Genomic DNA, 55,906 nt, shown 5'->3' with positions numbered 1-55,906 from the left:
TCGGTGGACCTCCCGATCCCAGTAAGGGGCGCTGTTCGGAAAATGGGTGACACCGCGCGACTGGCGGCACTTTCCGTCACCGGTCTCGTCGTCTTGACCGGGTGCCAGGGAGGCCTCAATTCCTTGAACATGCCGGGCACGGCGGGCCACGGCCCCGGCTCGTTCACCATCACCGTGGACCTCCCCGATGTCGGCACCCTGCCCCAGAACTCGCCGGTGATGGTCGATGACGTGACCGTGGGCAGCGTATCCGGCATCGACGTCGTGCAGCGGCCCGACAGCACGATCTTCGCCACCGTCCGGTTGTCGTTGGACGCAACGGTCGATCTGCCGACGGACGCGACCGCTCGCGTCGCGCAGACCTCACTGCTGGGCAGCCAGCACATCGAGTTGGTTCCGCCGACACGGCAACGCGCTCACGGCCGACTCTCCGAGGGGTCACGCATCACCCTCGACCGGGGTTCCCGCTATCCGAGCACCGAAGAAGTGTTGTCCGCGTTGGGAATCGTGGTCAACAAGGGCAACCTCGGAGCGCTTCAGGACATCGGCGACGAGGTGTACGCCGCGGTCGCAGGCAGGGCCGGTACCTTCCGGGAACTGGTGCCGCGACTGGCCGAACTGACAAGCGCCCTCGAGCGTCAGACCGCGGACATCGTCCGCGCGATCGAGGGCCTCGACCGGTTCGCCGGAATCCTCGCTCGCGGCAGGGATGACCTCGGCCGCACCCTTGAGTCGCTGCCCGGCGCCCTGATGGTGCTGGACAGAAACCGCACCCGGATCGTCGATGCGTTCACCGCCCTGAGGAGTTTCGCCACCGTCGCGCAGCGGATGCTGGCCCAGACCAAGACCGACTTCGCGGCGGACCTGACCGACCTGTTTCCGGTCGTCAAGGCGCTCAACGACGATGCCGACAACCTCGTCAAGAGTCTGGAGTTCCTACCGACGTTCCCGTTCCACTACAAGTACCTCGCCAATGCGGTCCGCGGCGACTACCTCAACGTCTTCTCGACGTTCGACCTGACGGTGCGGCGCATGGGTGAATCATTCCTGACCACCTCCTTCGCAGATCCGAACATGAAGCGGCTGAACGAGCTCGTCAACGCTCCCGACTTTTTGGCGGGGGCAACGGCGAATCTGTCCGGTCAGGCTGCCGACCCCTTTGTCGTCCCGCCCGGTGCTGCGACCCAGCACGACGGGCCGTAGGCGGGAGGATCACGCGATGGGTGTCTACGCCGTCACCGGATCGGCGTCGGGGATGGGTGCGGCCACCGCACGCATGCTTCGCGCCGACGGCCATACGGTGATCGGTGTCGACCGCCACCGCGCCGACATCGTCGCCGACCTGTCGACGCGCGCCGGCCGCTTCGAAGCCGCACGGGCGGTGTTGGCAGCCGGTGACGGTCGGCTCGACGGCGCCGTCCTGGCTGCCGGTCTCGGACCGACCGGAGGGTCGGCACGCCTGCGGTCGATCGCCGAAGTCAACTACCTGGGGGTGGTTGACCTGCTGGGCACGTGGCGCTGCGCGCTGGCCGAGTCTGCGAACGCGAAAGTGGTGGTGGTGGGCAGCAATTCGACCACGACCACGCCCGCGGTTCCCCGCCGGACGGTCCGGGCGTTGCTGGCCGGCGATGTGGACGCCGCGTTGCGCAGCGTGCGCCCCTTCGGGCCGGTGCGTCCGCCCGTCGTCTATGCCGCCTCGAAGATCGCCATTACCCGATGGGTGCGACGACGCGCCGTCGAGCCTCAGTGGATCGGTGCGGGCATCCGGCTAAACGTGCTCGCCCCGGGCGCTGTCATGACCCCGCTGCTTGGGGAGCAGTTGGCCCGACCCCAGCAGAGTAAGGCGGTACGCCGATTCCCGATCCCCGTCGGCCGGTTCGCCGACGCCGAGTCGATGGGCCGCTGGATCCACTTCATGCTGTCCGACGCCGCCGATTTCCTGTGCGGGAGCGTCATCGTCCTCGACGGGGGAACCGAAGCCCATTTCCGCTCCGACGATTGGCCCAAACCCGTGCCGGTGCGCAGGGTGCCCGCCTACGTACGGCGCTTCCTCGGCTGACCAGCGCACATTGCCCCCTGTGCCGCGGCGTGGCGAGATGCGGTTGAATCGACACGATGACCGAGGAAGAGACGCGCGCCGGCGCGGGCGGGCGGCCGCGTGACGCCTCGATCGACCAGCGCGTGCTCTCGGCGACGCGCGAACTGCTGCTCGAGGTGGGTTGGGATGACCTGAGCGTCCGGATGGTGGCCACCCGGGCCGGGGTCGGTCGGTCCAGCCTGAACCGCCGCTGGGCGTCGAAGGCGGAACTCGTGCTGCACGCGATCCTCGGGGAGACACCCGATCTCTCACCGTTCTCGGGCACCGATCTGTCGGGCTGGATCGAATGGGTCGTGCGCGGTAGCCATGAGCTGTTCAGCGCCGCAGACGTCCGGGAGGCTGTTCCCGGCCTGCTCCTGGCACTGCGGGAAAACGACGACATGCGAAAAGCATTGTGGGCGAACTTCAGCGGCCCTGCGGTGCAGCTCTTCACCGAACACCTGCAGGCCCGAACACCGGCCCAGCGTCGGCGAGCGGACCTTGATGCCCGGGCCGTGCTCGTGATGGCTGCCGGCGCCGCGCTGTTCATGACCACGATCGCGGTGGAGGACGACTCCGATGCGCTACGCGATCGGATCACCGAACTGCTGCTGACCAGCGTGGGCGCGAAGTGACTCCATGATGGCGAGCTGCGGCGGCCGCCATGTCATGTTCAGGTCCGCCAGGGTGACGCTGTCGTCGGTGGGTGTGCCGGCGGTCAACAGCATCGCCGCTTCATAGCTCAGCCCGGCCGACACCGGGAGAAACTGTGCGGCGACGTCGCTCACGCGGGCCGCTGCCAGCAGCGCCCTGCGCGGCACGGGTAACCGCCGAATGCGGCGCCCCATCCCGTTTTCCAGTGCGTCGATCATCTCGTCGAAGGCCAGAAGGACTCCCCCGCAGAGGTAACGGCGCGGGCCCCGTCCGGGCTGCAGCAGCCGGGCATGCACCTCGGCGACGTCACGGACATCGATCATCTGCATGCCACCATCGATTCTCGGCGCCAGAGCCCACCGCACGATCGGCGCCCACCCCTGTTCGGTGACACCCGGTGCGGTGCCGAACGGCGGGCCGACGACGCTCGACGGGTAGGTGACCACGACCGGGGCGCCGGCGGCCTGCAATTCCCGGGCGACACGGTCGGCGTACGCCTTCGTCCTCGCGTAGGCGCTGCGGCCCTCTGTCGTCGGGGTGTCCAGCGATATCAGTCCGTCCGGTGGCGGGAACAGCGCGCTGTAGCTGCTGACCGACACCACGGGGTCCAGCCCCCGCTCGACACCGCGGCGCAGAACCGTCTCCGTGCCATGGGCGTTGACCTCCCACATCAGGGCCGTGCGGCGCTCGTCGGTACCCACCACCCCGGCCGCGTGGATGACGGCGTCGACCCCGGTCAGCACCCGGTCGATGTCCTCCCTCCGACGCACGTCGCCGACGACCACGCTCACCGAGCCCGACGCGCGCAGGCGATCGATCACCGGTGCGGCACGTTCGTGCGCGGGCACCAGGACCTGCACGTGATGACCGGCCTCCAGCACGGCCCGCGCCGTGTGTGCACCCAAGTACCCCGTGGCTCCGGTCATCGCGACGCGCACTGTCCACTCCTCGTCCTCGGTGCTAGATTCGATGCCAATGGTATCGATACAAGCTTTCACCCCCACCACGCTGGGTCCACTCACGCTCAAGAATCGCTTCGTCAAGGCCGCGACATTCGAAGGCGTGATGCCGCGCGGGCAGGTCAGCGATGCCCTCGTCGACTTCCACACCGAGGTCGCGCGAGGCGGTGCGGCGATGACCACCGTTGCCTACTGCGCGATTTCACCCGGCGGCAGGGTGCACCGCGACACCATCGTGCTGGACCGGGAACGTGCCCTGCAGTTACAGCGGCTGACGACGGCGGTGCACGAGGCCGGCGCATTGGCCTGCGCGCAGATCGGCCACGCCGGGCTGGTCGCCAACACGCTGTCCAACCGGACGTCGACGCTGTCGCCGTCGACGCGGTTGAGCGCACCCGCGATGGGCCTGGTGAAGGGCGCGACCGCCGAACAGCTCGACGAGGTCGTCGACGATTTCGGCGCGGCCGCCGCGAACGCCGTGGAGGCGGGGTTCGACGCGATCGAAATCCACATGGGGCACGGCTATCTGCTGAGCTCGTTCTTCAGCCCGAACCTCAACAGACGCACCGACCGATACGGTGGCGACACCGTCCGTCGTGCCGAACTGGCCCGCCGCGTCGCCGAGCGGGTCAGGGTGGCTGTCGGCGACGGCGTCGCAGTGACGGCCAAATTCAACATGGACGACGGCGTGCGCCGGGGCTTCTGGCTGACCGACAGTGTGCCGACCGCACGGCTTCTCGAAGCCGACGGTCATCTCGACGCCCTGCAACTGACCGGCGGCAGCTCGCTGCAGAACCCCATGTACTACTTCCGCGGCGAGGTCCCGATGGACGAATTCATCGCCTCACAGCCCGCCGCGGTGGGGCTCGGGCTCAGAGTCATCGGGCGGCGCCTCTTCCGCACCTACCCGTTCGAAGAGGGGTTCTTCCTCCCGCTGGCGCGTCAGTTCCGCGAGGCGCTGTCGATGCCGCTGATGCTCCTCGGCGGCATCAACCGCCTCGACACCGTGGAGAACGCGATCAGCGAAGGATTCGAATTCGTCGCTCTGGGAAGGGCATTGCTGCGAGAGCCGAGTCTGGTCAATCGTTTCCAGGCCGATCAGGGCGGTGAGAGCCTGTGCGTCCACTGCATGAAATGCATGCCGACCGTGTACAGCGGCACCCACTGCGTGCTGCGCGAGGACAGGGTGGCAGCGCTCGCGGCGCGCGACCGTGCATGAAAAGCCAGGCGGGGCGGCGTGCCGCTGTGCAGACGCGCGCGCTCGCGGTGCAGCGGATCAGCGCAGAGGTGAGCCGGTGAACTTGTCGGGGTTGGCGATGTCGTAGATCGCCACCACCCGGCCGTCCCGCACGGTCATCGCCTGGATGCGGGGTGCGATCGCGGGCGCATCGTCGGTGGCCTCAGCGCCCGGCGAGTACACGCCGAGTTCGCCGTTGACCAGACCGGCCACCCCGCTGTCGAACAGGCGCCGGGCACCGTACCGCTGCGTCAGGCCCAGCAGGAAACGAGCCACCTTGTCGCGGCCGTGAATGACCCGGGCCGCGGTCGGCGCACGACGATTCGAGTCACCCGTAAACGTCACCTCCGGGTGCAGCAGCGACACCACGGCCGCCAGATCCCCGGACGCCATGGCGGCCAACAGCTTTCCGACCACCTCGGCATGATCGGCCGCAGGCGGCGGCGCGCCGGACACGGCCCGCCGGGCGCGTGAAGCGAGCTGGCGCGCCGACTCCGGCGAGGATCCGAGCACCTGCGCGATCTCGCCGAACGGCACCCCGAATACGTCGTGCAGCACGAACGCCACCCGTTGATCCGGCGTCAGGTTCTCCAACACGACCATCGCGGCGAACCGGGCGTCCTCACCGGCCACCACCTCGGCCAGCGGATCGGACCCGTCGAGTGCCGTCACCACCGGTTCGGGCAGCCACTCCCCGACGTAGGTCTCGCGCCGATGGGCCGCCGACCGCAGGCGGTCCACCGCGAGGCGGCTGACCACGGTAGTCAACCACGCCTTCACATCGTCGACGGCCGTGCCTCGGCTCCGATCCCACCGCAGCCACGCATCCTGGACGATGTCCTCCGCGTCGGCGACGGTGCCGGTCAGTCGATACGCCACTGCCAGCAGGTGGGGTCGCACCCGCTGGAATTCGTCGACGCGTGCGCCGGCCGTCATGCCGAAAGTCTATCGGCAGCGCGAACAGCAACGGTAGCGGTATCGAAGGCAAACATCGCTACCTGCAACGATTTCCGCGTACGGGACGCACAGGTATTGGCGGAACCGTATATTGCGCCCATGGCTATCACGGAGGATCCGTCGACTCCCGCCGTCGGCGCCAAGGGGTTGCAGGCGGGCGCGCTGGGCCTCGTCGGCAACGTCGTCATCGGGCTGGCGGCCGTCGCGCCCGCCTACAGCCTCGCGGCGACTCTGGGCTATGTCGTGCTCGAGGTGCAGGAGAAGGCGCCGTCGATGTTCGTGCTGGCCTTCATCCCCATGCTGCTCGTCGCGTTCGCGTACAAGGAACTCTCGCAGGACACCCCCGACTGCGGCACGACGTTCACGTGGGGTGTGAAGGCGTTCGGCCCGTGGATCGGCTGGATCGGCGGCTGGGGTCTGGCGGTGTCGGCGATCATCGTGCTGGCCAACGTCGCCGAGATCGCCGCCATCTACCTGTATGCGTTCCTCGGACTGGACAACCTGGCCGAGAGCGTGCCGGCGACCGTCGGGCTCGGCTGCTTCTTCATCATCGCGATGACGTTGTTGTCCGCGCGCGGCATCGTCGTCAGCGAACGCGTGCAGAACGTGCTGATCGTGATCCAGTTCGGGGTGCTGATCGTCGTCAGCGTCATCGCGCTCGTGCGGGTGTTCTCCGACAGCGCCGGCGCGCAGGCGATCACCCCGCAGCTGTCCTGGCTGTGGCCCAGCGGGCTGGACGTCTCGCAGATCGCCGCCGCGGTCATCCTCTGCATTTTCATCTATTGGGGATGGGACGCCTGCCTGGCCGTCGGCGAGGAGACCAAGGACCCCGGCAAGACGCCCGGCATCGCCGCCGTCATCACCACTCTGATCCTGGTCTGCACCTACGTGCTGGTCGCCTACGCGCTGCAGTCGTTCGCCGGTTTCGGTGAGGTGGGGGTGGGGCTGAACAACCCGAACAACACCGACGACGTGCTCACGGTTCTCGGTGAACCCGTCGCCGGCCAGATCGCCGCCTCCGCACTGCTTCTCACGGTGTCGGTGTCGGCGCTGTCGTCGACCCAGACCACGATCCTGCCCACCGCGCGCGGCATGCTGTCGATGGCGGTCTACGAAGCCATCCCGAAACGGTTCGCCAGCGTGCACCCGCGCTACATGACGCCGGCGTTCGGCACCATCGTGATGGGCGTCTCGGCGCTGTTCTTCTACCTCGTGCTGAAGGTTCTGTCGGAGAACGCGCTGCTCGACTCGGTCGCGTCACTGGGGCTGGCGGTCGCCTTCTACTACGGCATCACCGCGTTCGCGTGTGTCTGGTACTTCCGCGCAACGTTGTTCACCTCGGTGCGGAACCTGTTCTTCCGCGGCATCTTCCCGCTCCTGGGCGGCATCGCGATGGCCGCCGCGTTCGGGATCAGCGCCAAGGACATGATCTCGCCGGACTACGGCTACACCGCGTTCGGATCGATCGGCGGGGTGTTCGTGCTCGGCGTCGGCATGCTGGTGCTCGGCGTTCCGCTGATGCTGGCCTGCTTCGCCTTCGGCACGAAGCGGTTCTTCCGCGGCGAGACGCTGGACGCGTCGACCGAAGTCAAAGTTCTGGATACCTACTGAGAAGGCTGGCTCAGCAATGCATTTGACCGTAGGCTACCTCGCCACCCCGACCGGGGACGACGGCATCGCACTCGCCAGCGCGTTGGCCACCACCTTCGACGCGACCGTGGACGTCGTGATCGTGGTCCGGGAGGAACTGCCCGACGGGCACCCCGGGCGCGCCGAATACCAGCAGCTGCTCGTGCAGCGTGGCGAGCAGTGGGTCGCCAAAGCCGTTGCGTCGCTGGAGTCCGACGGGGTCACGGCTGGATCGTCGGTGATCGTCGGCGAGTCGTTCGCCCAGGAGTTGGTCGCGTTCGCCGAGAGCAGGTCCTCGGACATGATCGTCGTCGGCGGGGCTCGCGACGGCTTCTTCGGCAGGCACACCATCGGTCCGGTCACCGGCGCCCTGCTGCACACCTCGACGATCCCGGTGGCGCTGGCACCGCGCGGCTACGCCGAGGATCCGGACGAGGCCATCACCGCGGTCACGGCAGCAGTGCCGACCAAACCCGGTGACGACAACCCGCTGCCATTCACGATCACCCTCGCCAGCGCTGCGGGACTGCGTGTCCGGATGTTGTCACTGGTGTCGGCGGAGAACCTCGCCGAAGCCGGCAGCGCCAAAGAGGTTCGGGCCCTGCAGCGTACAGCCGCCGAGGAGAACCTGGCCCTGGCGGCACGGGCGCTGCCCGACGCCCCCGACATCGAATCGCTGGTCGCCGACGGGATGACGCTGGAGTCGGCGCTGAAGAAACTGAAGTGGGACGACGGCGACCTGCTCGTCGTGGGCTCCTCGCGGTTCGCCGCGCCGCGCCGGATCTTCCTCGGGTCGACCGCCGCGCGCATCCTCGCGGGAGTCGACGTACCGGTGATCGTGGTACCGCGCGACGACGACTAGCGCCGCGCGCGGCTGTGCACGCGCGCTGGTGGCTCGCGAGCGCGCGCCGAATGCCACTAGTGGCGGCGCGGCGGCGTGCAGACACGCGCGCTCGCGGTGCCGACTCCTAGCCCCGCTTGGTGAAGATCGTGCGGTGCCACTCTTTGTCGACCGCACCGGTGATGTCGCTCATCACGTGCTTGATCGACAGGTACTCCTCGAGCGAGTACTGGCTCATGTCCTTGCCGAAGCCTGACGCTCCGAACCCGCCGTGCGGCATCTCCGAGATGATCGGGATGTGGTCGTTGATCCACACGCAACCGGCATGGATCTCGCGCGAAGCCCGTTGTGCGCGATACACATCGCGCGTCCACGCCGATGCGGCCAACCCATAGGCCGTGTCGTTGGCCTGCCGCAGCGCATCGTCGTCGTCGGTGAACGGCCGCACTGTCAGCACCGGGCCGAAGATCTCGTCGCGCCACACCTCCGACTGCTCGGACACATCGGCGATCAGCGTCGGCCGGTAGAACGAGCCCGGCCCCTCCGGCGCAACCCCGCCGGTGACGATCCGACCGCCCTCCCCCGGCGCCCGCTCGACCATGCCTGCGACCTTGGCCCGGTGCGCCAGCGAGATCAGCGGACCCAGATCCGTGTCCGGGTCCTGCGGGTCACCGACCACGATCTTGGACATCACCTCGCCGACCCCGGCCACGAAGTCGTCGTAGAGCGACTGCGCGACGATCGCCCGCGTCGCCGCCGTGCAGTCCTGCCCGGTGTTGATCAGGGCGCCGGCCACCGCGCCCTGGATCGCGGCGTCGAGGTCGGCGTCGTCGAACACCACGAACGGGGCCTTGCCCCCGAGTTCCAGCTGGGTCCGGTGCCCATGCGCGGCGGCGGCCAGCATGACCTTGCGGCCCACCGGCGTCGACCCGGTGAAGGTGACCATGTCCACGTCGGCGTGTCCGGCCAGCGCGGTGCCGACGTCGACGCCGGCACCGGTGACCACGTTCAGCACGCCGTCGGGCAGGCCTGCCTCGGACGCCAGCCGCGCGAGCGTCAGCGTCGTCAACGGCGTGATCTCCGCGGGCTTGATGATCACCGAACAGCCTGCGGCCAGGGCCGGGATCACCTTCCACACCGCCATCTGCAGCGGGTAGTTCCACGGCGTGATGGTCGCGACCACGCCGACGGCTTCCCGGCGAATGGACGACGTGTGGTCGCCCGAGTACTCCGCGGAGGCCTTGCCCTCGAGGTGGCGTGCCGCGCCGGCGAAGAAGTCGATGTTGTCGACGCTGCCCGGAACGTCGAACTCGGTGGCCAGGCGCACCGGCTTGCCGGTCTGGCTCACCTCCTCGGCGACCAGCAGCTCCGAGGCCTCATCGGCCAGCTTCGCGAGCTTGGCCAGCACCGACGATCGCTCCGCCGGGGTCGCTCCGGCCCACCCGGGAAGCGCCGTGCGTGCCGCCGACACCGCTGCGTCGACGTCGGCGGGCTGAGCGAGAGCGAATTCGGCCACGGGATCACCGGTCGCAGGGTTGATCACCTGGTGGACCGGACCCCCGGTCTCGACCTGAGCGCCGTTGATCCAGCTTCCCCCGAGGGTGACGGTATGAGCGACAGTCATAGGGGCAACGCTATCGCGCGCACTGCGCCAAAGCTACGCATACCGCACCCACAGATGGCTCGAACAATTGATTTCGCCGTCATGGTTGCTTGCCACGACGGATTCCGTGCACAATCTCTGGCATGGCTAACCCCGGGTTACCGCATGCCGTCGGCCCCGTCTCCTTCCGCGTCAACCAGTCTCGTCCCGGCGCTGCGTTCCAGCTCGACGAACTGTCCAAAGCGATCATCGAGAAGCTGCAGCAGGACGGTCGGCGCTCGTATGCGGGCATCGGCAAGGCGGTCGGCCTGTCGGAGGCCGCCGTACGCCAGCGCGTCCAGCGCATGGTCGACGCCGGTGTCATGCAGATCGTGGCCGTCACCGATCCCATGCAGCTCGGCTTCGCCCGCCAGGCCATGATCGGCATCCGCTGCACCGGCGACACCACCAAGATCGCCCAGAAGCTCGCCGAGATGGAATCGGTCGACTACGTCGTCCTCACCGCCGGCTCGTTCGACGCCATCGTCGAGGTGGTCTGCGAGGACGACGACAGCCTCCTCGAACTTCTCAACACCCAGATCCGCGCGCTACCGGGAGTGATATCCACCGAAACCCTTGTCTATCTGAAACTTGTTAAGCAGCAATACAATTGGGGTACCCGATGACAATAATTTCCGAAACCAACGAAGCGCCCCCCACCGGCGACCTCGGCGTGAAGGCCGACCGCCACCTGTGGGGCCATTTCGCCCGACACGGCGAAGGCATCACGCCGACGATCATCACCCGCGGCGAGGGTGTCCATATCTGGGACAGCAACGGCAACAGGTACATCGACGGGCTGTCGGGCCTGTTCGTCGTCCAGGTCGGGCACGGCCGCGCCGAGCTCGCCGAGGTCGCCGCCAAGCAGGCCGAGTCGCTGGCCTTCTTCCCGCTGTGGTCCTTCGCCACGCCCCCCGCCATCGAGCTCGCGGAACGGATCGCCGGCTACGCGCCGGGCGATCTCAACCGGGTGTTCTTCACCACCGGCGGCGGCGAGGCCGTCGAAAGCGCCTGGAAGCTGGCCAAGCAGTACTTCAAGCTGACCGGCAAGCCCGGCAAGTACAAGGTGATCTCCCGGTCCATCGCCTACCACGGCACACCGCAGGGCGCGCTGGCCATCACCGGCATCCCGACCTTCAAGGCGCCCTTCGACCCGCCGACTCCCGGCGGCTTCCGCGTGCCCAACACCAACTTCTACCGCGCCCCTGAGCAATTCAGCACAGACCCCAAGGCATTCGGCCGGTACTGCGCCGACCGGATCGCCGAGGCGATCGAGTTCGAAGGACCCGATACCGTCGCCGCCGTGTTCCTCGAACCGGTGCAGAATGCCGGCGGCTGCTTCCCGCCCCCGCCCGGATATTTCGAGCGGGTGCGCGAGATCTGCGACGAGTACGACGTACTGCTGGTCTCCGACGAGGTGATCTGCGCCTACGGCCGCATCGGATCGATGTTCGCCTGCAACGACTTCGGCTACACCCCGGACATCATCACGTGCGCGAAGGGTCTGACGTCGGGGTACTCGCCGATCGGCGCGATGATCGCCAGCGACCGGCTGTTCGAGCCGTTCAACGACGGGCAGACGGTGTTCGGTCACGGCTACACCTTCGGCGGCCATCCCGTCTCGGCGGCGGTCGCACTGGCCAACCTCGACATCTTCGAGCGCGAAGGCATCAACGACCACGTCAAGCAGAACGCCCCGGCGTTCCGGGCCACGCTCGAAAAGCTCAACGACATCCCGATCGTCGGTGACGTCCGCGGCGAGGGCTTCTTCTACGGCATCGAGTTGGTCAAGGACAAAGCCACCAAGGAGACGTTCAACGACGACGAGTGCGAGCGACTCCTGCGCGGCTTCCTGACACCGGCGCTGTTCGAAGCGGGCCTGTACTGCCGCGCCGACGACCGCGGCGACCCGGTCGTCCAGCTGGCCCCGCCGCTGATCAGCGGACAGGCCGAGTTCGACGCGATCCACGACATCCTGCGCAACGTCCTCACCGAGGCGTCCGCCCGGATGTAGGCCCTAGGCGGTGAAGCCGCCGTCGACATTCCAGTTCGCGCCGGTGACGAATCCCGATTCGGAGCCGGCGAGGAAGCTGACGACGGCGGCGACATCCCGCGGGTGGCCGTACCGGCCGAGCGCAACCACCTGAGCCTTGAGGCCTTCGGCGAACTCGCTGTCCTCGGGGTTCAGATCAGTGTTGATCGGCCCCGGCTGGACGTTGTTGACCGTGATCCCGCGGGGACCGAGTTCGCGGGCGAGCCCGCGGGTCAGCGACGACACCGCACCTTTGGTCATCGCGTACGCAGTGATGCCGGGGCCGGGCACGCGATCGGCGTTGATGCTGCCGATGTTGATGATCCGCGAGCCGTCGCCGAGATGCGCGAGTGCGTATCGCGACGCCCAGTAGACCCCGTTGACGTTGACGGCGATCAGGCGGTCGTACTGCTCGGCGGTGGTGTCCTCGAACGCCGAGAAATGCCCGATCCCGGCGTTGTTCACCAGCACGTCGAGGCCGCCGAGTCGGTCGGCGGCCTCGTCGACCGCGGCCGCGATCTGCGCCGGGTCGGCCGCGTCGGCCCGGATCGCCGACGCCGTGCCGCCGCGCGACTCGATGTCGGCCACCAATGCTTCGGCGTCGGCGGACGCGGCGGCGTACGTGAACGCCACTGCGGCGCCGTCGGCCGCCAGCCGACGGACGATCTCTGCGCCGATTCCCCGGGAACCTCCGGTGACCAGGGCTCGGCGTTCAGACAGCGGTGTCGTGCTCATCGTGGTGGCCTCTCGTTAGATACGAACCGGATTGTTACTAAGTATCCTCACCTCAAAGGCCTCAGCGGGCCCGTTTCATTCCCGTTCAGACGAAGGCGGTGCGCGATGGCGGTCGGACGACCGCGCGAGTTCGATCCCGAGACGGTCGAGCACGCGGCGATGAGGCTGTTCTGGGCGCGCGGCTTCGACGGCGTCTCCATCTCCGACGTGACTGCCGCCACGGGGGTCAACCGGCGCAGCATCTATGCCGAATTCGGGTCGAAGGAGCAGTTGTTCGAGCGGGCGACTCGGCGCTACGCCGCGGGCCCCGGCGGCTACGCGAACCGGGCGCTCCAGGAGCCGACGGCCCGCCGCGTTGCCGAGGCGATGGTGCACGGCGCCGCCGATGCGGTCAGCGGTGAGCCACGGGGCTGTCTGCTCGTCGGCGATGCCCCGGGCCTGGCCGCACTGCGCGATGCCGACGTGCACCGGCTCGCCGAACGCTTCGCCGCCGCCCACGACGAACTGCCTGGCGCGGACACCCTGTTGCTGGCGCGGTGGATCGCGGCCGTGTGCCAGGGATTGGCGGTCCAGGCGCGCAGCGGCGCGAGCCGCGCCGATCTGCACGCACTCGCCGACCTCGCCCTGACCGGGTGGCCGGGCGGGTCTGGTTCGGGTGACCCCCGCGGGTTACCGTCGACGCGATGACCCGCCGTTCGCAGATACCACCGATCGACCCGGCGCGATGGCAGGCGCCGCCCGTCGAGCCCCTCCCCGACTTCGGGCCCGCCGCCCTGACCCTGGTGGCGATCCCGGGCGGCGAGCCCGAGGACGTCGTCGTCGACGCGGAGGGCTACCTCTGGACCGGGGCGCGCGACGGCGGCATCGTGCGGCTGCAACCGGACGGCACCGCGCCCGAGGTGATCGCCAACACGGGCGGCCGCCCACTGGGTCTGGGGTTCGCGCGCGACGGCCGGCTGCTCATCTGCGACAGCCCACGGGGGCTGCTCGCCCTGGACACCACGACGGGACGTATCGAGCCGCTGGTGACCTCGATCCGCGGCCGGCAGCTGATCTTCTGCTCCAATGTCACTCAAACGTCGGACGGTGCAATCTATTTCACCGAGTCCACCAGTGCCTTCACCATCGACCGCTACCTCGGAGCCATTCTCGAGGCACGCCCGCGCGGGGCGCTGCACCGCCTCGATGCCGACGGAACCGTGACGACGGTCGTGGACGGGCTGTACTTCGCCAACGGCGTCACCCCGACGGCCGACGGCACGGCGCTGGTGTTCGCCGAGACACAGGGCCGTCGGCTGTCGAAGTACTGGTTGACCGGGCCTCAGGCGGGATCGGTGACCCCGTTGGCGGTCCATCTGCCCGCCATGCCCGACAACCTGTCCACGGGTGCCGACGGCCGCATCTGGTGCGCGATGGTGACCCCGGCCAACCCGCTGGCCGATCGGCTCGCCGCCCGGCCCGCCGTGCTTCGAAAGATGCTGTGGCGGTTGCCGAAACGGCTGCAACCGAGCGCCAAGGCCGTGGTGTGGGCCGTCGCGTTCGACCCCGACACCGGCGCCGCGGTCGCCGGCGTCACCATGCGGCATCCGCGGTTCAGCATGGCGACGGGCCTCGTCGAGTCGGCGGACCGGCTGTGGCTCGGCAGCATCGGCGGCCCGTATCTGGGCTCGATCGCCCTGCCGCGCTGACCCGAGTTCTAGAGCCCCAGGTCGGTGAGGCCGGGATGGTCGGCGGGGCGGGGCCCGCCGCGATCCCAGTGGAAGAGGCGGTCGTTCTCTCCGATGGCCACGTCGTTGATGCTGGCATGCCGCGCCGCCATCAGGCCGTCGGCGTCGAACTGCCAGTTCTCGTTGCCGTACGCGCGGAACCACTGACCGGCGGCGTCGTGGTACTCGTAGGCGAACCGCACGGCGATGCGCTCGTCACCGTACACCCACAGCTCCTTGATCAGCCGGTACTCGAGTTCCCTCTCCCACTTGGCCGTCAGGAACCGCTCGATCTCCGCACGGCCGGTGAGGAATTCGGACCGGTTACGCCACCAGCTGTCCGGCGTGTAGGCCTGCGCCACGCGCCGCGGATCCCTCGTGTTCCAGAGATCCTCGCCCGCACGAACCTTCGCGAGGGCGGTGTCTTGGGTGAACGGCGGTGCCAGAGTCATGGGTCTATCCCTTCAGGAAAGCGAGCAGTTCGGCGTTGACCACCTCGGCGTGGGTGGTGGGCATCCCGTGCGGAAAGTCCGTGTAGGTCTTCAAGGTTGCGTTCCTCAGCAGCTGCGCCGATTTCGGCCCGGCCGCGACGTAGGGCACGATTTGGTCGTCCTCACTGTGCATCACGAGCACCGGCACCGTGATCTGTTTGAGGTCCTCGGTGAAGTCGGTCTGCGAGAACGCCACGATTCCGTCGTAGTGGGAGTACGCGTCGCCCATCATGCCCTGGCGCCACCAGTTCTCGACGATGGCTTCCTGTGGCTCCACCCCCGGGCGGTTGAATCCGTAGAACGGGCCGGCCGCCAGCTCGCGGTAGAACACCGACCGGTTGGCGGCCAGTTGTGCCTGGAGATCGTCGAACACGGCTTTGGGCAGTCCCTCGGGATTGGCGTCGGTGCGCACCATCAGCGGCGGCACGGCACTGATCAGGGCGGCCTTCGACACCCGCCGCTCACCGTGGCGCGCCAGGTAGCGGACCACTTCCCCACCGCCGGTCGAATGGCCGATGTGGACGGCGTCGCGCAGATCGAGGTGCTCGACCAGCGCCGCGAGATCGTCGGCGTAGTGGTCGAGATCGTGACCCCCGGGCGTCTGGGTCGACCGTCCGTGCCCGCGACGGTCGTGGGCGATGACGCGGTAGCCCTGCTGCAGGAAGAACAGCATCTGGTTGTCCCAGTCATCGGAGGACAGCGGCCAGCCGTGGCTGAAGACGATCGGCTGCCCGGAGCCCCAGTCCTTGTAGAAGATGTCCGTGCCGTCGGCCGTGGTGAGAAAGCTCATGGACACACCCTTGCGCCTCGGACGCCGACCGTCATCGGCGCTGGCGGCCATCGCTTCTACCGGTTATCCCCCAGATCGATTCCTGCCAACCGACATCCAAATCCTGCCAAGTGAAATGTGTTCGCACGCTCACGGGTTTAACCCAGCATGAAGAACCTCACCATCGCCACCGCCGCCGCCGCCACCCTGGCCGGAGCCTTCGTCGGCCTGGCCACCCCGGCACTGGCCGCGCCGTCGGTCGGTGACGCGCAGAGCACCATCAGCCAGCTCGAGGCCGACGGCAATCGTGTGGTCGTCAACAATCCCTCGGGGACACCCCTTTCGCAGGCCACGGTCGTGGGCGTGAACCCCGGCGGCGACATCCGCTCGACCATTCAGGGCGACGACAGCAGCCAGCAGCAGACGATCACGGGCAAGGTCTACTACGTCGACATCCGCTAGACGGACCCGAGACCCAAAGGGGCACCTCCTATCCCCCGGGAGGTGCCCCTTTGCACGTCAGGGGAGCAAGCCCAGCCGCCGGGCCCTGGTCACCGATTCGTACCGGGTGCGGGTCCCGAGTTTGGTTGCCGCGCTGCGCAGATAGCTCTTGACGGTCTCGGGCCTGAGCGACAGGCGGTCCGCAGCCTCGGCATTGCTGCACCCCAGCGCCACCTGCGCGAGGACGTCGAGCTCGCGCGGAGCCAACGCGACGGGCGGCGTCGATCGGTCCGCGGAACCGGCGAGCTTGTCTGCCATCGCCTGGAGGCGCTCCCGTATCTCCACGGGCGCCGTCACCGCCAGTCGCCGGAGCTCGGCATGCACCTCGCGGATGTGCTCGGCGCCGACTCCCCCGCCGGTGTTGGCGAGGTCGGCGTCGCGCAGTCGCAGCCTGCGATCCACCTCGTCGCGGACGCGCAGTTCCTCGCTGAGCCGGCGCGCGGATTCCACCACGAGGTCGGCTGCGCGACCCCCGAAGGGTGCCGCGCTGCGGTACGCGCCGTAGAGCATCGCCCTCGTACGGCCGTCGACGAGCACCGGGACCGCCAGCACCGATTGGATCCCCTCGGACAGGACGGGTCCGTCGTAGTCGTGGGTGATCGACGACGCGTGGCGATAGTCGGCCACCGCGAGCGGGTGTCCCGCGACCATGCTCGCCCCGCCCAGGCCGGAATGGGATCGGACGGCCAGGCCGCGCAGACCGGCGGTGCGCACGCCGTGGTACTCGGTGATCAGCAGCGTGTCGGCGTGCACCTCGCCGCCGAACATCACCGGCACGCCACCGAGGACCGACACCCGGCGCAATTCGGCGCGCACGGCGTCGCCGTCCCGCGGACGCAGCAGCGGCGGTCTGGCCGACATCGGCAGAACACCTCCTTTCGGGGGTGGCGAACGGACGACTGTGACCTGGATCCTATTGGTCATGGCGACCGACACCGATCCGTTCGAAGCCCTGCGCGACGCGCGCGACCACCTCGTCGAGGTCATGGCCGACTACGACGCGGCTGTGGAGACCTTCCGCTGGCCGTCGCTGACGGGGACCTTCAACTGGGCGACGGACTGGTTCGACGCGATCGCCCGCGGCAACGAACGGGTCGCGCTGTGGATCGTCGAGGAGGACGGGGCCGAGACGACGGTGACGTTCGACCAGATGGCGCGGCGCTCAGACCAGGTCGCGGCCTGGTTGCGCGCCCTCGGGGTACGCAAGGGCGACCGAGTCATTCTGATGCTGGGCAACCAGGTCGAGTTGTGGGAATCCATGCTGGCGGTCGCCAAGCTGGGGGCGGTCATCATGCCCACGACCGGTGCGCTCGGGCCGGCCGACCTGTCGGACCGGATCGGCCGGGGCGCCGCGCGGTTCGTCATCGCCAACGCGTCCGACGTCGTGAAGTTCGACGATGTGCCGGGCGACTACGGGCGCATCGTGGTCGGTGGCGCAGCGCCGGGCTGGCATGCCTACGCCGACGCCGACTCGGCGCCCGCAGAGCCCTGCACCGCGCAGACCACGGTCGAGGACCCGCTGCTGGTGTACTTCACCTCCGGCACGACCAGCAGACCCAAGCTCGTGGAGCACTCGCAGGTGAGCTACCCCGTCGGACATTTGACGACGATGGCCTGGATCGGCGTGAAACCGGGTGACGTGCATCTGGCGATCAGTTCGCCGGGGTGGGCCAAGCACGCGTGGAGCTGCTTCTTCGCGCCGTGGATCGCCGAGGCGACGATCTTCGTCTACAACTACGGCCGCTTCCACGCGGCTGCGCTGCTCGATCAGATCCGGCGGGCCGGGGTCAGCACGTTCTGTGCACCACCGACGGTGTGGCGGATGCTGATCCAGTCCGATCTGGGTCCCCGCCCGGAGGCGCTGCGCGAAGTCCTTGGCGCCGGAGAGCCGCTCAACCCGGAGGTGATCAGTGCTGTCGAGCAGGCGTGGGGCCTGACGATCCGCGACGGGTTCGGCCAGACCGAGACCACCCTGCAGGTCGGCAACACCCCGGGCCAGCCGGTCAAGCCCGGTTCGATGGGCCGGCCGATGCCGGGGGTGCCGGTGGTCCTGGTCGATCCGCTCACCGGAGAAGTCGCCGACGAGGGCGAAATCTGCCTGGTCCTGGACGACGAACCGTTGAACCTGATGACGGGGTATCTCGGCGACGACGAGCGCAATGCGCTGGTGATGCGTGACGGCTACTACCACACCGGCGACGTGGCGAGCCGCGATGCGGACGGTTACATCACCTACATCGGGCGCACCGACGACGTCTTCAAGTGCTCCGATTACAAGGTGTCGCCGTTCGAGCTCGAAAGCGTGCTCATCGAGCACCCCGCCGTCGTGGAGGCCGCGGTGGTGCCGCAGCCCGATGCGACCCGGCTGGCGGTGCCCAAGGCCTACATCGCACTCGCCGACGGCTGGGCGGCCGACGACCGGACGGCCCGCGCGATCCTCGAGCATGCCCGCGACCACCTCGCGCCGTATCTGAAGGTCCGCCGAGTCGAATTCTTCGAACTGCCCAAGACCATTTCGGGCAAGATTCGACGGGTGGAGTTGCGTCGCCGCGAGGAGGAGGCGCACCGCGCAGGCCGTGCCATCGACACCGAGTACCGATATGAGGATGTGGTGAAATGAACGCTTCCTACGACGCCGGACCGACCGACACCCCCATTCTCGAAGAGACCATCGGCGCCAACTTCGAACGCATCGCCGCCGCGCATCCCGACATCGAGGCCCTGGTGGACGCCGCAAGCGACCGCCGCTGGACGTACTCCGAATTGGACGCCGAAATCAACACGGTGGCAAGAGGTTTGATGGCACTCGGGGTTGCCGGCGGCGATCGCGTCGGCATCTGGGCGCCCAACTGCCCGGAGTGGACGATCGTCCAGTACGCGACCGCGAAGATCGGCGCGATCCTGGTCAACATCAACCCGGCCTACCGCACACACGAGCTGCGTTACGTGCTGGATCAGTCCGGGGTGAGCACCCTGGTCTCGGCGACCCGGTTCAAGACTTCCGACTACGTCGCCATGGTCCAAGAAGTCCGCGCCGAGGTGGATGCCCTTGAGCGGGTCGTCTTCATCGGCACCCCGGACTGGGACGACCTCCGCCGGGAGGCCTCGGCGGTCACCGACGGTGCGCTGCGCGAGCGAGGCGCGGCGTTGTGTAACAACGATCCCATCAACATTCAATACACCTCGGGGACAACGGGATTCCCCAAGGGCGCGACGCTCTCGCACCGAAACATCCTGAACAACGGATATTTCGTCACCGAGCAGATCGGGCTGGGGCCGGGTGATCGGCTCTGCATTCCGGTGCCCTTCTACCACTGCTTCGGCATGGTGATGGGCAACCTGGGCTGCACCACCCACGCGGCCACGATGGTGATCCCGGCCCAGGCGTTCGATCCGGGGCAGACGCTGCTCACCATCGAAAAGGAACGGTGCACAGCCGTTTACGGCGTCCCGACGATGTTCATCGCCATGCAGAACCACCCGGACTTCGCCGAACGTGATCTGTCGTCGCTGCGGACGGGCATCATGGCGGGCGCGGTGTGCCCGGTCGAGGTGATGAAACGCTGCATCGAAGAGATGCACCTGACCGAGATGTCGATCGCCTACGGCATGACGGAGACCTCGCCGGTGTCCTGCCAGACCTTGATCGACGACGACCTCGAACGCCGTACCTCGTCGATCGGACGGGTTCACCCGCACGTCGAGATCAAGATCATCGATCCCGAAACCGGCGATGTCGTCGAGCGCGGTACCGCCGGCGAGTTCTGCACCCGCGGCTACTCCGTCATGCTGGGCTACTGGCGCGACGAGGAGAAGACCGCGGAGGCGATCGACTCCGAGGGCTGGATGCACACGGGCGACCTTGCGGTGATGCGCACCGACGGTTACTGCAACATCGTCGGCCGGATCAAGGATGTCGTCATCCGCGGCGGCGAGAACATCTACCCGCGGGAGATCGAGGAATTCCTCTACACCCATCCCGACATCGAGGACGCCCAGGTCATCGGAGTTCCCGACGAACGATACGGGGAAGAGGTGTGCGCGTGGATCCGGATGAGGCCGGGGCGCACCCCACTCGATGCCGCCGCGCTGCGGGAGTTCGCCGACGGCAAGCTGGCCCACTACAAGATCCCGCGCTATGTGCATGTCGTCGACGAGTTCCCGATGACGGTGACCGGCAAGATCCGCAAAGTCGAGATGCGCGAGGTGAGTGCTCGCCTCCTGGAGAGCTGAGGGTATTTCCTGCCATCGGCCGGTCAATTTCTGCCAGTGGAATTATTGGGGTGAGCTGCGGGTTTAGGAGATCAGATCACCACGATCTGAAGACACCGACAGTCGAAACCGCGCGACCCGCTCCACGGCTCCGACCCGATACAGGGAAGAGCAAGACCATGAAGAAGTTCACTCTCGCCACCGCCGCCGCCACCGCCCTGACCGCCGGGATGCTGGGACTGGCCGCACCGGCGCTGGCCGCCCCGATGGGTGGCAGCGCCGACACCACCATCTCCGAGCTCGAAGCGCAGGGCCACCGGGTGGTCGTCAACCGCCTCTCCGATGCCCCGCTGTCGGAGGCCAGCGTGGTCAGCGTCAAGCAGGGCGGCGCCATCCGCGGTACCGTCCAAGACCACTTCGGCGACCGCACCTTCCAGCAGACGGTCAAGGGCTACGTCTACTACGTCGACGTCCGCTGAGCGGACAATCAGACGCGAGTCCGGTAACTCCTGAGAGCACGAAAAGGGGCGCCCCCACCACCGGGGGCGCCCCTTCCGCGCGTCTACACCACCCGAAGGGGCGGTGTTGTCAGCCGAGATTGATAGGCCGGATGCCTGCGCATCGCCTCTTCGCGCTCGCGAGCACGACGCTCACTGGCTTGCCACGCGGGATGGCTGTCGAGTCGAACAACAACGGCGCCTGATTCCGTCATCATCACAACCCCTCTCACTGAACTCTGTGTTCTCAAGAGTGGTGGCTGCACCTGAGCGTGATCGCCAGAAGAAGCCATGAAGTAGCTGAGAAATGCCCCGTCAGGGCGAACTCCAAACCTCAGGCTCCTGACTGGAGGGACAGGACGCTGATGTCGGGCGGCGCGCCGACCCGAACCGGCGGTCCCCAGAACCCGGCCCCGCGGGACACGTAGAGCTGCGTGTCTCTGACCTGCGACAGCCCGGCCAGAGACGGCTGCGCCATCGACACCAGGTAGTGGAACGGCCACATCTGACCGCCGTGCGTGTGGCCGGACAGCTGCAGGTCGACGCCGCGGGTGGCGGCCTCGTCGACCTGGATCGGCTGGTGGGCCAGCAGAATGGTGGGTCCGTCGGGGCTCACCCCGGCCAGCGCGCGATCAAAATCCGGCGGATCCGAGCGCGTCTCACCGGCGACGTCGTTGACGCCGGCGAGGTCGAACGCGGCTCCGCCCCGCCGAATCCGGGTGTTCTCGTTGCGCAGCACGTCGAGGCCGAAGCGCTCCAGTTCCCGAATCCATTCAGCTGTGTCGTCGACGAAGTACTCGTGGTTGCCGGTGACGAAGAACGCGCCGTCGCGCGCGACGAGGTCCTGCAGCGGCTCCGCCGCAGCACCCAACTCCTGCACGGTTCCGTCGACGAGGTCTCCGACGACTGCGACGAGGTCAGGTTCTGCCTCGTTGATCATCCGCACGATGCGTTCGGTGTGGCGGCGACCGAGCAACGGCCCCAGATGGATGTCGGACACCACCGCGATGCGGAAGCCGTCGAAAGCGGGGTCCAGGCGCGGCAGGCGAACGGGAACCCGAAGTAGGTCGGGCGGTCCGAGCGCAGTGGCGGCGCCGACGGTCGTCACACCCGCCGCGGCGACCCCGACTGCGACGGCGCCCGTGCGCGCCAGGAACATGCGGCGGTCGACGGCCGGCGCGGCGGGTGTGGGCTCGGCCGGTGGGCGGGGCGCGCTGCGGGTCCAGCGGCGCAGGGCCAGGCGGACGGGCTCGAGGATGAGCAGCGCGAGGAACAGGTAGGCCAGCAGACCGAACCACAGGTAGCCCGGCCAGGCGAGCCAGCCCGGTTCCCGCACATCGAGAACGCGCGGCACGATCAGCGTGCCGATCAGCAGGATCATCAGCGCCCCGAGTAGCAGCGACAGGAGACGTCGAGTCTTTCCGGCACGGGTGGTGTCCTTGACCATCCGTTTCCAGACCAGCAGATGCATCAGCGCGAGGACCGACCCGAGAACAACAATGAACATTCATGTCCTTCGCGTGACTCAGAGGTGTTCCCAGCCTAGTGATCGGGCGGACCTGCCCAATCCAGTCACATCTGAAACTCTGACAACACCAGTCACCGCGTGGCTCCCCGATGCAGGGGCGGCCGTCGCTTAATCTTCGGTCACGATGGCGACCTTACGGACAGTCTTGACGCGGGCATCCGCGCTGGTCACCGCATCAATGCTGGTGCTGGCACCCACTGCTGCGGCCCAGCCGGGCCCGGTCGCGGACGCGAACACGTGCCCGTACCGGGTCAGCACGCCGCCCGCGGTCGATGCGTCCGAGATTCCGAAGGTGGGCGACCCGCCGGCGCCGCTGCCCGTGCCCGCGAAGCCGATGGGGGGCGATGCGCTGTCCGGGTGCGGCGTGATCACCGCCCCCGGAACACCTCCCGTCCCCGGCGACGTGTCCGCAGAGGCGTGGCTCGTGGCCGACCTCGACACCGGAGATGTCATCGCCGCCCGCGACCCGCATGGCCGTCACCGTCCCGCCAGCATCATCAAAGTCCTGACCGCGATGCAGGCGATCCGGGATCTGCCCCTGATGAAGACGGTCCCGGGCACCGAGGAGGACGCCGCCCAGGAAGGCACCAAGGTCGGCGTCGGCGAAGGCGGGATGTACACCGTCAACGACCTGCTGCACGGGCTGCTCATGTACTCGGGCAACGACGCCGCGCACGCCCTGGCGATGCAGATGGGCGGCATGGAGACCACGCTGAACAAGCTCAACGTGCTTGCGGGCAAGCTGGGCGCACGCGATACCAGGGTCGCCACACCGTCGGGCCTCGACGGCCCGGGCATGAGCACGTCGGCCTACGACATCGGCTTGTTCTATCGGTACGCCTGGCAGAACCCGGTCTTCACCGACATCGTGTCCACGCGCGCAGCCGAATTCCCGGGCCGCGACGGCGCCGGTTATCCGATCGAGAACGACAACAAGCTGCTCGCCAACTATCCGGGCGCACTCGGCGGCAAGACCGGCTACACCGACGATGCCGGCCAGACATTCGTCGGGGGCGCCACCCGCGACGGGCGCCGGCTGGTCGCGGTCCTGATGCGCGGCACCCGACAGCCGGTCGCACCGTGGGAACAGGCGGCAAGGCTACTGGACTACGGCTTCGCGACCGCCCCGGGCACCAAGGTCGGCACGCTCATCGAACCTGATCCGTCGCTCGGTGGCACGGCCCAGGATCCGGCGGCGGCGCCGGCGACCGCGAATGCCAACGCCGTGTTGCCCGACGTCGACGCCACCCCCGTCCGGATCGGCGTGGGAGTGATCGGCGCGGTCATCGTGTTCACCTTGATGATGGGCGCACGGGCGCTCAACCGCCGCCCGGCACGCTAGCGTCGGCGACGCGAAAAGCTCAGTGCGCCAAGGGCTCCGATCGCGACCGCGGTCGCGGCCTGCCACCATTGCACACCGGGCCTGGCGATCACCCGGTTGTTGATGACCGCGGGGGCCGGAACGGGTATGTCGCGTTCGCGCATGTTCTCGGGCGTCGTCGCCGCCCAGCACGTGGCGAACAGGATGAGCCGGGACGTGATGTAGGCGAACACCATCAGGCCCAGGACCGGACCGAATGTCGCACCCGCCGGGCCTGTCACCACCGACCGCAGGTAGATCGAGGCCACCAGCTTGAACACCTCGAATGCGACCGCGGCGATCAAACCCGCGCGCACGCTGCTGCGGAAGCTGATCGACTCACGGGGCAGCCGAGCGATGATCCACGCGAACAGCAGCCACGACACGAGTATCGACACCGCGATGGACGCCATCCGCAAGACGATGCTCAGCACCGGTGAATCGGGAAACCCGAACCAGTTCAACACGTTTTCCATCACCGACGAGTTGCCCAGGGCCGACAGGGCCAGGGTGAGCACGATGGCCAGGAATGTCGATACGAGGGCCCCGAGGTCGGACAGTTTCGTGCGGAGGAAGCCTGGCGGGTCGTCGCGATAACTTCCCCACATCTGGCTCAGCGCCTCCCGCAGGTTGGCCATCCATCCCAGGCCGGCCCAGGCGGCGGTCGCCAAACCGATGATGCCCACCGTGCCTCGGGAATCGATCGCCGAGTCCATCAGGGTGACGATCTGCTGACCGAGATCGCCCCCGAAGGACGCCCGGATCCGGCCCTCCACGTCGTCGAGGAGCTCGGGCTGGTTGGCGAGGATGAAGCCGCCGATCGCGAACGCGACCATCAGCAACGGGAACAGCGCGAAGATCGTGAAGTACGTGATGCCGGCGGCGTAGAAATCGCCCTTGCAGTCGTTGTAGCGGCCCTGCGCGCGCATCGTGTGGTCGAACCATGGCCACCGCGACCGCATCCGGTCGAGGAAACCGGGTGCGCCCTCGGGGTCGGCCGGTGCGGGCGGCGCAGTCATCCGACCCCCTCGATGGCTAGTGAGACGCTAGGAACCCTAGCCGGTCGTATACCCGGCGCAGAGTTCGTCCAGACACCTCGCGGGCCCGCTCGGCGCCCCGGGCGAGCACACCTTCGAGTTCAGCGGGGTCGCCGAGCAACTCGTCGACCCGGGTCTTGATCGGCGTGACGAACTCGACGACGGCCTCGGCGGTCTCCTTCTTCAGATCGCCGTAGCCGCGGCCGCCGTAGCCCGCGACGAGCGTGTCGATGTCGGTGCCCGTCACCGCCGCCTGGATCGTCAGGAGATTGGAGATGCCGGGCTTGGCGTCACGATCGAAACGGATTTCGCGCTCGCTGTCGGTGACGGCCGATCGAATCTTCTTCGCGGTCTTACCCGGATCGTCGAGCAGGCTGATCAGCCCGGCGTCGGACTCGGCCGACTTGCTCATCTTCGCCGTCGGATCCTGCAGATCGTAGATCTTGGCGGTGGCCTTGGGGATCATCGCCTCGGGAACCACGAAAGTGTCGGGGAAGCGGGCGTTGATGCGCTGCGCGACATCGCGAGCCAACTCGAGATGCTGGCGCTGGTCCTCGCCGACCGGCACCAGCTCGGTGCCGTAGAGCAGTACGTCGGCAGCCATCAGCACCGGGTAGGTGAACAGTCCGACGGTGGTCGCGTCGGCGCCCTGCTTCTGCGACTTGTCCTTGAACTGCGTCATCCGGGACGCCTGCCCGAAGCCCGTGAAACATCCGAGCACCCAAGCCAATTCGGAGTGGCTGGGAACGTGGCTCTGCACGAAGACCGTGGCGCGCGCCGGGTCGATGCCCAGAGCCAGGTACTGGGCGGCGGTCACGAGCGTGCGCTTGCGCAATGTGGCGGGATCCTGCGGCACCGTGATCGCGTGCAGATCGACGACGCAGAAGTACGCGTCGTAACCGTCCTGCAGGCTGACCCACTGGCTCACGGCGCCCAGCGCGTTGCCCAGGTGCAGGGAGTCGGACGTGGGTTGCGCGCCTGAGAAGACGACGGGCCTGGCTGAGTTACTGGCAGTGCTCATGGTGGGACCATCTTTCCATCGACGGCTGCTGCGTCATCCTGGGGTCAGCCGCCGCAGCGCCCGCAGGAACACCCGGCGCTCCTCGGTACTGAGCTCGCCCAGCCAGCGTTCCTCGCCGCGCTGGATCTCGCGCTGCACCGCATCTTTGACCGCACGGCCCTTGTCGGTGATCGCCAGGAGCCGCACCCGGCGGTCGTCCGGGTCGGGCTGCCGGTCGATGTAGCCGTCGTCCTGCAGTTCGTCCAGGGTGCGGATGATGCGGGTCTTGTCGGCGTTGATGGCCTCGGCCAGTGCGGCCTGCGTGCGGAACGCGCCCCTGTCCAGGGTGCACAGCACCGCGTAGCCCCACATCGAGACGCCGTGGGCGGCGAGGATCGGCTCCTCGGTGGCGATCAGTTCGCGCAGCAGCGGAGCCAGCATCGCCGCGAGATCAGGGCGCTGATTCGACACCCGGCCAGCGTAGGCATTGCCTGATCATAAGCATGTGCATATGATGTGCACATGCCTACTTTTCTGGAACATCACCGCCGCGCGGTCGAGGCCTCGGTGGAGGTCGTACGCACCATCGGGGTTGCAGACCTCGGCCGCGCCACCCCCTGCGCGGAGTGGGACCTGGCCGAGCTGGTCGCGCACATGACGGCCCAGCACCACGGATTCGCCGCGGCCGCGCGGGGCCACGGAGCCGATCTCGACGTGTGGCGCACCGAGCCGATCGCCGACGCCGTGGCCGCCGATCCCGGCGGTACCTATGCCGCCGCCGCGCGAGACGTGCTCGACGCGTTCGCCACCGAAGGGCTCGACGACGCAGCGTTCGCGCTCCCCGAATTCGGGGCGGACGTCACGGTTCCCGGCGCGCTGGCCATGGGATTCCACTTCGTCGACTACGTGGTCCACGGCTGGGATGTCGCCGCGTCCCTGGGGCAGACATACTCGCTACCCGCCGACGTCGTGGCCGCTGCGCTTCCCATCGCACTCGGCGTCCCCGACGGCGAGATGCGCGACGCCGGCAACTCGCCGTTCGCCCGGGCCGTCGCGCCGGGCGACACCGACGACGAACTCGCGCGCATCCTGCGTCACCTGGGTCGCGATCCCGACGGCGCGTGAGCGCGCGCGAAATGCCAGAAGAAGCGGCGCGCCCCTGTGCAGACACGCGCGGTCGCGGTGCGGGCAGTCAGGCCCACTGCACGTCAGGCCCAGTGCACGTCAGGCGTAGTGGACCGTCAAGCGTAGTGGACCGTCACCGGGCAGTGGTCCGACCACCGCAGCGCGTAGGCCGCGGGGCGCTCGGTGATCACGGAGCTCGCGCGGGCGGCGAGGGCGGGTGTCGCGAGCTGGTAGTCGATCCGCCAGCCGGCGTCGTTGTCGAACGCCTTGCCGCGCCATGACCACCAGGCGTACGGGCCCGGCACATCGGGGTGGGCCCGCCGCACCACGTCGACCCAGCCGGTGGCCAGCAGGTCGGTCAGCCACTGGCGCTCCTGCGGAAGGAAGCCCGCCTTCTTGACGTTGCCCTTCCAGTTCTTGATGTCGTTCTCGGTGTGGGCGATGTTCCAATCACCACACAGCACAGCGCCTTTCCCGGCACTCTCCTCCTGCGCGAGCAGCACACCCATCCGCGTCTCGACCGCCGCCATGAAGCGTTCCTTCTCCCGCTGGCGTTCGGTCTCGGCCTCGCCGGTCGGGAAGTACACGCTGGCCACTGTCACACCTGCGGTGTCCGCCTCGACGTAGCGCCCGTGCAGGGCGAATTCCTCTGCCCCGCAGCCGATCCGAACGTCATCGATCGGAGTGCGCGAAAGCACCGCAACGCCGTTGCGGCCCTTCACCGACGGCTCGGCCGAGGCGAGGTGCCACCCGTCGGCCAGCACCGGGGCCAGGGCTTCGGCGAGCTGTTCGTCGTCGGCGCGGGTCTCCTGCAGACAGACCACGTCGGCCGCGGTCTCCTTGAACCAGGGCAACATCCCGAGGTTCTCCGACGATCGCTCCTTCACCGCCGCGCGGACGCCGTTGACGTTGATCGTGCTCACGGTTATGGGGCGCGTCACGTCCGCAGACCCTAACCGAATCAGGCCACTGCTTCTTGCGGTACCCGCGGTATCACCATATCGTCGGCGCATGGCACCACGAGAGCCGATCCACGCCGGTTCGGGCGAACCGATTCTTTTGCTGCATCCCTTCCTGTGCTCGCAGAACGTCTGGCGAACCGTGGGCGGACAGCTTGCCGACACCGGGCGCTTCGAGGTGTACGCGCCCACGATGGTGGGGCACCACGGGGGCGAGAAGTCGCCGACGTGGCTGCTCGACACCAAGCTGCTCGTCGAGGACATCGAACGACGTCTCGACCAGCTCGGATGGGAGACCGCCCACATCGTCGGCAACTCGCTGGGCGGCTGGGTGGGCTTCGAGCTGGAACGCCGGGGGCGGGCCCGCACCCTGACCGCGATCGCCCCCGCCGGTGGGTGGTCACAGCACTCGCTGACCAAGTACGAAACCGTCCTGAAGTTCATCGCCGGCGGACCCGCGCTCATCGCCGCACGGTTGCTCGGACCGCGCATCCTCAAGGTGCCGGGCGCGCGCAGGCTCGCCACCCTGCCCGTCAGCGGGCCCGCCGACGGGCCGACCGACGCCGACCTGCTCGCGCTCGTCGAGGACGCCACGCACTGCAGCGCCTATCTGCAGCTGCTGGTCAAGACGCTGCGCCTGCCGGGCCTGCTGGAGCTGGCCAGCCTGGGCGCGCCGACCCAGTTGGTCCTCTGCGAGAAGGACCGGGTGTTCCCCACGCCGCGGGGCAACCGGTACTTCCTGGAGAACCTTCCGAAGGACGCCAAGGTCGTGCGCCTCGACGGGTTCGGACACATCCCGATGCTGGAGGCGCCGGGTGTGATCACCGAGCTCATCGCCGCTTTCGTCGACGAGCACTCGGCCCCCGAGAAGGCCATCGGCTGAGCCTCATCGACGACGCGGCGCGGCCACCTGGTGGCACGCGCCGCGCCGTGTGAGATACAGTTCGTCTCGGTCATGAGCGCCAGCGTCAAGCCCCGGCTTGCTGGCCGGCAACCCTCCAACCGCGGTGGGGTGCCCCGGGAGACGACCAGGTTGAGTAGCCGGATGCGGCTATAAGGCAAGCGCGGGTCCGCCGTGAAACGGGCCCCCCGTTTCATGAGGAGTGCATCGATGACCGAACCCGATACCGCTTCCTGGGCGTTCGAGACCAAACAGGTCCACGCAGGGCAGACCCCCGACATCGCCACCAACGCGCGGGCGCTGCCGATCTATCAGACCACCAGCTACACGTTCAACAGCACCGAGCACGCCGCGGCACTGTTCGGCCTGGCCGAGACCGGCAACATCTACACCCGGATCATGAACCCGACGCAGGACGTCGTCGAGCAGCGCATCGCCGCGCTGGAAGGCGGTGTCGCCGCGCTGTTCCTGGCATCCGGACAGGCTGCCGAGACCATCGCGATCCTCAACCTCGCCCACAACGGCGACCACATCGTGTCCAGCCCGCGGCTCTACGGCGGCACCTACAACCTCTTCCACTACACGCTGCCCAAGCTGGGTATCGAGGTCACGTTCGTGGAGAACCCCGACGACCTGCAGTCCTGGCGCGCCGCCGCACGCCCGAACACCAAGGCGTTCTTCGGCGAGACCATCTCCAACCCGCAGATCGACGTGCTCGACATCCCCGGGGTGGCCGGGGTGGCCCACGAGATCGGCGTGCCGCTGATCGTCGACAACACCATCGCCACGCCCTACCTGATCCAGCCGCTGAGCCACGGCGCCGACATCGTCGTGCACTCGGCCACCAAATACCTGGGCGGCCACGGTTCGGCGATCGCCGGCGTGATCGTCGACGGCGGCACCTTCGACTGGACGAACGGTCGGTTCCCCGGCTTCACCGAGCCCGACCCCAGCTATCACGGCGTGGTGTTCGCCGAGCTCGGACCGCCGGCCTATGCGCTCAAGGCGCGCGTGCAGCTGCTGCGCGACCTCGGATCGGCCGCCGCCCCGTTCAACGCGTTCCTCATCGCACAGGGCCTCGAGACGCTGAGCCTGCGCATCGAACGCCACGTCGAGAACGCCCAGCGCGTCGCCGAATTCCTGGAGGCACAACCGGACGTGGTCTCGGTCAACTACGCCGGGCTCGCGTCGTCACCGTGGCACGACCTCGCAAAGAAGCTCGCGCCCAAGGGAACCGGTGCGGTCCTGGCGTTCGAGCTCGCCGGCGGCATCGAGGCGGGCAAGGCGTTCGTCAACGCGCTGAGCCTGCACAGCCATGTGGCCAACATCGGCGACGTCCGGTCGCTGGTGATCCACCCGGCCTCCACGACACACCAGCAGCTCTCCCCCGAGGAGCAGCTCGCCACCGGCGTGACGCCCGGCCTGGTACGGCTCGCCGTCGGCATCGAGGGCATCGACGACATCCTCGCCGACCTGGAGCGGGGATTCGCGGCCGCCAAGCCGTTCGCCGCCAAGACCGACCCGAACGCGGTCGCGTCGTTCTAGGGATCTGTGACGTGACAATCGTGGACTTATTCGAGGATCGCGTGGCGCTGCCGCCCGAGGGCGAGCTCGGCATCGTCGAGATCGGCACCCTCAAGCTGGAGAACGGCGAGGTGATCGAGGACGCCGTGATCGCCGTGCAGCGGTGGGGCGAGCTGTCGCCCGAACGGGACAACGTCGTCGTGGTGCTGCACGCGCTGACCGGCGATTCGCACATCACCGGTCCGGCCGGACCGGACCATCCCACCCCGGGATGGTGGGACGGCGTCGCGGGGCCGGGTGCACCGATCGACACCGACAGGTGGTGCGCGATCTCGACCAACGTGCTCGGCGGCTGCCGCGGCTCGACAGGGCCGAGTTCGGTTGCCCCCGACGGGAAGACGTGGGGCTCCCGCTTCCCGGTGATCACCGTGCGTGACCAGGTCGCCGCGGATGTGGCCGCCCTTGAGCGGCTCGGCATCACCGAGGTCGCCGCGGTGATCGGCGGATCCATGGGCGGCGCGCGGGCTCTGGAGTGGATGGTCACCCATCCCGACAGCGTCCGGTCGGCCCTGGTGCTCGCCGTGGGTGCCCGCGCGACCGCCGACCAGATCGGCACGCAGAGCACACAGGTCGCGGCCATCAAGGCGGACCCGAACTGGTGCGGCGGCGACTATCACGACACCGGCCGCTCCCCCGGCACCGGGCTCGAGATCGCCCGGCGCTTCGCCCATCTGACCTATCGCGGGGAGACCGAACTCGACGACCGGTTCGGCAACGACGCGCAGCCCGGCGAGGACCCGTGCACCGGCGGCCGCTACTCGGTGCAGAGCTACCTCGAATACCAGGGCCGAAAGCTGTTGGCCCGCTTCGACGCCGGTACCTACGTGGCGCTGACCGACGCGCTGTCGAGCCACGACGTGGGTCGCGGCCGCGGCGGGATCGCCGCCGCGCTGCGCGGGTGTCCGGTGCCCGCGGTGGTCGGCGGGATCACCTCCGACCGGCTGTATCCGCTGCGCCTGCAGGCCGAGATCGCCGACCTGCTGCCCGGTTGCGAGAGTCTGGACGTCGTCGACTCGGTGTACGGCCACGACGGGTTCCTCGTCGAGACCGACGCGGTCGGCGCGCTGATCCGGCGGACGTTGGAGCTGGCGTCCCGGTGACCGACGTCCCTGATCGGCGTTCACTGTCGTTCGGTGCGGAGGCGGCTGCCTACGAGCGGGGTCGCCCGTCCTATCCCCCGGAGGCCATCAACTGGCTGCTGCCCGACGGCGCGCGCGACGTGCTCGACCTCGGCGCGGGCACCGGCAAGCTGACCACCCGGCTGGTGGAGCGGGGACTCGACGTGACCGCCGTCGACCCGATCCCCGAGATGCTCGAACTGCTCAGCTCGTCGCTACCGGAGACGCCGGCGCTGCTCGGCACCGCCGAGGACATCCCGCTGCCCGACGACAGTGTCGATGCGGTGCTGGTGGCCCAGGCGTGGCACTGGTTCGACGAGGAGCGGGCCGTCAAGGAGATCACCCGGGTGCTGCGGCCCGGCGGGTCGCTGGGCCTGGTGTGGAACAACCGCGACGAACGACTGGGCTGGGTCAAGGATCTGGGCACGATCATCGGACACGAGGTAGATCCGTGGAGCCAGTCGGTCGCCCTGCCCGCGCCGTTCACCGCCGTCGAACGCCGCCAGGTCGAGTGGACGAGCTACCTGACGCCCCAGGCCCTGATCGATCTGGTGGCGTCACGCTCGTACTGCATCACCTCACCCGAGCAGGTCCGGGCCCGCACGCTCGACCGTGTCCGCGAGCTGTTGGCCACCCACCCCGCGCTGGCCAACAGCACGGGCCTGGCGCTGCCGTACGTCACGGTGTGCGTGCGGGCGACACTGTCGTAGCGATGCCGGGCTGGCTGGAAGCCGGATGGTGGGGCCTCGTCGCGGGCGGGGCGCTCGTGGTCGGCGCCGCTATCGCCTGGACGGTTCGCGTGCCCCCGCGCATCGTCGCCACCGTCATGGCGTTCGGTGCGGGGGTCCTGATCTCGGCGTTGGCCTTCGACCTGGTGGACGAGGCCGAGCGCAGCGGCGGGCTGCCGGCCACTGCCCTGGGCTTCGTGTCCGGCGCCACCGCCTACGTCCTGGCCAACGCCGTACTGTCCCGCTACGGTGCCCGCCACCGCAAACGTTCACACGGCCGCCAGCCGACCGAAGAGCAGTCCGGCGGCAGCGGCACGGCGATCGCCGTCGGCGCGCTGCTCGACGGGGTACCGGAGTCGGTCGTCCTCGGCATCACGCTGATCGGCGGTCAGGGTGTGGGCCTGCCGATGCTGGCCGCCGTGTTCATCTCGAACCTGCCCGAGGGATTGTCGAGCGCAGCCGGGATGAAGCAGGCGGGCCGCAGCGCGCGGTACGTCTTCGGCGTCTGGATCGGCATCGCCGTGATCAGCGGTGTGTCGGCGACCCTGGGCTACGTGCTACTGGCCGGGGCGTCGCCGTTCGTGGTCGCGGTCATCACCGCCGTCGCCGCGGGCGCGATCCTCGCCATGATCGCCGACACGATGGTGCCCGAGGCGTTCGACGAGGCCCACCTGTTCACCGGTCTCATCACGGCCATCGGTTTCCTGACGGCCTTCGCGATCGAGCGGATGGGCTAGCTGGTGCCCAGCGGATCGATCGTCCACGCGATGTAGAGCATCACGGCGCTGACCGACGCGGTGGTCACGAAATCCACGGTGCGGCTGCGCACCGCCAGCAGCCCCACGCGGTCCTCCGACAGTGCCAGTCGCAGCGCCGCGGCGACTCCGACACCGATCGACATGACCAGCGCGCCGCGCCGCCAGTAGCCCGTGGCCACCAGGACGAACGCCGCGACCAGGAAGAGGCCGACCACCAGGATCGGCCACTGCCCGCCGAAGAACTTGCGCGCGAACTCCGTCACTCAGGCCCTTGGCTCTTCGCGCAAGGCTCATCGCCGGCCCTTGGCTCTTCGCGCGGGCGCCCATCGCCGGAAGCTTCGGCCCGTTCGACGACATTGGTCAGCAGGAACGCCCGCGTCAGCGGTCCGACGCCACCGGGATTGGGTGACACGTGCCCGGCCACCTCCCACACCCCGGGATGGACGTCGCCCACGAGCTTGCCCGCGTCATCGCGGCTCACGCCCACATCGACGACCGCCGCGCCGGGACGCACCATGTCGGCGGTGACCATGTGCGAGACCCCCGCCGCGGCGATGATGATGTCCGCCTCGCGGGTGATCTCGGGCAGGTGCCGGGTTGCGGTGTGGCACAGCGTGACCGTGGCGTTCTCCGACCGGCGGGTCAGCAGCAGCCCCAGCGGGCGCCCGACGGTGACCCCGCGCCCGATGACCACGACGTGCGCGCCGGCGATCTCGACCTCGAAGCGGCGCAGCAGGTGCACGATGCCGCGGGGCGTGCACGGCAACGGCGCCGGCTCGTTGAGCACGAGGCGGCCCAGGTTGGTCGGGTGCAGCCCGTCGGCGTCCTTGGCCGGGTCGATCCGCTCCAGTGCCGCGTTCTCGTTGAGGTGTCTGGGCAGCGGCAGCTGCACGATGTAGCCGGTGCACTCCGGGTTGGCGTTCAGCTCGTCGATGGTCTCGTCGAGCGTGGCCTGGCTGATGTCGGCGGGCAGGTCGCGCCGGATCGAGTTGATCCCTACCTTCGCGCAGTCGGAGTGCTTACCCCGCACGTACGCCTGAGATCCGGGGTCGTCGCCGACCAGCACCGTGCCCAGTCCCGGTGTCCGGCCCGCCGCGGTCAGAGCCGCGACCCGCTCGGTGAGGTCGACGAAGATCTCGTCGCGCGTGGCCTTGCCGTCCAAAGTGATCGCACCCACGGCGATCATTGTGACAGGCTCCCCACATGACAGCCCCTCGCGATGTGTTCACTGCCGCCACGCTCGGCCCGATCTCACTGCGCAATCGCATCATCAAGGCCGCGACGTTCGAGGCCGCGACACCGGAAGCGCTGGTCACCGACGATCTGATCACCTATCACCGGCTTCCCGCCGCCGGCGGTGTCGGTATGACGACGGTGGCCTATCTGGCCGTCTCGCCGGGTGGGCGCACCGAGGGCAAGCAGATTTACTGGCGCACCGAGGCCATGCCGGGGCTGCGCAGGCTCACCGACGCGATCCACGCCGAGGGGGCGGCGATCAGCGCGCAGATCGGCCACGCCGGGCCGGTCGCCAACGCCCGCACCAACAGGGCGACGGCACTGGCCCCGGTCCGGTTCTTCAACCCGATGTCGATGCGCTTCGCCAAGCACGCCACCCGCGACGACATCGACGACATCGTCGCGGCGCACGCCGACGCCGCCCGGATGGCCATCGACGCCGGCTTCGACGCCGTCGAAGTGCATCTGGGCCACAACTACTTCGCGAGCTCGTTCCTCTCGCCGCTGATCAACCGCCGCACCGACGAGTTCGGCGGATCCCTGGCCAACCGTGCGAAGGTGGCTCGCGCGACGGTGCTCGCGGTGCGGCGGGCCGTCGAGAAGGCCGGCACGCCGATCGCGGTGACCGCCAAACTCAACATGGCCGACGGGGTGCGCGGCGGCATCTCCACCGAGGAGTCCCTGCAGACGGCGAAGTGGCTGGAAGAGGACGGCGGCCTCGACGCGATCGAGCTGACCGCGGGCAGCTCGCTGGTCAATCCGATGTACCTGTTCCGCGGCGATGCTCCCGTGAAGGAGTTCGCCGGCGCGTTCACGCCGCCCCTGAGGTGGGGCATCCGGATGACCGGCAAGAAATTCCTGCGCGAATATCCCTACCACGAGGCCTATCTGCTGCGTGACGCCCGCCTGTTCCGCGCCGAACTGAGCATGCCGCTGATCCTGCTCGGCGGGATCACGAACCGCGAGACGATGGATCTCGCCATGGCCGAGGGTTTCGACTTCGTCGCGATGGGCCGGGCACTGCTCGCCGAGCCCGACCTGATCAACCGCATCCACGCCGACGGCGCGCAGCGGTCGGTGCGGTCGGTGTGCACCCATTGCAACCAGTGCATGGCCACCATCTACAGCCACACGCACTGCGTCGTGACCGGGTCGCCGGACCGGCAGGTCAGTTCGGGGGTATGAGCGCCCTCGCGCACACCGCGACGATGTCGTCGGCGCCGGCCGGGATGGCCTGACGCGCCCTCAGGTGGCGCCGCACGATCGCCGCGGGCACGTCCATGACCGCGGCGCTGACCCGGCCGCCGTCAGCCGGGATCTCGGCGAGGATCTTGCGCAACTTGCGCTGCAACCGCTTCCGGCGCGCGGAGACAGCCTCGGGCCAGTCCCCGATGCCGAGCTCGTTCGGCCCTGCGAGCAACACCTGCGCTTCGACCGGATGGTCCCGGCACCACTGCAGGATGCACAGCGCACCGGCGACGCACCGCTGCTGCGGATCGCCGTCGCCCGACAACGCGCCGAGCAGATGCTCCTGGAAGCGCTCCTCGGTGCGCACCCACAGCTCGCCGCACAGCGCCGCCCTGGTCGGGAACCGGTGGTAGACCGAGCCGCTCGGCGCGCCGGTGCTGCGGGCCACCGCCGACATCGTCACTGCCGCAGGCCCTTCGGCGGCCAGCAGTTCCGCCGCGGCGTCGAGCAGGACATCGACGGTGTATCTGGCGGGCCGCGGCATTGCTCCACCTTAAAATAGAGGTTACTCTCCAATAAGAGAGGAGACGCCATGCATACCGTCCGGGATGTCGTGCAGCGCTTCTACCGCGCGCTGTCCGAGAGCGACGTCGACGCGTTATCCGCATTGCTCACAGACGATTTCGAAGGAACGGTCAGCGCAGGCATGCCCCACGGCGTAGGTGGCGAACACCACGGGCGTGTCGCGATGATCACCGGCGTGTGGGGGCGCATCGCCGCGGCCTACGACGTCGACGTCGTACCCGGCGAGTACCTGGGGGCCGACGCCGACGGCGGCCGCATGGTCGTGCTTGGCAACTACCGCGGTCGGGCCCGGGATGCGCCGGAACGCGTCGACGCGGCGTTCGCTCACGTGATCACCGTGGAGAACGGGCAGATAACGGCGCTGCAACAGATCACCGACACCGTCAGGTGGCACATCCCGGCCTAGGCACCTACCGATACAGTTGGTCGCGATGTTTAAAGTCGCCGCCGGAGCGGCCCTGTGAGCCGCCCAGGATCCCCTGCTCTGACCGTTCGGTACGACGGATCCACACGAACCTTCGCGGCCGGCAACGACGTTGTCGTCGGCCGGGACCTGCGTGCCGACGTCCGGATCGCCCACCCGTTGATCTCGCGCGCCCACCTGGTGCTGCGCTTCGATCAGGGCCGGTGGATAGCGATCGACAACGGCAGCCTCAACGGCATGTACGCCAACGGCAGGCGCGTGCCCGCCGCGGACATCTCCGACGGTGGCCAGATCCACGTCGGCAACCCCGACGGTCCGCTGCTGACCTTCGAGGTGGGTCGCCACCAGGGCACGGCCGGCACCCCGCCGCCCACGACCGCCATGCCGGTCGCGCACCGCCCCAGCGCCACCTGGCCCGCGCAACAGCCGCCCCCGACCGGCCGCCCGCCGGCACCTCGCCCGCAACCGGGGTCCATGAGCGGCCCCTACCAGCGGCCGCCCACGTCGGCGCCGCAGCCGCACGCCACCGCGCAGTCGCGGCCCGCCCCGGCGCAGCCGATCTCGGCACCGGCGATGGACCCCGTTACGGTCATGGGGCCCGCCGCGGCACCGCGCTCCGGCGGCGACGGCAACATCGCCACGAGCATGCTGAAGATCCTGCGTCCGGGCAGGCCTGCGGACGTGCCGCCCGGTTCGATCAAGATCGGCCGCTCGAGCGACAACGACATCGTCATCCCCGACGTGCTGGCCTCGCGCCACCACGCCACGCTGATCCAGGGACCCTCGGGGACCGAGATCCGCGACAACCGCAGCATCAACGGCACGTTCGTCAACGGTTCCCGGGTCGACAGCGCGTTCCTCTCCGAGGGCGACACCGTCACGATCGGCAACGTCGACCTGCTGTTCCGCGACGGCACACTGGTCCGGCGCACCGAGACCGCCGCCGCGACGGCCACCGGCGGCCTCGACGTCCACGGCGTCACGTGGACCATCGAGAACAACAAGACCCTGCTGGACAACATCTCGATGTCCGCACGGCCGGGAACACTGACCGCGGTGATCGGGCCGTCGGGTGCCGGCAAGTCCACCTTCGCGCGGCTGGTCGCCGGCTACACCCACCCGACCACGGGTCAGGTGTCGTTCGAGGGGCACGACGTGCACGCCGAGTACGCCTCGCTGCGCTCCCGGATCGGCATGGTGCCGCAGGACGATGTGGTGCACGGCCAGCTCACGGTGCGCCAGGCGCTGATGTACGCCGCCGAGCTGCGGTTGCCGCCCGACACGACCAAGGCCGACCGCGAACAGGTCGTCAACGAAGTGCTCGAAGAGCTGGAGATGACCAAGCATCTCGACACCCGCGTCGACAAGCTCTCCGGCGGTCAGCGCAAGCGCGCCTCCGTCGCGCTGGAACTGCTGACCGGCCCGTCGCTGCTGATCCTCGACGAGCCGACCTCCGGGCTGGACCCGGCGCTGGATCGTCAGGTCATGACGATGCTGCGCCAACTGGCCGACGCGGGCCGCGTCGTCCTCGTCGTCACCCACTCGCTGACCTACCTCGACGTGTGCGATCAGGTGCTGCTGCTGGCCCCCGGCGGCAAGACGGCCTTCTACGGTCCCCCGAGCCAGATCGGCGCGTCGATGGGGACCACGAACTGGGCCGACATCTTCAGCTCCGTGGCCGGGGACCCCGACGCGGCCGCGCAGCGCTACCTGGCCCAGCACGGGCCGCCACCGCCCCAGCCACCCGCGCTGACGCCCTCGGAGCTCGGCAACCCGACCCGCACGAGCCTGCGCCGGCAGCTCTCCACCATCGCCCGGCGCCAGATCCGGCTGGTGGTCTCCGACCGCGGCTACTTCGCGTTCCTCATGCTGCTGCCGTTCATCATGGGCGTGCTGTCGCTGTCGGTTCCCGGTGACGTCGGCTTCGGCGTGCCCAAGACCGCGATGGAGGGCGGCGAGGCGCCCAACGAACCGGGCCAGATCCTGGTCATGCTCAATGTCGGCGCGATCTTCATGGGCACCGCGCTGACGATCCGCGCATTGATCGGCGAGCGGGCGATCTTCCGTCGCGAGCAGGCTGTCGGCCTGTCCACGTCGGCCTATCTGATGGCCAAGGTCGTGGTGTTCACCGCGTTCGCGATCGTGCAGGCCGCGATCGTCACGACGATCGCGATCATCGGCAAGGGTTTCGGCCCAGGGGCTGTCGAGAGCGGTTCGGTGATCGGCAACCGCAGCATCGAGCTGTTCGTCGACATCGCCGTGACGTGTGTGGCCGCCGCGATGGTCGGGCTCGCCCTGTCGGCGCTGGCCAAGTCTGCCGAGCAGATCATGCCGCTGCTCGTGGTCGCGATCATGAGCCAGCTGGTGTTCTCCGGCGGCATGATCCCGGTGACCGACCGCCTCGTGCTGGATCAGATGTCCTGGTTCACCCCCGCCCGTTGGGGATTCGCCGCGTCGGCATCGACCGTCGACCTGATCCGGTTGGTGCCGGGTCCGCTGACGCCGCAGGACCGCCACTGGGAACACAATGCGGGCACGTGGCTTTTCGACATGGGAATGCTGGCGCTGATCAGCATCGCCTACCTCGCCCTCGTGCGGTGGCGGATCCGCCTCAAAGCCGCCGGCTAGCTGTGAACGTGCTGTGCGCACGAAATTGGTTGAATTGCACAGCAATCGCCTTCGGATTCCGTACGCTCGACGCGGGGCTGAAGGGGGAAATCAGTTGTCGGACACCGAAGCAGCACAGCGCGCGGCCGCTATCGACGCCGCGCTGGCCGAAGTGCAGCAGTGGGGCGTGGACCGCTTCCGGCTCGAAGGGGTCGCGCAGCGGGCGAAGCTGAGCCCGGACTACGTCCGCCGGACCTGGGCCACCGAACAGGAACTCATCGCCGAGGCGTTGCTGCATTACAGCAAAACGATGATGACGCTGCCCGACACCGGTTCTCTGCACGGTGATCTCGTCGAGCTCGCCCTGGCCCTGGCCGGGTACCTCAACGAACCGGTCGGGCGCAGGATCTCGCGCATGCTGGTGATCGACAGCAGGTCCGAGGCGGTCGATCCGAACACCCGCGGCCACTTCTGGAGCGTCCGACGGGACATGGTGGAGTGCATCTTCCGGCGCGCGAGCGAGCGGGGCGAGTTGAGGAGCGACGTCAAACCGATCGTTGCGCTGCAACTGCTGACGTCGCCCCTCCACACCTTCGCGCTGTACTCCAATGACCCCATCAGCCCGGAGTACTGCCGGACGATCGCGGATCTGGTGACACGCGCGATCTCTCCCGACTAACCCAGAAGCCAGTCGTTCGGCGAGAACAGCTCGCAGTGCACCCGCCCGCCCGCGATGCCGCGGTCGGCCAGTTGTGCCCGCACCGCCTGCACGAAACCGTTGTTGCCGCACAGGTACACCTGGGCGTCGCCGGGGATGTCGACCGCGCAGATGTCCATCCGTCCCCGGTGCACGCCCGGGCCGTCCTCTACTCCGTCCTCGTACCACGTCTCCAGACGCGCCCCCGGCAGCGCGGCACTCAGCAGCTGCTGCCGGTCCCGCAGCGGGTGCACGGCCGGGTCGCGATCGGCGTGCAGCACCTGCACCTCGGCGTCCGGCGCGGACGCGGCGAGGTGTTCCAGGATGCCGATCATCGGCGTCACGCCGATCCCGGCCGAGATCAGCACCAGCGGCGTCGCGCCGTCGGGGGCCGGCAGGTCGCCGAACGGCACGGTGACGTCGAGGATGTCACCGACGCGGACGTGGGCGGTGATCCAGGAGGACACCTCGCCCGCCGGCTGCCCGGCGACCGCATCGACCGGCCTGACCGCGAAGGTCAGCTCGGCGGCCCCCGGGGCGTTGACGAGGCTGTACTGCCGCAGCTGCCGCGCCCCGTCGGGCATCGTCACGCCGACCGAAACGTACTGTCCGGGAACGAAACCGCGGAACGGTTCGCCGGTGGGGCGCACGGTGAGCAGCACCGCGCCCGACGGGTCGTCGACGCGGGAGACGACCGTGGCGCGGCGGTAGACGTCACCGGGCTCCACACCGGCCTCGGCGTAGAGGTCACGCTCGAGCGCGATCAAGGTGTCGGCCATGATCCAGAAGACGCGATCCCACGCCTCGGCGACCTCGGCGGTGACCGTGTCCGCCCCGAGCACGTCGACGATCGCGGCGAACAGGTGCTCGTGCACGATCGCGTACTGATCGGCGGTCACGCCGAGCGAGGCGTGCTTGTGCCCGATCCGGGACAGCAGCTCGGCGGGGTGCGGCAGTGCGGGGTCGACGAGGTGGGCGGCGAACGTCGCGATCGAGGCCGCGAGTGCGCGCTGCTGGGCGCCCTGCTTCTGGTTGCCGCGGTTGAACAGGTTGCGCAGCAGTTCCGGGTGGGCGGCGAACATACGCCGGTAGAACTCCGTGGTGATCTCGTCGATGTGTGCGCCGATCAGCGGGAGCGTCGCGGAGACAGTTTGTGCGTGAACGGGTTCCAGTCCGGCGGGGGCGGCGGTGACGGTCATCGGCTTCCTTCCATTGCAGGTACGTCACCGACGCTACTAATTGCGCATTTCACATGCGACTTTTGCGGCTATGGGGTCAAACACGCGACGACGTGCGGTTTTTTGACCTGCAGGGATACGGTTTCAGCCGCCGATGTCAAGGCCGTGAGCGGCGGCGAACGCGATCGCCTGGTCGATGTCGACCTTGGCGCCGCGCACAGCGGCCGTCGTCCAGAAGGTGGGGTCCACGCGCGCCCCACGAAGGTCGGCACCCTCGACCTTCGCGCCCTGTACCCGGGCGCCGGTCAGGTCGGCTCGGGCCAGCACCGCCTCGCGCAGATCGGTACCCACCAGACTGGTTTCGCGTAGACGACAGTCCGACAGATCGGCCTTGCGCAGATCGACATTGGCCAAGACGGCGAGCGTGAAGTCCACCTCGATCACCGTCAGCGGCCGCAGCCGACATTCCGCGAACGACGAACCCAGAAAACTACAGTGCCGAAACGTGCTGTGCCACAGTGATGTACGACGGAACGTGCAGTTGCGGAACGCCGACCCGGTGTGGTCGGAATCGGAGAGGTCGGCCCCGGTGAAGTCACATTCGGTGAACACGACCCGCTCGGTGCGCAGGCGGCTCAGGTCCTCGTCGCGGAAACTGCGACCCTCGAATTCGCGATCGGCCTCGTGGGCGTTCATCCTCAGCCCGTCGGCGCGAGCCGGCTCAACGCGTACTCGGTCACAGCGATCAGTGCGGCCTTGGCGGACTCACGACTGCGCGCGTCGACGGTCGTCATCGGCACGTGCTCGGACAGGGCCAGCGCCGTGCGCACCGCGGGCAACGGATGGCTCGGGGCGCCGTCGAACTCGTTGACGGCAACCAGGAACGGCAGGTTGCGGGCCTCGAAAAAATCCACCGCCGCAAAGCTGTCCTCCAGCCGGCGGACGTCGACCAGGATGATCGCGCCAATCGCCCCACGAATCAGGTCGTCCCACATGAACCAGAACCGGCGCTGCCCCGGCGTGCCGAACAGGTACAGCACCAGGTCCTCGTCGAGGCTGATCCGGCCGAAATCCATGGCGACCGTGGTGGTCGACTTGTCGGGGGTGGCCTCCAGCCCGTCCACCCCCTGCGAGGCGTTGGTGACCAGCGCCTCGGTGCGCAGCGGCACGATCTCGGACACCGCGCCGACGAACGTCGTCTTGCCGGCGCCGAAGCCGCCGGACACGACGATCTTCGTCGAGGCCGATCTAGAGCGCCCTGAGGCCACGCAGTGTCCTTCCGATCAGTTCCCGTCGTTCGTCGGCCGTCGAGGCCTCGCCAAGGGTGGCGTGCACCCGCACGTAACCCTGCACCACCAGATCCCCGACCAGCACCCGCGCCACGCCGAGCGGCAGTGAGAGATGCGCGGCAATCTCGGCCACAGAGGGACGCTCGGCACACAGCCACACGATCTGTCCGCGCACGTCGTTGCCCGGCCAGTGGGCGGGCTGGGCCGGGCTCACGACGCCGATCGGCGCCTCCAGCGGCAAGGACACACCGGTGTCCGTGCGTCCGGCTGTCAGCGTGTACGGACGTACCAGGCTCGGCCCGGGTTCCCGCCTTTCGTGTGCGCCCATCGCCGACTCACGAGTGCTGGGGCGCGCGCCGGCGCGACTGCACGACCGCACCGACGCGTTCCACGAGGATCGCCATCTCGTAGCCGATCTGCCCGATGTCGCAGCTGCGGGCGGCCAGGACAGCGAGGTTGGAGCCGTCGCCCACCCGCATCAGCAGCAGGTATCCGTTCTCCATCTCCACGACCGACTGCAGCACGTAGCCGCCGTCGAACAGCTGGGCAGCGCCGGTCGAGAGGCTGGCGAGCCCCGATGCCACCGCCGCGAGTTGGTCGGCCCGCTCCTGCGGGATGTGCTCGCTGGCCGCCATCAGAAGGCCGTCGGCCGACACCAGGATCGCGTGGGACACCCCGGGCACCTCGCGGGCGAACCGGGCGACCAACCAGTCCACGTTCTGCGCCGTCATGACGTGGCCGGGCCTCCCGTTTCGAGGGCGTGCCTGCGGCCGGCGTGGACGCCGCCGAAATGGCTGCCGATGCTGGCCCGCAGGGCCTCGGGATCGCGCGCGGGTACCGCCTGCTCGTCGCCCGGTTGCGCGTTCGGCGCCGGTGGCCGCTCGTCGGCGTGCCCGGGCACCAGCCGCGCACCGGGCCGGCGGACCGGCAGGCCTTCGGCGGTGTGGTCGTGGACAGGCGCGGCCTCGGCAGCTTCTGCGGCCGACCAGCCGTGGTCCCACACCGATCGCCAGTTCAGGTCGGTGCTCTGGGAGAGCTCGTGGGGATCGACGAGCCACTCCGACAGCATCTTCTGATAGATCGCGTCGTCGTCGAGGGCGGCGTGGCCGGCACGGGGTGAGGGCTCGTGCGCGGACTCCCTGGCGCCCTCCCTGGCCCCGAAGTACGCAGACACGTCGGTGCGCACGGGCGGCGCGGCGGGAACCGGTTCGGGGGCGGGCGGCTCGACGATCCCGCTGGCCCCGGGGCGGCGCTGGGGCAGCACTTCGGACGGCGGCTCTGGCGACGCCGCGACGATCACGGGTTCCGGGCTGCGCGAGGGAGTCGGCGCCGGGCCCTCGGATGCGCGGGCCGGCTCGGGCAGCTGCGGCGGCGCCGGCGTGGGACGGACCAGCAGTCGGCTCGGGATGTAGACGCCGGCGGTCGTGCCGGAGTCCGCCTGGCCGGCGACCGTGCTGCGCAGCCGCACCACCAGGCCGTGGTGGGCCGCCAGCCGACCGACCACGAACAGGCCCATGTGACGCGCCGTGTACGGGTTGACCTCGCCGCCGGACTCCAGCCGGGTGTTGGCCACCCGCAGGTCGGACTCGGTCATCCCCAGGCCTGTGTCGCTGACCTCGACGACGAGGCCGTTGTTTCCGGTCGGCACCGCCGAGACCCGCACCTGGGTGCTCGGCGGCGAGTAGCGCAGTGCGTTGTCGAGCAGCTCGGCCAGCAGATGCACGAGGTCACCGGCCACAGCTCCGTCGATCTCGCTGTCGGGCAGGCCGGAGGTCACGACGCGGGTGTATTCCTCGACCTCGGACGCGGCGGCGTTGACCAGCGCCGCGACCGGAACCGCCTCGGCCTGTTCGCGGGACATCTGGGCCCCGGCGAGCACCATCAGGTTGGCGCCGTTGCGGCGCATCCGGGCGGCCAGATGGTCCAGCTGGAACAGGCTCTCGAGCCGGTCGGGATCCTCCTCGTCGCGTTCCAGCCGGTCGATGAGGCTGAGCTGTTGGTCGACCAGCGACCGGTTGCGCCGCGAGAGTGTCTCGAACATGTCGGTCACCTGCAGCTGCAGGCGCGCCTGTTCGCCGGCGAGCAGGACGGCCTGCTGGTGCAGCTCGTCGACGGCGTGGGCGACCTGGCCGACCTCCTCGGTGGTGTGCACCGGGATGGGCTGAACGGTGAATTCCTTGCCGTCGCTGCGGACGTGCTCGACCTCGCGGGCCAGGTCTTCGTGGGCGACCGTGAGCGCGCTGTCGCGCAGGGTACGCAACGGCCGCACGAGCGAGCGAGCCACCAGCGTGACGAGGCCGAGCGCGACGAGGATCGCCGCTCCGGTCAGGGCGGCGTCGCGGATCGCCGCGGCCGTGGCGTCCTCGGCCTGCCGGGAGACGGTGGCCGGGATGTCCGCGACGGTCTGGGCGATCAGCCCGCCGGCGATGTCGGCGGTGATGCGCTGAGAAGCCAGCAGGTCGGGGTTGCCGACGAGCACCGTGCCCGGCTCCGACAGCAGGGACATCCGCCGGACCATCTGGGAACGCAGCTGATCGGCTTGCCCGGTCGCTCCCCCGAGGAAGCTGCCCATCGCGGTGACCGTTGCCGGTTCGGTGCCGGCCAACGTCACCATCGCAGCACGCAGAACCGGCTCGGGCACCTCGGCGCCCCGGGTCACGAGCATCTGCTGCATCGCCATCTGACCGCGCGCACCGACAGCCCGCGACAGCACGTCCGCCTCGGAGCGCACGCCTTCCTCGCCGGTGCCGACCAGGCCGGTGATGGCCGTTTCCGCAGTGATCAGCAGCGGCCCGTACGTCATGACCCTCGTGCGCAGATCGATCGTGCCCGCAGCGATCTTGTCGAGCAGGTTCTGCCCGGACTCCACCAGCGAGTTGACGGCCTGGCGGACGCTGTCGTCGACCTGCGCGGTGTCGAGGCGGTGCACGAGTTCTGACTTCGCGTCGTCGAACCGCGTCAAAGCAGCCGGGGCGTCGCCGCCGTCGGTGGCGGTCACCATCGCGTCCTCGAGGGCGGCCATGTAGTCGGCGACGGCGGGCACCATGTCGGCCCGCTCGGCGGCGTGCCGGAGGTTCTGGGCGGCGGTGGCGCTGCCGTACACCCGCAGGCCACCGAAGACGCAGGCCAAGACCAGTGGTACGAGGACGATGGCCAGCACCTTGATCCGCACCGGCCAGTTGGATGGCGCCCACCGGGACGGTCGCTTGTCAGGGCTCACGGCGGGCCGTCCCGTCGGTCGGGCGCGCGCAGATCACGGGTCGAGCGTCGTTCATAAGGCTTCCTGCGGATGGCGCCCACGACCGGGCGGGCCTGGCAATTGGACGAGTATGCCAGCCCGTCACTGCGGTTTCCACAAGAAAGGAGTTCCGCAAACTCGGTGACCGAGGCGAAGATTCGCTCGCCAGCAAATCGCTATTCGCTGTGTGAATTCAGCGACCGAATTCGGGCTGCGACACGAAAATGCCTCCGCCGAAACGCAAGAGGATCGTTATACCTTCGAAGTCGGAGGACGCGCAAAATAAGGAAGAATTAAGAACAGACGCCGCGTTTAACGGCGCCACGATGGGTAACCAGGCCCGCACAACGGAGGTGCGAAGATGGTTCGAAACGGTATTGAGGTTGCCATGTTGGCCGATGCCTCGGAGATCGGCGATTCCCCCCTGATGAGAGCGATGAGCAGCGAAGTGGTCGACCTCGACACCCTCGAAGGTCTGATCTCCATCGCCAGCTACGAGACCTGCCTGGATTGAGCCGGTAGAACTCACCGCCCGGGACACGTAACCTGCCACCGTGTTCCGGGTGCTGTTCTACTCGCCGCGCATTGCACCCAACACGGGCAATGCGATCCGCATGGTCGCCGGAACCGGCTGTGAGCTGCATTTGGTCGAACCCCTCGGCTTCGACCTTTCCGAACCCAAGCTGCGTCGCGCCGGGCTCGACTACCACGACCTCGCCTCGGTGACCGTGCACCCGGATCTGAGCGGCGCATGGTCTGTGCTCACCCCGGCCCGGGTCTTCGCGTTCACCGCGCACGCCACGACGTCGTTCGCCGAGATCTCCTATGCGCCAGGCGACGTGCTGATGTTCGGACCGGAACCGACCGGCCTGGACGCGGCCACTCTGGCCGATCCCCACATCACGGCGCAGGTGCGTATCCCGATGCTCAGCGGCCGGCGCTCGCTGAATCTGTCCAATGCGGCCGCCGTCGCCGTCTACGAGGCGTGGCGCCAGCACGGTTTCACCGGCGCCGTCTGACCCCTACCAGGTGTTCCAGTGCGTCAGCTCGTCGGCGGGCAGGCGCTTGGCTTTCTTGAAGTCGGTGCCCTTGGTGTAGGCGATGGGGAACAGTCCACCCTGTGCGTACTTCTCGAACGGAATTCCGAGAATCTCCGCAGCCTGCTTCTCACCTTCACCCATGAGGTGCAGCGTCGTCCACGCCGAACCCAGCCCCCGCGAGCGCAGTGCCAGCATGAAACTCCAGACCGCGGGCAGCAGTGATCCCCAGAACCCGGCGCTCATCCCCGCCGGTGCGCCGTCGGGTCTGCCCTCCAGGCACGGGATCATCATCACCGGCACCTCGTGCAGGCGTTCGTTGAGGTATTTCGCGCTGTCGACGACCAGCGGGGTGCGTTCGTCACGCACGTCGCCGTAGGTGGGTTTCTCGGCCTCGAGATACGGCGTGGCATTGGTGCGGTAGATCTCGGCGAGCGCCTGCTTCTTGGCGGGATCGTCGATGAACACGAATTGCCACCCCTGCGCATTCGATCCGGTCGGCGCCTGCAATGCGATGTCGAGACATTCGGTCAACACCTCTCGCGGCACCGGCTTGTCGAAATCCAGCCGCTTACGCACAGAACGGGTGGTCGTCAATACTTCATCGGCAGAGAGGTTCAGCGTCATTGTGCCGACACTACATTTGCAGGTGCGGCATTCGAATGTCCCGACGACACATCGCAACCATCCGCGCCTGCCCTGACGGACTCGGGCCGGACCCTAACGGAAGTCCCGGGACTTCGATCCGACCCGCAGGCTGAGCTCCCCCATCCGGTCGGCCACCACCGTGACCGCCCCGGTCGCGTTCTGCACGATGCCCCGGACCACGAGCGCCGAGGCGGACAGCGCGAGCTTGCGATGCCGCGCCCACACCCCTTGGGAACACAGCACGTTCACCATGCCGGTCTCGTCCTCGAGGTTCATGAACGTCACCCCCTGCGCAGTGGCAGGCCGCTGCCGGTGCGTCACCGCGCCCGCCAACAGCACCCGGGTGCCGTCAGGCAGCGACAGCAGCTGGTCGGCAGGCACCACGCCCATCGCCTCCAGGTCCTCCCGCAGGAACTCGGTCGGATAGCGGTCCGGCGACACCCCGGTCGCCCACACGTCAGCAGCCGTCAGCTCGAGCTCGGACATCCCCGGAAGCGACGGGACGTGCGACGCCGACCCCACTCCGGGCAGCCGGTCCGGACGCTCACTGGCCGCCGCCCCCGCCGCCCACAGACCTTCGCGTCGCGAGATGTCGAAGCAGCCGAGCGCACCCGCGGTGGCCAGCGCTTCGGTCTGCGGCACCGACAGCTGCACCCGTCTCGTCAGATCGGTCAGAGAACCGAAGGGGCCGTGAGCGTTCCGCTCCTCGACCAGCTTCTCGGCGAGGTCGTCCCCGATGTGGCGGACGCTGCCCATCCCCAGCCGCACGTCCATGCCCCCGTTCTCCAACGTGGCGTGGGCCAGGGAGGCATTGACGTCGGGCCCGTGCACGACGACGCCGTGCCTGCGGGCGTCGGCGACCAACGTCTGCGGTGAATAGAAGCCCATCGGTTGAGCACGCAGCAGTGCCGCGCAGAAGGCGGCGGGATGATGCAGCTTGAACCAGGACGAGTAGAACACCAGCGACGCGAAGCTCAGCGAATGACTCTCCGGGAAACCGAAATTGGCGAACGCCTCCAGCTTCTCGTAGATGCGCTGGGCCACGTCCCCGGTGATGCCGTGCAGGTCGGCCATCCCGTCGAAGAACCGCCCCCGGAGCCTGCGCATCTTCTCCGTCGAACGTTTCGAGCCCATGGCGCGGCGCAGCTGATCGGCCTCGGCCGCCGAGAACCCCGCGCAGTCGACGGCCAGCTGCATCAACTGCTCCTGAAACAGGGGGACGCCCAGGGTTTTCCGCAGCGCCGACTCCATCGACGGATGGTCGTAGGTGACCGCCTCCTGACCGTTGCGCCGCTTGATGTAGGGATGCACCGAGCCGCCCTGGATCGGACCGGGCCGGATCAGCGCCACCTCGACCACCAGGTCGTAGAACACCCTGGGTTTGAGTCGCGGCAGCGTGGCCATCTGCGCGCGCGACTCCACCTGGAACACCCCGACGGTGTCGGCCCGCTGCAACATCTCGTAGACCGCGGGCTCCGACAGGTCCAGCATGGCCAGATCGACCTCGATGCCCTTGTGCTCGGCGACCAGGTCGATGCAGTAGTGCAGTGCCGAGAGCATGCCGAGACCCAGCATGTCGAACTTCACCAAACCGATTGCGGCACAATCGTCCTTGTCCCACTGCAACACACTGCGGTTCTCCATCCGCGCCCACTCCACCGGGCACACGTCGGCGATCGGCCGGTCGCAGATCACCATTCCCCCGGAATGGATACCCATGTGGCGGGGCAGATTGGAGATCTGCATCGCCAGATCCACCACCTGCTCGGGGATATCCTCGACGTGGGTGGCATCGGCGAGGTTGCCCCACTGGCTGATCTGCTTGCTCCACGCATCCTGCTGCCCCTGCGAGAACCCCATCGCCCGGGCCATGTCGCGGACCGCGCTGCGGCCGCGGTAGGTGATCACATTGGCCACCTGCGCGGCGTACTCCCGCCCGTACTTCTGGTAGACGTACTGGATCGCGTCCTCGCGCAGGTCGGATTCGATGTCGATGTCGATGTCGGGAGGCCCGTCGCGGGCCGGCGACAGGAAGCGTTCGAACAGCAGCTCGTTGGCGACCGGATCGACGTTGGTGACCTTGAGCGCATAGCAGACCGCCGAGTTGGCCGCCGAACCGCGGCCCTGCGACAGGATGCCACTCTCCCGACAGAACCGCGTGATGTCTTGCACGACAAGGAAATAGCCGGGGAAGTTCAGCTGCTCGATGACCCGCAGCTCGTGCTCGATCTGGGTATAGGCCCGCGGCGCATGCTCGGGCGCGCCGTAGCGCTCGCGGGCACCCTCCATGACCAGCTGCCGAAGCCAGCTGTTCTCGGTGTGCCCGGCGGGGACGTCGAACGGGGGCAGCTTCGGTGCGATCAGCGAGAGACCGAAGGCGCACTGCTCGCCGAGATCGGCTGCGGCGGTGACCACCTCGGGACAGTGGGCGAACACCCGCGCCATCTCCTCCCCCGACCGCAGGTGCGAACCACCGAGCGGGGCGAGGTAGCCCGCCGCCTCGTCGACGGAGTTCCTGGCCCGGATCGCACCCATCGCCATGGCCAGCCGGCCGCGGGAGGGCTCGGCGAAATGTGCGGCGGTGGTCGCGATGACGTCGAGCCCGAACCGCGGCGCCAGAGACGCCAGCGCGGCGTTGCGTTCATGGTCGAGGGGATGACCGTGATGGGTGAGCTCGACGGTGACCCGGTCGCGGCCGAACCTGTCGACCAGATCGGCCAGCGCCGCTTCGGCGGCCTCCGGCCCGCCCCGGGTGAGCGCCTGGCGGACGTGGCCTTTGCGGCATCCGGTGAGGATCTGCCAGTGCCCGTCCGCCGCCTCGGTCAGGGCGTCGTAGTCGTAGCGCAGCACCCCTTTCTCGCCGCCGGCCAGGTGCGCCTCGGCCAGCTGTCTGGACAGCCTGCGGTAGCCCTCGGGTCCGCGGGCGAGCACCAGCAGGTGCGGCCCCGGCGGGTCGGGGACATCGGTGCGGGTACCTCCACCCAGGGACAGTTCGGCACCGAACACCGTGGCCACGTCGAGCTCCCTGGCCGCCTCGGCGAACCGCACCACACCGTAGAGCCCGTCGTGGTCGGTCAGCGCGATGGACTGCAGGTTGAGCCGGGCGGCCTCCTCCACGAGCTCCTCCGGGGTGCTGGCACCGTCGAGGAAGCTGTAGGCCGAATGCGCATGCAGTTCGGCGTAGGGCACCGTCCGCGCCGGTTCACGGTTCCGGAACTGCGGGGCCTGGTACTCCCCCCGCTTGCTCGACCAGGCCGGGCTGTCACCGCCGTCGCCGACCTGGGCGTCGATGGGCCAGCCGGCGCGACGGGGTTTGCCCTCGAGGACGCGCCGCATCTCGCCCCAGCTCGGCGGACCGGTGTGCCAACTCACCCCGCAATGCTATCGAACATGCGTTCGACTGTCAGGCGGTCTTGTCCTCGCCCGGCCAGTTGCCGTTCCCGTCGAAGCCGTCGCCGTCCTCTTCGAGGGTGGGCCTCAGTACGTACCGCACCTGGTTGCCGCCGGCCATCCTGGCCTGCTCGATGGCCTGCTTGGCGATGCCGATCAGTTTGTCGAGCACCTCGTCGGGAGGCTCGGCGGCCAGCGGCGGCAGAGGGGTGCACACCACGCCGATGCTCGCCGTCAACCGCTGCGGTGTCGCCGCGATCGCGCCGCGGATGCGTTCCACCAGTGGCGACGCGTCGGCGGTGGTGAACGTGTCGGCGATCAGGAAGTCGTCGTCGGAGACGTGGGCGACGATGGCGTTGTGCCGCACCGTCTCGCGCAGCGCCTGCCCGACCGTCACGCGGGCCCGGTTGCCGCCACCGGAGCCGGACAGTCCGAGCAGCAGCGAGAAGCTGTCGATGTTCACCGCGACGACCACGAGGTACTTGTCGTCGCTACGACTGCGTGAGGCGAGCAGCGTCGCGACCGAGCTGTAGAACGCGTCGCGGTGCAGCAGACCGGTCAGCTGCTCGATGTCGCCGTGGTGGGCGTCGGGCTGCAGCAGGCGGATCACCGCGCGGCAGGAGATGGCCACGAACACATTGAGCAGCACCACGATGACCAGGGCGCAGATCGCCACCGCGAGGTCGGTCGAGACGAGCCGGAACACCAGCACACCCAGCACCACCGCGCCGATAGCCCAGGTCAGGGTCAGCAGCCGGGGGGCGTGGAAACAGACCACGAACACGGTGAGCACCACGTAGGACGCCGTGCCGAGGAAACCGATGACCGGGTTGTTGACGATCAGGGCCGCGACCCCGACGCCCGCGGAGACACCGAGAACCGACAGCAGCGATTGCGCCCGGGTGGGCCAATGGTCGCGTAACCACAGGACGGCCAGAGCCAGCGAACCCAGCGCGATCGCGACCGCGGCGATCTTCTCACCGAGCGATTGCGGACCGAACGCACTCGCGATCAGTCCGACCGATACCAGGCCCACCACCGCGATACACAGCGCAACCAGGCGACATGTGGCGGTCTGGAGACCGCGGGCGGCGAGGATGGCTGTGAACCAGTAGTACTGGTCGAATCGCCACAGCGCAGGACCGAGCGCAGCAGCGGACGAATTCCGCAAACTGTTGAACATCGGCCCACCCCTGTCGAGCGCGCACCAGGTCCAGATCAAAAACCCCCGCGCATCGCGAAGGCTACCAGTACAGCAAACGAATGCCCAGCGTCAATATTTGCTACGCGAGATCACGTCACTGCTCGGCGAATTCGGCCTCGCCGTCCTTGAGCACCAGGCGGGCGTTCGACCCGTCCGCGGACGCCGCCTCGGTGCGGAAGACCGCCCGGCCCGACCCCAGTCGCCAGATCGACGTCGTCAACGTGTCCCCCGGGAAGACCGGCGAGGTGAAACGCGCCGCGACGGCCGTCACCTTGGTCGCGTCGCCGTCGCCGAGCTCGGCGACCAGCGCCCGTCCGGCCACACCATAGGTGCACAACCCGTGCAGGATGGGCTTCGGGAATCCGGCGAGCTGGGCAAACCACGGGTCGCTGTGCAGCGGGTTCCGGTCCCCCGAGAGGCGGTAGATCAGCGCCTGGTCCTCCCGGGTGGTCAGCTCCACGCGGGCGTCGGGGTCCCGGTCCGGCACCCCCGGCGCCGGCGGACGCTGACCCGGGGCTCCGCCGAACCCGCCCTCGCCGCGGATCACCAGCGTCGTCAGCGTCTCGGCCACCGCCTGCCCGGTGTCGGGATCGGTGCCCGTCGCCTTGAGCATGACCACCGCGTTCTTGCCTTCACCCTTGTCCTGGATGTCGGCCACCTCGCTGACGACCTCGAGTTTGCCGGACGCCGGCAGCGGCGAGAAAACGCGGATGCTCTGAGAACCGTGCAGCAGACGGCTGAAGTTGAAGGACCCGATCTTGGTCGCCGCCGCGAACGGTGAGCAGGCGATGATCGCGTAGGTGGGGAGCACCTGCTGGGTGACCTCGTGGCTGTTCTCGGTCGTGAAGGCCAGATCGGCCGTCCCCGCACCGACACCGAGGGCGTACAGCAGGGTGTCACGGTCGGTCCAGGTGAACAGCTGGGGCGGCGTGGTCGCACCAATGGCGTCGGGGTCGATCGGCATGGGGTGACAGTAGCGGTAGGCCCGCCGAACCGAAGATCACATCGGGATCGAACCCCGCGTCGACGTCGTCCATGGTTTGTTCGCGGCGATGGTGCGGTCAGCGCTGACGCAATCCGCGCCATCACACGGTCGTCAGGTCGCGGCCGGAGGTTTCACTGAGCTGCCACACCGCCAGGGCGGTGATCACCCCGCATCCGGCGGCCAGCATCACCAGTGGAGTACGGGAAACGCCGTCGGCGTGCACGCTGCTTGCGAGCAGTGGGGTGAACCCGGCACCCAGCAGCGCTGCGAGTTGGTAACCCATGGAGGCGCCGGTGTAGCGGACTGCCGTTCCGAACATCTCTGAGAACAGCGCTCCCAGCGGCGCGTACATCATCGACTGGATGACTTGGGCGATCACCATCGCGAGGATCAGGTACGTCTGAGAGCGGAGATCGACGAGTGCATAGAACGGCCAGGCGTACGCGATGATTCCGATCGCCCCGGCGAGAATGACGGTGCGCCGCCCGAGCCGGTCAGACAGCGCGGAGAACAACGGGATGGTGATCAGGCCCGTCAGCGAGGTGAAGATCAGTGCGGTCATCACATCGGTGCGGTGGTAACCGATCGCGGTGGCATAGCTGATCATGTACGTGGCTATCAGTGCCGTGAGAGCGAACGGTCCGATGCCTACCGCGCAGGCCAGGACCAGGGTCCGCGGCTTCTGCAGGATCTGGATGAACGGCAGCCCGCGCGTCGAGCCGGCGGGGTTCAGCTTCGCCTGCTCGAACACCGGGCTCTCGGTGATCGACAGGCGCACATAGATTCCGATACCCAGCAGCAGCAAGCTGACCAAGAAGGGCACGCGCCAGCCCCAGGACAGCAGATGCTCGTCGGGCAGCAGGGTGATAGCCGTGACGACGACGACCGATAGCAGGGACCCGATCGGTGACCCCATCTGCATCACCCCGTTCCAGAACCCTCGGCGGTCGGCCTCGGCGTGCTCGGTGACCATCAAGGTGGCCCCGCCCCACTCCCCGCCGATCGCGACACCCTGGATGATCCGCAGGGCCACCAGCAAGATGGGGGCCGCGACACCGATCGCCCCGTATGTCGGGAGCACACCGATCAGAAAGCTGGCCAGGCCCATCAGGCCCATCGTCAACACCAGCATCGCCTTGCGGCCTAGTCGATCACCGAAGTGGCCGACCAGGATTCCTCCAACCGGGCGTGCAACGTAACCGGCCGCCAACGTGCCGAACGCGGCAATGGTGGCGGCGGCCGGATTCGAGTCGGGGAAGAACACCAGACCGAAAACAAGCGCACTCATAGTGCCGTACACCAAGAAGTCGTAGTACTCGATTGCCGTCCCCAGCAGGCTCGACAGCGCAACACGTCGCAGCAGCGCGGAATCCGGTGCCGCCGATGCTTCTTTCACCGAGCCTCCTGACCGTTGACACCGCGACCGGGCTGTCGCACCGGCCGGCGCAGATGTCGATACGCTGCCGGCGGCTACCGGTGGCTGCCGGTGGCTGCCGGTGGCTATTGAAACTCACCTGTGCCCGGATGCCTGCCGATGTTCCACTGCCCGGGAGGTCGGAGACGGACACATCGAATCCCGGCCCACGGTGTGTCTTGAAGATCCGTTGAACGGCCTTCGGCGAACGGCCCGAGGCCTACCTCGTCAACGCGGCATCGGTGGCAGATCCTCAACCACCGCTCCCATCGACGAAATACGTTGCCGATCCGATTGTTCGGGAGACGGCCGGCATCGTGCCGATCTTTCCCTCACGGGGCCGGCCGCAGCTATGGCAGTCCCGGTCCGAATGCGTTGTGACACAAAGCCGTCCGAGAATACGGCGTCGTCAGGCTTTCGCGGCCTCGGCGTCCATCTCGCGTTTGATTTCGAGTGCGATGTCGATGAGCTGGTCTTCCTGGCCGCCGATGAGTTTGCGCTGCCCGGCGCGGTGCAGCAGCTTGTGCGCGGGCACCCCGTAGCGTTCGGACTGGCGGATGGCGTGCTTGAGGAAGCTGGAGTACACCCCCGAATACCCCATGATCAGGGCGTTGCGGTCCAGCAGGCACTCGGCCGGCATCGCCGGCGCGACGACCTCCTCGGCGGCATCGGCGATGTCGAAGAAATCGATCCCGGTCTTGACGCCGATCTTGTCGAACACCCCGATCAGCGCCTCGACCGGCGCATTACCTGCGCCCGCACCGAAACGCCGGCACGATCCGTCGATCTGCTTGGCCCCGGCCCGCACCGCCTCGATGGAGTTCGCGACCCCCAAACCCAGGTTCTCGTGACCGTGAAAGCCGACCTGGGCATCGTCACCGAGTTCGGCCACCAGCGCGGCCACCCGGTCCCGCACCCCCTCCAGCACCAACGCACCCGCAGAATCCACCACGTAGACACACTGACATCCCGCATCAGCCATGATGCGCGCCTGGGCGGCCAGCTTCTCCGGCGGGATCGTGTGGCTCATCATCAAAAAACCCACGGTCTCCAGCCCGAGTTCGCGGGCCAGCCCGAAATGCTGGATCGACACATCGGCCTCGGTGCAGTGCGTGGCGATACGACAGATCGACCCGCCGTTGTTCTGGGCCTCCTTGATGTCTTCCTTGGTGCCCACCCCGGGCAGCATCAGGAAGGCGATCTTGGATTCGGTGGCCGTCTCGGCGGCCAGCTTGATCAGCTCCTGCTCCGGAGTCTTGGAAAACCCGTAGTTGAAGCTCGACCCGCCCAGCCCGTCACCGTGGGTCACCTCGATGACCGGCACCCCGGCGGCGTCGAGCGCGGCGACGATCGCACCGACCTCGTCTTTGGTGAACTGGTGACGCTTGTGGTGCGACCCGTCGCGCAGCGACGTATCCGTCATCCGCACATCCCACATCGGGTTGAAATAGATCTCGCTCATGCGTGGCCCCCTGAAATAGTCTGCTCTTCGCGCAAGCGCTCATCGCTGGTGGCAGCGACCCTGTCCTTGGCGATCTCGTCGCCCACCTTGGCCGCTGCGGCGGTCATGATGTCCAGATTGCCCGCATACGGCGGCAGGTAGTCCCCCGCGCCCTCCACCTCGATGAACGTCGTCACCAGATGCTGACCGCCGTTGACCACCGACGGCTCGTCGAACTGCGGCTCGTTGAGCAACCGGTACCCCGGCACATAGGTCTGCACCTCGGCCACCACGTCCTTGATCGACGC

At 68.4% G+C, this 55,906-nt stretch carries 55 protein-coding genes, 1 pseudogene and 1 riboswitch (1 of these 57 cut by a window edge); of the genes and pseudogenes, 28 read left to right on the top strand and 28 right to left on the bottom strand.

The genetic code is table 11. From position 1 onward, the window contains the following. The 4 genes in view from FHR72_RS13270 to FHR72_RS13255 are tightly spaced (at most 56 nt apart) and all read left to right on the top strand, a layout consistent with a single transcriptional unit that may run on beyond the window. On the top strand, positions 1–50 hold the 3' portion of the coding sequence (locus tag FHR72_RS13270; protein WP_183468612.1) for an MCE family protein. 1,006 nt of this gene lie to the left of the window's left edge; the window shows 50 of its 1,056 coding nt (coding positions 1,007–1,056); its start codon lies beyond the left edge, outside the window; it ends in the stop codon at positions 48–50. Continuing rightward, positions 43–1,203: an MCE family protein gene (locus FHR72_RS13265; RefSeq protein ID WP_183468610.1), complete on the top strand. Its 1,161-nt coding sequence runs from the start codon at positions 43–45 to the stop codon at positions 1,201–1,203. The genes FHR72_RS13270 and FHR72_RS13265 overlap by 8 nt, the downstream gene beginning before the upstream one ends. Positions 1,204–1,219: 16 nt before the next feature. Beyond that, entirely contained in the window at positions 1,220–2,059 is an 840-nt protein-coding gene (locus tag FHR72_RS13260; protein ID WP_183468608.1) for an SDR family oxidoreductase, read from the top strand. Between the two features lie 56 nt (positions 2,060–2,115). Beyond that, on the top strand, positions 2,116–2,712 hold the full coding sequence (locus FHR72_RS13255) for a TetR/AcrR family transcriptional regulator (protein WP_183468606.1): 597 nt from the start codon (positions 2,116–2,118) through the stop codon (positions 2,710–2,712). Here FHR72_RS13255 and FHR72_RS13250 read toward each other — a convergent pair. Then, positions 2,662–3,669: an SDR family NAD(P)-dependent oxidoreductase gene (locus FHR72_RS13250; protein ID WP_311736135.1), complete on the bottom strand. Its 1,008-nt coding sequence runs from the start codon at positions 3,667–3,669 to the stop codon at positions 2,662–2,664. The genes FHR72_RS13255 and FHR72_RS13250 overlap by 51 nt on opposite strands. A gap of 37 nt (positions 3,670–3,706) precedes the next feature. Between FHR72_RS13250 and FHR72_RS13245 the strand changes: the two genes are divergently transcribed. Next, positions 3,707–4,909: an NADH:flavin oxidoreductase gene (locus FHR72_RS13245; protein WP_183468604.1), complete on the top strand. Its 1,203-nt coding sequence runs from the start codon at positions 3,707–3,709 to the stop codon at positions 4,907–4,909. A 57-nt stretch (positions 4,910–4,966) separates the two neighbouring features. On the opposite strand, the gene FHR72_RS13240 is transcribed toward FHR72_RS13245, so the two are convergent. Further along, entirely contained in the window at positions 4,967–5,863 is an 897-nt protein-coding gene (locus tag FHR72_RS13240) for a sigma-70 family RNA polymerase sigma factor (RefSeq protein ID WP_183468602.1), read from the bottom strand. Between the two features lie 120 nt (positions 5,864–5,983). On the opposite strand from FHR72_RS13240, the gene FHR72_RS13235 reads away from it, so the two are divergent. Both FHR72_RS13235 and FHR72_RS13230 read left to right on the top strand, forming a co-directional pair. After that, the gene (locus FHR72_RS13235; protein ID WP_183468600.1) at positions 5,984–7,495 is read left to right on the top strand and encodes an APC family permease; all 1,512 of its coding nucleotides are present in this window, start codon (positions 5,984–5,986) and stop codon (positions 7,493–7,495) included. Positions 7,496–7,511: 16 nt separating this feature from the next. Next, entirely contained in the window at positions 7,512–8,375 is an 864-nt protein-coding gene (locus FHR72_RS13230) for a universal stress protein (RefSeq protein WP_183468598.1), read from the top strand. A 106-nt stretch (positions 8,376–8,481) separates the two neighbouring features. On the opposite strand, the gene FHR72_RS13225 is transcribed toward FHR72_RS13230, so the two are convergent. Next, a complete protein-coding gene (locus FHR72_RS13225) occupies positions 8,482–9,978 on the bottom strand; it encodes a gamma-aminobutyraldehyde dehydrogenase (protein WP_183468596.1) in 1,497 nt (498 codons plus the stop codon). Positions 9,979–10,100: 122 nt separating this feature from the next. On the opposite strand from FHR72_RS13225, the gene FHR72_RS13220 reads away from it, so the two are divergent. Beyond that, positions 10,101–10,622, top strand: coding sequence for an Lrp/AsnC family transcriptional regulator (locus tag FHR72_RS13220; RefSeq protein ID WP_183468594.1), 522 nt, complete (start codon positions 10,101–10,103; stop codon positions 10,620–10,622). Further along, positions 10,619–12,010 carry an aspartate aminotransferase family protein gene (locus FHR72_RS13215; RefSeq protein ID WP_183468592.1) on the top strand — a complete coding sequence of 464 codons (1,392 nt, stop codon included), beginning with the start codon at positions 10,619–10,621 and terminating at the stop codon, positions 12,008–12,010. The genes FHR72_RS13220 and FHR72_RS13215 overlap by 4 nt, the downstream gene beginning before the upstream one ends. Before the next feature lie 3 nt (positions 12,011–12,013). Here FHR72_RS13215 and FHR72_RS13210 read toward each other — a convergent pair whose 3' ends face one another. Continuing rightward, the gene (locus tag FHR72_RS13210; RefSeq protein WP_183468590.1) at positions 12,014–12,763 is read right to left on the bottom strand and encodes an SDR family NAD(P)-dependent oxidoreductase; all 750 of its coding nucleotides are present in this window, start codon (positions 12,761–12,763) and stop codon (positions 12,014–12,016) included. 105 nt (positions 12,764–12,868) lie between these two features. On the opposite strand from FHR72_RS13210, the gene FHR72_RS13205 reads away from it, so the two are divergent. Together FHR72_RS13205 and FHR72_RS13200 are read left to right on the top strand one after the other, a co-directional pair. Then, entirely contained in the window at positions 12,869–13,450 is a 582-nt protein-coding gene (locus FHR72_RS13205; protein ID WP_183468588.1) for a TetR/AcrR family transcriptional regulator, read from the top strand. Next, the gene (locus tag FHR72_RS13200) at positions 13,447–14,451 is read left to right on the top strand and encodes an SMP-30/gluconolactonase/LRE family protein (RefSeq protein WP_183468586.1); all 1,005 of its coding nucleotides are present in this window, start codon (positions 13,447–13,449) and stop codon (positions 14,449–14,451) included. The genes FHR72_RS13205 and FHR72_RS13200 overlap by 4 nt, the downstream gene beginning before the upstream one ends. Before the next feature lie 8 nt (positions 14,452–14,459). On the opposite strand, the gene FHR72_RS13195 is transcribed toward FHR72_RS13200, so the two are convergent. After that, the gene (locus FHR72_RS13195) at positions 14,460–14,921 is read right to left on the bottom strand and encodes a nuclear transport factor 2 family protein (RefSeq protein ID WP_183468584.1); all 462 of its coding nucleotides are present in this window, start codon (positions 14,919–14,921) and stop codon (positions 14,460–14,462) included. Between the two features lie 4 nt (positions 14,922–14,925). Next, entirely contained in the window at positions 14,926–15,750 is an 825-nt protein-coding gene (locus tag FHR72_RS13190; RefSeq protein ID WP_183468582.1) for an alpha/beta fold hydrolase, read from the bottom strand. A gap of 147 nt (positions 15,751–15,897) precedes the next feature. On the opposite strand from FHR72_RS13190, the gene FHR72_RS13185 reads away from it, so the two are divergent. Beyond that, positions 15,898–16,191 (top strand): hypothetical protein, encoded by a 294-nt coding sequence (locus tag FHR72_RS13185; RefSeq protein WP_183468580.1) that lies wholly within the window; start codon positions 15,898–15,900, stop codon positions 16,189–16,191. Positions 16,192–16,248: 57 nt separating this feature from the next. On the opposite strand, the gene FHR72_RS13180 is transcribed toward FHR72_RS13185, so the two are convergent. Further along, positions 16,249–17,091 (bottom strand): helix-turn-helix transcriptional regulator, encoded by an 843-nt coding sequence (locus tag FHR72_RS13180; RefSeq protein WP_183468578.1) that lies wholly within the window; start codon positions 17,089–17,091, stop codon positions 16,249–16,251. 61 nt (positions 17,092–17,152) lie between these two features. On the opposite strand from FHR72_RS13180, the gene FHR72_RS13175 reads away from it, so the two are divergent. The 3 genes from FHR72_RS13175 (at position 17,153) to FHR72_RS13165 (ending at position 20,921) form a co-directional block, all read left to right on the top strand. Then, positions 17,153–18,850: an AMP-binding protein gene (locus tag FHR72_RS13175; protein ID WP_183468576.1), complete on the top strand. Its 1,698-nt coding sequence runs from the start codon at positions 17,153–17,155 to the stop codon at positions 18,848–18,850. Continuing rightward, positions 18,847–20,463, top strand: a complete 1,617-nt coding sequence (locus FHR72_RS13170) for an AMP-binding protein (protein WP_183468574.1) — start codon at positions 18,847–18,849, stop codon at positions 20,461–20,463. Before FHR72_RS13175 ends, FHR72_RS13170 begins: the two co-directional genes overlap by 4 nt. A 158-nt stretch (positions 20,464–20,621) precedes the next feature. Then, positions 20,622–20,921, top strand: a complete 300-nt coding sequence (locus tag FHR72_RS13165; protein WP_183468573.1) for a hypothetical protein — start codon at positions 20,622–20,624, stop codon at positions 20,919–20,921. A 352-nt stretch (positions 20,922–21,273) separates the two neighbouring features. On the opposite strand, the gene FHR72_RS13160 is transcribed toward FHR72_RS13165, so the two are convergent. After that, the gene (locus FHR72_RS13160) at positions 21,274–22,446 is read right to left on the bottom strand and encodes a metallophosphoesterase (RefSeq protein WP_183468571.1); all 1,173 of its coding nucleotides are present in this window, start codon (positions 22,444–22,446) and stop codon (positions 21,274–21,276) included. A 145-nt stretch (positions 22,447–22,591) separates the two neighbouring features. Between FHR72_RS13160 and FHR72_RS13155 the strand changes: the two genes are divergently transcribed. After that, positions 22,592–23,809, top strand: coding sequence for a D-alanyl-D-alanine carboxypeptidase family protein (locus FHR72_RS13155; RefSeq protein WP_183468569.1), 1,218 nt, complete (start codon positions 22,592–22,594; stop codon positions 23,807–23,809). On the opposite strand, the gene yhjD is transcribed toward FHR72_RS13155, so the two are convergent. The 3 genes from yhjD to FHR72_RS13140 are packed head-to-tail and all read right to left on the bottom strand — an operon-like array spanning position 23,806 to position 26,305. Beyond that, positions 23,806–24,846: an inner membrane protein YhjD gene (gene yhjD / locus FHR72_RS13150; protein WP_183468567.1), complete on the bottom strand. Its 1,041-nt coding sequence runs from the start codon at positions 24,844–24,846 to the stop codon at positions 23,806–23,808. The genes FHR72_RS13155 and yhjD overlap by 4 nt on opposite strands. A gap of 16 nt (positions 24,847–24,862) precedes the next feature. Then, the gene (trpS, locus tag FHR72_RS13145; protein WP_183468565.1) at positions 24,863–25,885 is read right to left on the bottom strand and encodes a tryptophan--tRNA ligase; all 1,023 of its coding nucleotides are present in this window, start codon (positions 25,883–25,885) and stop codon (positions 24,863–24,865) included. Between the two features lie 33 nt (positions 25,886–25,918). Next, positions 25,919–26,305 (bottom strand): MarR family winged helix-turn-helix transcriptional regulator, encoded by a 387-nt coding sequence (locus FHR72_RS13140; RefSeq protein WP_183469112.1) that lies wholly within the window; start codon positions 26,303–26,305, stop codon positions 25,919–25,921. A 75-nt stretch (positions 26,306–26,380) separates the two neighbouring features. Between FHR72_RS13140 and FHR72_RS13135 the strand changes: the two genes are divergently transcribed. After that, a complete protein-coding gene (locus tag FHR72_RS13135) occupies positions 26,381–26,989 on the top strand; it encodes a TIGR03086 family metal-binding protein (protein WP_183468563.1) in 609 nt (202 codons plus the stop codon). A 116-nt stretch (positions 26,990–27,105) separates the two neighbouring features. Here FHR72_RS13135 and FHR72_RS13130 read toward each other — a convergent pair whose 3' ends face one another. Beyond that, a complete protein-coding gene (locus FHR72_RS13130) occupies positions 27,106–27,930 on the bottom strand; it encodes an exodeoxyribonuclease III (RefSeq protein ID WP_311736134.1) in 825 nt (274 codons plus the stop codon). 70 nt (positions 27,931–28,000) lie between these two features. Between FHR72_RS13130 and FHR72_RS13125 the strand changes: the two genes are divergently transcribed. The 5 genes from FHR72_RS13125 (at position 28,001) to FHR72_RS13105 (ending at position 33,016) form a co-directional block, all read left to right on the top strand. Next, positions 28,001–28,831 (top strand): epoxide hydrolase EphH, encoded by an 831-nt coding sequence (locus FHR72_RS13125; protein ID WP_183468559.1) that lies wholly within the window; start codon positions 28,001–28,003, stop codon positions 28,829–28,831. 68 nt (positions 28,832–28,899) lie between these two features. Beyond that, positions 28,900–29,019, top strand: a riboswitch (SAM riboswitch). 40 nt (positions 29,020–29,059) lie between these two features. Next, a complete protein-coding gene (locus FHR72_RS13120) occupies positions 29,060–30,394 on the top strand; it encodes a bifunctional o-acetylhomoserine/o-acetylserine sulfhydrylase (protein WP_183468557.1) in 1,335 nt (444 codons plus the stop codon). 11 nt (positions 30,395–30,405) lie between these two features. Then, the gene (metX, locus tag FHR72_RS13115; RefSeq protein WP_183468555.1) at positions 30,406–31,533 is read left to right on the top strand and encodes a homoserine O-acetyltransferase MetX; all 1,128 of its coding nucleotides are present in this window, start codon (positions 30,406–30,408) and stop codon (positions 31,531–31,533) included. Beyond that, positions 31,530–32,261 (top strand): class I SAM-dependent methyltransferase, encoded by a 732-nt coding sequence (locus tag FHR72_RS13110; protein ID WP_183468553.1) that lies wholly within the window; start codon positions 31,530–31,532, stop codon positions 32,259–32,261. Before metX ends, FHR72_RS13110 begins: the two co-directional genes overlap by 4 nt. A 2-nt stretch (positions 32,262–32,263) precedes the next feature. Then, positions 32,264–33,016, top strand: a complete 753-nt coding sequence (locus FHR72_RS13105) for a ZIP family metal transporter (protein WP_183468551.1) — start codon at positions 32,264–32,266, stop codon at positions 33,014–33,016. Here FHR72_RS13105 and FHR72_RS13100 read toward each other — a convergent pair. Together FHR72_RS13100 and FHR72_RS13095 are read right to left on the bottom strand one after the other, a co-directional pair. Then, a complete protein-coding gene (locus tag FHR72_RS13100; RefSeq protein WP_183468549.1) occupies positions 33,013–33,300 on the bottom strand; it encodes a DUF3017 domain-containing protein in 288 nt (95 codons plus the stop codon). The genes FHR72_RS13105 and FHR72_RS13100 overlap by 4 nt on opposite strands. After that, positions 33,297–34,214: a bifunctional methylenetetrahydrofolate dehydrogenase/methenyltetrahydrofolate cyclohydrolase gene (locus tag FHR72_RS13095; RefSeq protein ID WP_311736141.1), complete on the bottom strand. Its 918-nt coding sequence runs from the start codon at positions 34,212–34,214 to the stop codon at positions 33,297–33,299. Before FHR72_RS13095 ends, FHR72_RS13100 begins: the two co-directional genes overlap by 4 nt. A 26-nt stretch (positions 34,215–34,240) precedes the next feature. Here FHR72_RS13095 and FHR72_RS13090 point away from each other — a divergent pair, with 26 nt between their 5' ends. Then, positions 34,241–35,458: an NADH:flavin oxidoreductase gene (locus tag FHR72_RS13090; protein ID WP_183468547.1), complete on the top strand. Its 1,218-nt coding sequence runs from the start codon at positions 34,241–34,243 to the stop codon at positions 35,456–35,458. On the opposite strand, the gene FHR72_RS13085 is transcribed toward FHR72_RS13090, so the two are convergent. Beyond that, complete coding sequence (locus tag FHR72_RS13085; protein ID WP_183468545.1) at positions 35,442–36,005, bottom strand: TetR/AcrR family transcriptional regulator; 564 nt, start codon at positions 36,003–36,005, stop codon at positions 35,442–35,444. The two genes, FHR72_RS13090 and FHR72_RS13085, sit on opposite strands and share 17 nt — an antisense overlap. Before the next feature lie 48 nt (positions 36,006–36,053). Here FHR72_RS13085 and FHR72_RS13080 point away from each other — a divergent pair, with 48 nt between their 5' ends. From FHR72_RS13080 to FHR72_RS13070, 3 genes are all read left to right on the top strand, one after another. Beyond that, positions 36,054–36,452, top strand: a complete 399-nt coding sequence (locus tag FHR72_RS13080) for a nuclear transport factor 2 family protein (RefSeq protein ID WP_183468543.1) — start codon at positions 36,054–36,056, stop codon at positions 36,450–36,452. Between the two features lie 54 nt (positions 36,453–36,506). Continuing rightward, the gene (locus FHR72_RS13075; RefSeq protein ID WP_183468541.1) at positions 36,507–39,098 is read left to right on the top strand and encodes an ATP-binding cassette domain-containing protein; all 2,592 of its coding nucleotides are present in this window, start codon (positions 36,507–36,509) and stop codon (positions 39,096–39,098) included. A gap of 94 nt (positions 39,099–39,192) precedes the next feature. After that, positions 39,193–39,756: a TetR-like C-terminal domain-containing protein gene (locus FHR72_RS13070; RefSeq protein ID WP_183468539.1), complete on the top strand. Its 564-nt coding sequence runs from the start codon at positions 39,193–39,195 to the stop codon at positions 39,754–39,756. On the opposite strand, the gene FHR72_RS13065 is transcribed toward FHR72_RS13070, so the two are convergent. The 6 genes from FHR72_RS13065 to FHR72_RS13040 form a co-directional block, all read right to left on the bottom strand. Continuing rightward, the gene (locus tag FHR72_RS13065; protein WP_183468537.1) at positions 39,753–40,973 is read right to left on the bottom strand and encodes a globin domain-containing protein; all 1,221 of its coding nucleotides are present in this window, start codon (positions 40,971–40,973) and stop codon (positions 39,753–39,755) included. The genes FHR72_RS13070 and FHR72_RS13065 overlap by 4 nt on opposite strands. A 123-nt stretch (positions 40,974–41,096) precedes the next feature. Continuing rightward, positions 41,097–41,648, bottom strand: coding sequence for a pentapeptide repeat-containing protein (locus tag FHR72_RS13060; protein ID WP_183468535.1), 552 nt, complete (start codon positions 41,646–41,648; stop codon positions 41,097–41,099). 2 nt (positions 41,649–41,650) lie between these two features. Continuing rightward, positions 41,651–42,220: a GTP-binding protein gene (locus tag FHR72_RS13055; protein WP_183468533.1), complete on the bottom strand. Its 570-nt coding sequence runs from the start codon at positions 42,218–42,220 to the stop codon at positions 41,651–41,653. After that, positions 42,201–42,569, bottom strand: coding sequence for a DUF742 domain-containing protein (locus tag FHR72_RS13050; RefSeq protein WP_183468531.1), 369 nt, complete (start codon positions 42,567–42,569; stop codon positions 42,201–42,203). The genes FHR72_RS13055 and FHR72_RS13050 overlap by 20 nt, the downstream gene beginning before the upstream one ends. 7 nt (positions 42,570–42,576) lie before the next feature. Next, positions 42,577–42,972 (bottom strand): serine protease inhibitor, encoded by a 396-nt coding sequence (locus FHR72_RS13045; RefSeq protein WP_183468529.1) that lies wholly within the window; start codon positions 42,970–42,972, stop codon positions 42,577–42,579. Then, the gene (locus FHR72_RS13040; RefSeq protein WP_183468526.1) at positions 42,969–45,461 is read right to left on the bottom strand and encodes an ATP-binding protein; all 2,493 of its coding nucleotides are present in this window, start codon (positions 45,459–45,461) and stop codon (positions 42,969–42,971) included. The genes FHR72_RS13045 and FHR72_RS13040 overlap by 4 nt, the downstream gene beginning before the upstream one ends. A gap of 406 nt (positions 45,462–45,867) precedes the next feature. Here FHR72_RS13040 and FHR72_RS26550 point away from each other — a divergent pair, with 406 nt between their 5' ends. Both FHR72_RS26550 and FHR72_RS13035 read left to right on the top strand, forming a co-directional pair. Then, entirely contained in the window at positions 45,868–45,993 is a 126-nt protein-coding gene (locus FHR72_RS26550) for a hypothetical protein (RefSeq protein ID WP_260156019.1), read from the top strand. A gap of 40 nt (positions 45,994–46,033) precedes the next feature. After that, positions 46,034–46,498, top strand: coding sequence for a tRNA (cytidine(34)-2'-O)-methyltransferase (locus FHR72_RS13035; protein ID WP_183468524.1), 465 nt, complete (start codon positions 46,034–46,036; stop codon positions 46,496–46,498). Between the two features lie 3 nt (positions 46,499–46,501). Here FHR72_RS13035 and FHR72_RS13030 read toward each other — a convergent pair whose 3' ends face one another. From FHR72_RS13030 to FHR72_RS13000, 7 genes and pseudogenes are all read right to left on the bottom strand, one after another. Next, on the bottom strand, positions 46,502–47,143 hold the full coding sequence (locus FHR72_RS13030; protein ID WP_183468522.1) for a nitroreductase family protein: 642 nt from the start codon (positions 47,141–47,143) through the stop codon (positions 46,502–46,504). Between the two features lie 93 nt (positions 47,144–47,236). Beyond that, positions 47,237–50,536 carry an error-prone DNA polymerase gene (locus FHR72_RS13025; RefSeq protein ID WP_183468520.1) on the bottom strand — a complete coding sequence of 1,100 codons (3,300 nt, stop codon included), beginning with the start codon at positions 50,534–50,536 and terminating at the stop codon, positions 47,237–47,239. A 31-nt stretch (positions 50,537–50,567) separates the two neighbouring features. Beyond that, entirely contained in the window at positions 50,568–51,737 is a 1,170-nt protein-coding gene (locus FHR72_RS13020) for a GGDEF domain-containing protein (RefSeq protein WP_183468518.1), read from the bottom strand. A gap of 115 nt (positions 51,738–51,852) precedes the next feature. Further along, on the bottom strand, positions 51,853–52,722 hold the full coding sequence (locus tag FHR72_RS13015; protein ID WP_183468510.1) for a MaoC/PaaZ C-terminal domain-containing protein: 870 nt from the start codon (positions 52,720–52,722) through the stop codon (positions 51,853–51,855). Positions 52,723–52,843: 121 nt separating this feature from the next. Further along, positions 52,844–54,139 carry an MFS transporter gene (locus FHR72_RS13010; protein WP_183468508.1) on the bottom strand — a complete coding sequence of 432 codons (1,296 nt, stop codon included), beginning with the start codon at positions 54,137–54,139 and terminating at the stop codon, positions 52,844–52,846. Between the two features lie 427 nt (positions 54,140–54,566). Next, positions 54,567–55,619, bottom strand: coding sequence for a 4-hydroxy-2-oxovalerate aldolase (gene dmpG / locus FHR72_RS13005; RefSeq protein WP_183468506.1), 1,053 nt, complete (start codon positions 55,617–55,619; stop codon positions 54,567–54,569). After that, a pseudogene (locus FHR72_RS13000) lies at positions 55,616–55,906 on the bottom strand (hypothetical protein); the annotation flags it as partial. The gene dmpG and the pseudogene FHR72_RS13000, both read right to left, overlap by 4 nt.

It is taken from the genome of Mycolicibacterium iranicum (genome assembly GCF_014190915.1).
Lineage (GTDB): Bacteria > Actinomycetota > Actinomycetes > Mycobacteriales > Mycobacteriaceae > Mycobacterium > Mycobacterium iranicum_B.
This window is presented reverse-complemented; position numbering and strand designations above follow the sequence as displayed.

Excerpts from the sequence above, each read along its gene's own strand:
- yhjD (WP_183468567.1), bottom strand. The coding sequence starts at position 24,846 with ATGACTGCGCCGCCCGCACCGGCCGACCCCGAGGGCGCACCCGGTTTC.
- FHR72_RS13105 (WP_183468551.1), top strand. The coding sequence starts at position 32,264 with ATGCCGGGCTGGCTGGAAGCCGGATGGTGGGGCCTCGTCGCGGGCGGG.
- FHR72_RS13085 (WP_183468545.1), bottom strand. The coding sequence starts at position 36,005 with ATGCCGCGGCCCGCCAGATACACCGTCGATGTCCTGCTCGACGCCGCG.
- FHR72_RS13265 (WP_183468610.1), top strand. The coding sequence starts at position 43 with ATGGGTGACACCGCGCGACTGGCGGCACTTTCCGTCACCGGTCTCGTC.
- FHR72_RS13210 (WP_183468590.1), bottom strand. The coding sequence starts at position 12,763 with ATGAGCACGACACCGCTGTCTGAACGCCGAGCCCTGGTCACCGGAGGT.
- FHR72_RS13215 (WP_183468592.1), top strand. The coding sequence starts at position 10,619 with ATGACAATAATTTCCGAAACCAACGAAGCGCCCCCCACCGGCGACCTC.
- FHR72_RS13190 (WP_183468582.1), bottom strand. The coding sequence starts at position 15,750 with ATGAGCTTTCTCACCACGGCCGACGGCACGGACATCTTCTACAAGGAC.
- FHR72_RS13195 (WP_183468584.1), bottom strand. The coding sequence starts at position 14,921 with ATGACTCTGGCACCGCCGTTCACCCAAGACACCGCCCTCGCGAAGGTT.
- FHR72_RS13205 (WP_183468588.1), top strand. The coding sequence starts at position 12,869 with ATGGCGGTCGGACGACCGCGCGAGTTCGATCCCGAGACGGTCGAGCAC.
- FHR72_RS13140 (WP_183469112.1), bottom strand. The coding sequence starts at position 26,305 with ATGCTGGCTCCGCTGCTGCGCGAACTGATCGCCACCGAGGAGCCGATC.
- FHR72_RS13160 (WP_183468571.1), bottom strand. The coding sequence starts at position 22,446 with ATGTTCATTGTTGTTCTCGGGTCGGTCCTCGCGCTGATGCATCTGCTG.
- FHR72_RS13200 (WP_183468586.1), top strand. The coding sequence starts at position 13,447 with ATGACCCGCCGTTCGCAGATACCACCGATCGACCCGGCGCGATGGCAG.
- FHR72_RS13020 (WP_183468518.1), bottom strand. The coding sequence starts at position 51,737 with ATGTTCAACAGTTTGCGGAATTCGTCCGCTGCTGCGCTCGGTCCTGCG.
- FHR72_RS13090 (WP_183468547.1), top strand. The coding sequence starts at position 34,241 with ATGACAGCCCCTCGCGATGTGTTCACTGCCGCCACGCTCGGCCCGATC.
- FHR72_RS13030 (WP_183468522.1), bottom strand. The coding sequence starts at position 47,143 with ATGACGCTGAACCTCTCTGCCGATGAAGTATTGACGACCACCCGTTCT.
- FHR72_RS13050 (WP_183468531.1), bottom strand. The coding sequence starts at position 42,569 with ATGGGCGCACACGAAAGGCGGGAACCCGGGCCGAGCCTGGTACGTCCG.
- FHR72_RS13060 (WP_183468535.1), bottom strand. The coding sequence starts at position 41,648 with ATGAACGCCCACGAGGCCGATCGCGAATTCGAGGGTCGCAGTTTCCGC.
- FHR72_RS13155 (WP_183468569.1), top strand. The coding sequence starts at position 22,592 with ATGGCGACCTTACGGACAGTCTTGACGCGGGCATCCGCGCTGGTCACC.
- FHR72_RS13180 (WP_183468578.1), bottom strand. The coding sequence starts at position 17,091 with ATGTCGGCCAGACCGCCGCTGCTGCGTCCGCGGGACGGCGACGCCGTG.
- FHR72_RS13165 (WP_183468573.1), top strand. The coding sequence starts at position 20,622 with ATGAAGAAGTTCACTCTCGCCACCGCCGCCGCCACCGCCCTGACCGCC.
- FHR72_RS13125 (WP_183468559.1), top strand. The coding sequence starts at position 28,001 with ATGGCACCACGAGAGCCGATCCACGCCGGTTCGGGCGAACCGATTCTT.
- FHR72_RS13235 (WP_183468600.1), top strand. The coding sequence starts at position 5,984 with ATGGCTATCACGGAGGATCCGTCGACTCCCGCCGTCGGCGCCAAGGGG.
- FHR72_RS13080 (WP_183468543.1), top strand. The coding sequence starts at position 36,054 with ATGCATACCGTCCGGGATGTCGTGCAGCGCTTCTACCGCGCGCTGTCC.
- FHR72_RS13260 (WP_183468608.1), top strand. The coding sequence starts at position 1,220 with ATGGGTGTCTACGCCGTCACCGGATCGGCGTCGGGGATGGGTGCGGCC.
- FHR72_RS13120 (WP_183468557.1), top strand. The coding sequence starts at position 29,060 with ATGACCGAACCCGATACCGCTTCCTGGGCGTTCGAGACCAAACAGGTC.
- FHR72_RS13255 (WP_183468606.1), top strand. The coding sequence starts at position 2,116 with ATGACCGAGGAAGAGACGCGCGCCGGCGCGGGCGGGCGGCCGCGTGAC.
- FHR72_RS13185 (WP_183468580.1), top strand. The coding sequence starts at position 15,898 with ATGAAGAACCTCACCATCGCCACCGCCGCCGCCGCCACCCTGGCCGGA.
- dmpG (WP_183468506.1), bottom strand. The coding sequence starts at position 55,619 with ATGAGCGAGATCTATTTCAACCCGATGTGGGATGTGCGGATGACGGAT.
- FHR72_RS13065 (WP_183468537.1), bottom strand. The coding sequence starts at position 40,973 with ATGACCGTCACCGCCGCCCCCGCCGGACTGGAACCCGTTCACGCACAA.
- FHR72_RS13175 (WP_183468576.1), top strand. The coding sequence starts at position 17,153 with ATGGCGACCGACACCGATCCGTTCGAAGCCCTGCGCGACGCGCGCGAC.
- FHR72_RS13220 (WP_183468594.1), top strand. The coding sequence starts at position 10,101 with ATGGCTAACCCCGGGTTACCGCATGCCGTCGGCCCCGTCTCCTTCCGC.
- FHR72_RS13045 (WP_183468529.1), bottom strand. The coding sequence starts at position 42,972 with ATGACGGCGCAGAACGTGGACTGGTTGGTCGCCCGGTTCGCCCGCGAG.
- FHR72_RS13240 (WP_183468602.1), bottom strand. The coding sequence starts at position 5,863 with ATGACGGCCGGCGCACGCGTCGACGAATTCCAGCGGGTGCGACCCCAC.
- FHR72_RS13170 (WP_183468574.1), top strand. The coding sequence starts at position 18,847 with ATGAACGCTTCCTACGACGCCGGACCGACCGACACCCCCATTCTCGAA.
- FHR72_RS13015 (WP_183468510.1), bottom strand. The coding sequence starts at position 52,722 with ATGCCGATCGACCCCGACGCCATTGGTGCGACCACGCCGCCCCAGCTG.
- FHR72_RS26550 (WP_260156019.1), top strand. The coding sequence starts at position 45,868 with ATGTTGGCCGATGCCTCGGAGATCGGCGATTCCCCCCTGATGAGAGCG.
- trpS (WP_183468565.1), bottom strand. The coding sequence starts at position 25,885 with ATGAGCACTGCCAGTAACTCAGCCAGGCCCGTCGTCTTCTCAGGCGCG.
- FHR72_RS13225 (WP_183468596.1), bottom strand. The coding sequence starts at position 9,978 with ATGACTGTCGCTCATACCGTCACCCTCGGGGGAAGCTGGATCAACGGC.
- FHR72_RS13230 (WP_183468598.1), top strand. The coding sequence starts at position 7,512 with ATGCATTTGACCGTAGGCTACCTCGCCACCCCGACCGGGGACGACGGC.
- FHR72_RS13245 (WP_183468604.1), top strand. The coding sequence starts at position 3,707 with ATGGTATCGATACAAGCTTTCACCCCCACCACGCTGGGTCCACTCACG.